This is a genomic window from Aeromonas sp. 3P (assembly GCF_051919745.1).
Taxonomy (GTDB): domain Bacteria; phylum Pseudomonadota; class Gammaproteobacteria; order Enterobacterales; family Aeromonadaceae; genus Aeromonas; species Aeromonas veronii.
On the sequence record NZ_JBQBED010000001.1, the window covers coordinates 3,190,018 to 3,245,890 of the forward strand.

The following is a 55,873-nucleotide window of genomic DNA, read 5'->3' on the forward strand; positions in this document are numbered from 1 at the left end:
CTGCTGGAAGTGAGCCGCAAAGGGCTTGGTATGACGGCTGTGGTCGATGGCAATGGCCTGCTGGCTGGGCTCTTTACCGATGGCGACCTGCGCCGCATTCTCGACCAGCAGATCGATATCCATCACACCCCCATCAGCCGTGTGATGACGGCCAACTGTGTTACCGTAGGCCCAGAGATGATGGCTGCAGAAGCCGTCAAGCTGATGGAAACGAGAAAAATCAACGGATTACTGGTGGTGGATGGTGACAAGCGCCCGCTCGGCGCCTTCAACATGCACGACCTGCTGAAAGCCGGAGTAATTTGATGCAAAACGTACCGACCCTCTATGGTCCGGTGACGCGCAGCCAGTTTGAGAAGGCGGCGCAAATCCGCCTGCTGGTGTGCGATGTGGACGGGGTGCTCTCCAACGGCCTCATCTACATGGGAAACAACGGCGAAGAGCTGAAAACCTTCTGCACCCGCGATGGTGCGGGCATGCGAGCGCTGCTCAATGCCGGGATCGAGATCGCCATCATCACTGGGCGCAACTCCCGTATCGTCAGCGATCGGATGAAAAGCCTGGGTGTGGCTCATGTGGTGCAGGGGGCTGATAAAAAGCTGCCTCACTTCGAAGCGCTGCTGGCCAAGCTGGGGCTGACTGCTGAGCAGGCCGCCTATATGGGCGATGACACCATCGATCTGCCGGTGATGGACGCTTGCGGCCTGGGTATCGCGGTGGCCGATGCCCATCCGCTGGTGCTGAGCCGTGCCGATATGGTGACCCGGCTTGGCGGTGGCATGGGGGCGGTGCGCGAGGTGTGTGACCTCATTTTGCAGGCGCAGGGCCATGACGATTATCAGCCCGAGGCCTCGGTATGAGCAGACAGACCCTGTTGTTTGCCGTGCTGTTTCTGGTCGCGCTGGTTGCCTGGCAGTTGGGCAAGGTTGAGCTGGTGCCGGAAAGTGCCGTCATAATCGAAAACTATCAGCCGGATTTTGTCGCCAAAGATCTGGTGACCACCCGTTTTGATATCAATGGCAAGCGCACCGAGCGGCTGGAGTCGACCTACGCCGAGTATTATCAAATCCTCGAGCAGGCCACCTTCGACAAGCCGGTGGTCTACATGTATGACGATCAGGGTGCCGCCGAGTGGAAGGTGACCGCCGAAACCGGCGTGCTCAACACCGGCGACAACGTCATCCTGCGGGACAAGGTGCATCTGGATGGTCTGCTACCTACCTCTTTCATCTCCACACTGGATACATCCTATCTGGAGCTGGATCTGGTGACACAGGATGTGCGCAGCAACCGGGAAGTGAACATTCTGGGTCGGGATTTCCAGACCCAAGGGGTTGGCCTCAAGGGCCATCTGGACCGCAAATATTTTGAGTTACTGGATCAAGGCCATGCCATCTATTTCAATGAAAAACGCTAATCTGGCCCTCGCAGCCCTATTGTTGTGTGGTGCGGTGACCGCCAAAGAGTCCGACTTTGCCGAGAAGGTCTACGTCGATGCCGTCAAACAGGTGGCCGAGATGCAGGACAACCGCATCACCTTCGAAGAGGATGTGACCATCAATCAGGGCACCATCCGAATCAAGGCTGACAAGGTGGTAGTGACCCGTTCCGGCGAGAAAGGGGCCGAGGTGATGACTGCCTACGGTAAGCCCGCCACCTTCTTCCAGATCCTGGATAACGGCAAGCCGGTCAATGCCCACGGCAATACCATCCGCTACGAGCTGAAGAACCGGCTGGTGACCATCACCGGCAACGGTCAGCTCAAGCAGGAAGATAGCCAGGTCAATGGCGATCTGATCCGCTACGACATCGTCAAACAGAAGATGATTGCCGAGAGCAAGAGCCCGAGCCAGCGGGTCAAAACCGTGTTCCTGCCGGATCAGGTAGAGAATTTCGACAAGCCCGCCGACCAGAAGAAGCAGGGAAAATAAGCCATGGCAGTGTTAAAAGCAGTGGGCCTGCAGAAGAGCTACAAGCGCCGCATGGTGGTGAGTGACGTCAGCCTTGAAGTGGGCACCGGCCAGATTGTCGGCCTGCTCGGCCCTAACGGGGCGGGCAAGACCACCTCCTTCTACATGATCGTGGGGCTGGTACAGCGCGATGCCGGTCTCATCACCATCGACGATCAGGACATCAGCCTGCAGCCCATGCATGTGCGGGCGCGTAACGGCATCGGTTACCTGCCGCAGGAGGCCTCCATCTTCCGTCGCCTGTCGGTGTTCGACAACCTGATGGGAGTGATGCAGACCCGCAAGGGGTTGAGTCGCGAGGAGCGTGAGGACAAGGTTCAGCAACTGCTGGAAGAGTTCAACATCACCCACATTCGTGACAACCTGGGCCAGAGCCTCTCCGGCGGTGAGCGCCGCCGGGTCGAGATCGCCCGCGCACTGGCGGCCGAGCCGCGTTTTATTCTGCTGGATGAACCCTTTGCCGGGGTTGACCCGATTTCTGTGATAGACATCAAGAAGATCATTCAGCATCTGAAAGATAGAGGCCTTGGCGTCTTGATTACCGACCACAACGTCAGAGAGACTCTGGACGTATGTGAGAAGGCCTATATCGTCAGCCACGGCAAGATGATTGCCGAAGGTGCACCGGCGGACATCCTCGCCGATGAACAGGTCAAGCGCGTCTATTTGGGCGATCAATTCAGTCTATAGTAAGGGGGCATGCCTTCATTCTCTTTGACGAATGCCTCGCTGAACATAAGGATATCCCGACGTAGATGAAGCCGACATTACAGTTGCGTCTCGGTCAATCCCTGACCATGACGCCGCAATTACAACAAGCTATTCGTCTGCTCCAGCTCTCCACTTTGGAACTTCAGCAGGAAATTCAGCAAGCGCTCGAGAATAACCCCCTGCTGGAGCAGGAAGAGAGTGAAGTACAAGAGACCAGCCCGGAAGAGCCTGTTGATGCCAGCCAGCTGGATTCCAGCGATGCCATGGCGCAGGAGCGGATGCCGGACGAGTTGCCGGTAGATACCACTTGGGATGAAGTCTACTCTGCCGGGACCGCCCAGAGCGCTGGCCCTATCCACGATGGGGAAGATAGCGTTTATCAGGGCGAGACCACCGAAAACCTGCAAGATTATCTGTTGTGGCAGATGCGGCTGACCCCGTTCAGCGATGTGGATGCCGCCATCGCCCTCGCTATCATCGATGCTATCGACGAGTCCGGCTATTTGACCGTTGAGCTGGAGGATATCCTGCAAGCGGTCAGTAGCGATGCGCTGGAGGTCGAACTTGATGAGGTCGAAGCTGTGCTCAAGCGGGTGCAGCATTTCGATCCAGTCGGCATCGCTGCCCGTTCGGTGCAGGAGTGTTTGTTGATCCAGCTGGGGCAGTATGACCCGCAGACTCCCTGGCTCAACGAGGCCAAGGAGGTGATCCTCGAACATATGGATCTGCTCGGTAATCGTGACTACCGAACCCTGGCGCGCAAGACCAAACTCAAAGAGAGCGACCTCAAGTCGGTGCTGGATCTGATCCAGCTGCTGGAGCCGCGCCCCGGCAATGGCATCATCCAGAGTGACTCCCAGTATGTGATCCCCGATGTCTCTGTGGTCAAGAAGGGTAGCAAGTGGGTCGTTGAGCTAAATCCTGATTCTTCCCCGCGCATCCGGGTCAACGAGACCTATGCTGCCATGGCCCGCAATGCGCGCAGTGGCACGGATACCCAATTTATTCGCTCCCATCTGCAGGAAGCCAAATGGTTCATCAAGAGCCTCGAGAGTCGCAATGATACCCTGCTGAAAGTAGCCTGTTGTATTGTCGAGCAACAACAGGGCTTTTTCGAGTATGGTGAAGAGGCGATGAAGCCGATGGTGCTCAACGACATCGCCGAAGCGGTGGAGATGCATGAATCGACCATTTCCCGGGTGACAACCCAGAAATACATGCATACCCCAAGGGGCATATTTGAACTGAAGTTTTTTTTCTCCAGCCATGTGAACACCGAAGGAGGAGGAGAGTGCTCATCGACCGCAATTCGCGCGCTCATCAAGAAGCTGGTCACGGCAGAGAATCCTGCCAAGCCGTTAAGTGATAGCAAGATCGCGGATTTGCTGGCCGAACAGGGTATTATGGTGGCGAGACGCACGATCGCTAAGTATCGCGAATCCTTGTTTATCGCACCTTCCAATCAGCGTAAACGCCTGGTTTAGGCAAAACAAAAGGATGATGTTATGCAAATTAACCTGACCGGACACCATGTCGAGATCACCGAAGCTCTGCGTGAATACGTGAGTAACAAATTTGCCAAACTCGAGCGTCACTTTGACCACATTAATAATGTTCATGTGGTGCTTAGTGTGGAAAAACTGAACCAGATAGCGGAAGCTAAATTGCATGTCAGTGGCGGCGAAGTGTTTGCTACCTCTGAGCATGCTGATATGTATGCTGCGATAGACACCTTGCTCGACAAGCTGGACAGGCAGATCATCAAGCACAAAGATAAGTTAAATAAAAAATAACTATGCAACTTGAACATATATTGAGTCGGGACTGCACCAAAAGTGCAGTCCCTTGTACCAGCAAGAAACGCGCCCTCGAAATCATCAGCGAGTTGGCCGCCGAACGCCTTGGCACCTCCCGTCAGGCGCTGTTCGAATGCTTGTTGGCCCGCGAAAAAATGGGTAGTACCGGGATCGGTGCCGGTATTGCGATACCCCACGGTCGTATTGACGATGAGTTCCCGCCAACCGCGATCCTGATGACCTTTGCCGACCCTATTCCTTTCGACTCCATCGACAATCAACCGGTTGACCTGCTGTTTGCCTTGCTGGTGCCGGAAAGCGAGTGCAAGCAGCATCTCAAGACCCTTTCTCTGATGGCTTCCAAGCTGGGTGACAAGGCGGTTTGCCGCCAGTTGCGTCAGGCAACCAGCGACGAAGAGCTCTATCAGATCATGACCTCGGCCTGACAGCAGGCCAAGGATGAGACACCCGTTTTGGCGTGAGGGAACAAGATGCAGTTAATCGTGGTAAGTGGACGTTCGGGCTCCGGTAAAACGGTAGCCCTGCGAGTGCTGGAAGATCTGGGTTACTACTGTGTGGACAACCTGCCGGTCAATCTGCTGCCCCAGCTGATTGTCTCGGTGGAGAGCCAGTACGACAAGCTGGCGGTCAGTATCGATGTGCGCAACCTGCCGAGCGATCCGGAGAAACTGGAAAATCTGCTGGCTCAGGTGCGCAATGAGGGGCGGGTAGAGTTCTCCAGCTTCTTCTTCGACGCCGACAACGGCACTCTGCTCAAGCGCTATGGCGAGAGCCGTCGCTTGCACCCCCTCTCGCGCAACAAGCTGTCGCTGGATGAGGCGATTCGGGAGGAGACCCACCTGCTGGCGCCTATCTCCTCGACCGCTGACCTGCGCATCGACACCACCACCCTCAGCATTCACGACCTGAGCGAGCTCATCAAGACCCGGGTACTCGGCAAGAAAGAGAACGAGCTGGTGCTGGTGTTCGAGTCGTTCGGCTTCAAGTACGGCATTCCCAAGGATGCCGACTTCGTGTTCGATGCCCGCTTCCTGCCCAACCCGCACTGGATCCCCGAGCTCAAACCGTTTACCGGCAAGGATGAGCCGGTCGCCAACTACCTCTCGGCGCAGGCCGATGTGATGCTGTTTACTCAGCAGATCGAAAACATGCTGGCGACCTGGTTGCCCCATCTGGAGCGCAACAATCGCAGCTACCTCACGGTCGGCATCGGTTGCACCGGTGGTCAGCACCGCTCGGTCTTTATTGCAGAGCGGCTGGCCAGTGCATTCCGTTTGCTTGGCAAGAACGTGCAGATCCGCCACCGCACTCTCGACAAGAGTGCCCCCCAATCTTGACGGACCAATAGGACAACCCGATGACTGTTTCCGCCTCGGTTGAAGTGAAAAACAAGCTGGGTATTCATGCCAGACCAGCCATGATGCTGTTCGAGCTGGTGCAGGGTTTCGATGCTCATGTGCTGCTGCGCAATGAAGATGGTGTGGAGGCCGATGCTGACAGTATCATCGGCCTGCTGATGCTGGATTCCGCGCAAGGGCGGCAGGTGGAAGTACAGGTTGAGGGCCCCGAAGAGGTCGAGGCCCTGGCCGCCGTGGTGGAGCTGTTCACTTCCGGCTTCAACGAGGAGTAGTCACTCCTTGTTTTATGTTATGAACCGGTACGCGCCAGCGCTTTGAAGCTGGCAAAATCGCGACAAGCCAGCAGATTCCTGCTGGCTTTTTCGTTCATCAGTGCCAGAAACAGGTCGTAGAGACCCATCGCCTCCTCGTAATCGGCTTTGCTGATGGCCAGCACGAAGATGAGCGTCGCGATTTCCCCGTTGCCCCAGTCGATCCCCTGCGGTGCCAGTACGGTGTACACCAGAGTGCGGCGCGCCAGCAGACCGAGAGAGTGGGGCAGGGCGATCCCTTCTCCCAGCATGGTGGAGACGATCCGCTCCCGCTCCTGCAGTGAGGCTCTGAAGCCGCTCTCCACCAGATCTTCCGCCTCCAGCTGATCACAGATACGGGCAAACAGTTCGGCCTGGGTAAGGGGTTCTTTGACCACCATGAAGTGGTCGGCATCGAAATATTTGTCGAGCATGTAGGGTCGGGTGCGGTCGATCAGCACCAGCTTGCCAAGCTGCTCCAGCTGGTATTGGGTCGGGAAGGGGGCAACGAGTACCACGGGGGCGTTTTTTTCGTTCACCTTGACGGTACTGATGACAAAGTCCTGCGCGATCTGCGCCAGACCTTCGTAATCCCGCACCGATTCAAGTGTGGTCAGCTGCAACTGGGGATACTCCCGCTTGATACGTGCTTCCAGCACCCGGAAGGTGGCGTTGCCCGCATCGCAAAGCAATAGCGCCTGCGGGCGGCGGGTATAGCCGATATCGTAATGGCGCTCCAGCCCGACCCCGATATGGATCACCAGATAGCCGATCTCGTGGTGGGTCAATCGGTAGGGGGTCTGCTTGATCCACTCCGAAATGGCCGCCAGCGTAATGTCGTAGGCGAGGGGGTAGTACTGCTTGATGTGATCGGCCAGCGGGTTGTGGTTGCCTATCTGGTATTTGACCCGTAGCAGCATGGTGCTGATATGGGTTTGCAGGTCGGCCCGCAGCTGTTGGTCGCCTTGCAGGTCGTAAGGGTAGTGTTGATGAATGTAGGTCAGCAGATGCTCCACCAGCTGTTCGCTCTCGGCGGCCATTGCAGGGCTGAGCTGGGGAGTATCGGCAATCAGGCGCGCCTGGATCTGGATGGCGAGCCCGGAGATCTCGTCCTCTACGGGGGGCGTCAGGGTTGGCAATACCGCATAAATATCGCGAGATACTGCCAGCAGCGGCAGAGTCAGATCTTCGCTGGCGAAGTGGCGCAACTCGTGACCGGATGCCTGACGCAGCAGGGCAACGGCGCAGTAGATGGAGAGCTGCTGCAAGCTCTCGTCAGCGAGACGCAGCTGATGTCGGGCAAGCTGGGCATGGATATGATTACCCACTACCTCCATCGTTTTGCTGGGGCAGAGGTTGGGCAACAGGGTTTGCAACTGGTTGTTGTGCAGCAACTCCTGATAGAGCAGCTGGGTCAGACAGGCCCGGATCGCCGTCTCCTCCCCCTGAATGCGCATCCCCAGGCGGGGTTTGCTCTCAACGCTGAGCCTGAAGTGGCTGAGTTGCTCACGGACTTCCGCCATATCCCCCTGCAGTGCCGCCCGGCTCAGATACCAGGTATCAGCCAGCTCATCGAGCTTGATCCCCTGCTCTGCTGTCAATAGCAGGATCTGCAGGTGCAGCACCCGCTCCCGGCTGGTGCGTGGCAGGCCGCTATCCTGACCCTGGGCCGCCAGCAGAGCGTCGAACAGTCCCTGATTGTAGATTTTCAGCTGGTAGCCGCTGCCACGTTGGTGGATCAGGTGAGCGCCGTGCGTGGCAATCAGTTCGTTGAGGGTCGCCACATCGGTGCGCACCGTGCGGGTGGAGACATTGAGGCGGCGAGCCAGCTCCTCCTGCGGCAGTGGTTCGGCATGGAGCTGGATCAGCAGTTGATGGAGCCTGGGGTGTGGCAGCTTGATCATAGGGGGTATGCAAGACTCCTGTTGCGAGATAAAGGGTCGATGTTAACAAGTGGGTCATCAACAAGCCAGGCACCGGTCAGTGATTGAACCGGCGCCCGTGACTGCCATCAGGCCAACAGTCGTTTCACTATGGCCAGCAGAGTCCGGACATCCTCGGGGCGAGTGTGCCCGCTCGCGCTGTCGATGATGGAGCTGTAGACGTGCGGGATCACCTTCTCGACTCCGGCATCCAGCGCAATCCGCACTATCTCCTCGAAGTTCTCCAGATCGATGCCGCCGGTGGGCTCCAGCCAGAAGCCGTGGTGGGCACAAGCCTCGGCCACTGCCTGATACTCGTCGCGGCAGGCCAGCCCACCCATGGGGAAGAACTTGACCGAGCTGCCGCCCATGTCCTTGAGCAGGGCGATGGCGGTATCGATGGGCACTATGCCATCCGGCTGCCCGGCGCTGAGTGGACCGGTGGAGATCTTCACCATGCCCGGCATGCCGGTAGGGGAGATCAGCCCATTCACCAACGTTTGTGACTGGCCGAGCAGCGCCCGGCTGGCGCCGACACCAGTGAACACCTGGTTGACGTGCTGGGGCTGCAGCTGGCAGGCCAGTTCGGCCACCATGGCGGATTGGCGCGGATCGCCGGCGCCCAGCCCGATGGAGAGGGCGTTGTCGATAAGCTTGGCGTACTCCTTCATATCGGCAACTGCGGAGGGAATATCCGGGTAGTTCTTGGAAAGCACACCGACCAGCACGTGGCCTTCGGCTGCGTCGTACACCTCGACGGCATTCTCCTTGGCTCCAGCCAGCACGTTGAGACAGACCCGATCACGGTAGTAGTTGGGGGTAAGGGACATCAGCGATTCTCCTGAACGAGGTTGGCAATGGCGGAGTGGATTTGGTCGAGCTGGGGCACGGAGACGCTGCGTACATCGATCTCGATATGCCCCTCGTTGGCCTTGTAGCCGCGGCAGTAGATGGCAGGCGTGCCCTGTTGCAGACGGGTGACGACCTGCACTGTGGTCATGCCGAGCTGCTGGTGGTCGAAGGCGATATCGGTGCGGGCGATGTCGCGCCCTGCGCTGTCCCATACCACCTTGGCGGTGACGCCGGGCAGCTGGTTTAGGCGCTCGATGAAGGGGCCCATCTTGGCGACCATGGCGGCGCCGCTCTCTTTCTCTTTGGCCAGATAGCGCTCGATGGCGTGGGTCAGGCCGAGGATCCCCTCCTTGCCCACCTTCATGGCGCGACCGATGCCATTGGCCTGCTGTTTGACCCACTCCACGTACTGACGCTTGCCGAGCACCAGCCCGCTGGTGGGCCCTTCAATGGCCTTGGCGCCGCTGTAGATGACCAGATCCGCCCCCTGGTTGTAATAGAGCCGCAGATCCTCTTCGGCGGCCGCATCAACGATCAGCGGCAACTGATGAGCCTTGGCCACCTCGGCGGCCTCGGCCACCGACAGAATGCTCTTCTGCACGCAGTGGTGGGACTTGATGTAGAGGATGGCCGCAGTATTGGTATTGATGGCGGCGGCCAGTTGGGCGGTGGAGCACTCGTTGGCATAACCCGCTTCCACCACCTTGCCGCCACCCAGATTGACCATGGTGCCGACGGGGGCGCCAAAGTTGACGTTGTGCCCCTTGGGCAGCACGATTTCGCTCGGCACGTCATGGGGGTGGCCATGCAGTTGCTCCAGCCGGTAGGGGTCGCCACGCACTATCATGGCGGCGACTGACTGGGCGATGCCGGCGCTGGCACAGGAGACCACCACAGCATCTTCCACATCCAGTAAACCAGCCAGATAGGCGCCGGTCTTGTTGACCAGATCCTTGACCTCGAAGTAGTGGCCCAGGCCAAAATTGACTGCATCGACCACCTCCTGCTCGGGGGTGGAGACGCCGAGAATGGTCATGCGCCCTGAGGCGTTGATCACCGGTTTGAGCTGATATTTCTCATAAACAGAAAGCATGGTGTGATTTCCCATAGTGAGTCAGAACCAGTTCGCCACCGACCAGGGCGGCGAGAGGCTGCAGTTGTTGGTCACCGCTGCGGGACTGGGCTTCGGTATCCATAAACAGGGTCGGGCCGCTGGCGACCTCGAACAGGGTCAGATCGGCATCGGCGCCCACCTCGAGCCGCCCCTTGCCGGAAAGGCGTAGGGCATCGGCCGCTTGATGGGTGACGCAGGCGAGCACCTGCTCCAGCGTCATGCCGATGGCGAGAAACTTCGACATCACGTGAGCCAGACTGTAGACCGGCCCGTTGATGCGGTTCTTGCAGTAGATGTCGGAGCTGATGGTGCGAGGCAGGATCCCCTGTCGGATAGCCAGCTCCGCCACCTCGAAGCTGAAGCTGGCGCCGCCGTGGCCGATGTCGAGCAACAGGCCCCGTCTCATCGCCTCGCGCACCGCGACCCGCAGCTCGCCAGCCGGAGTCAGGATGCGGTTCGGTTTGCCGTTGAAGCAGTGGGTCAGCAGATCGCCATCCCCCAGCAGGGCGACGATCTCGTCCAGATCCGGCGGTGTGTTACCCACGTGCACCATCAGCGGTAGCTGGCCGTGGGTCTGTTGCAGCGCCTTGGCCATGCGCAGCGGTTGCAGACCGTTTTCTCCGACCACGCTGCCGCTCATCCGCGCCTTGATGCCGACAATAAAGTCGGGGTGGCGGCGAATGGCTGCCGAGGCGAGATCCATATCGAGATCCCGTCTATCAGCCAGTTCGTTCTGGCGCAGCAGGCCGATACGGGAGAGATTGAGCAGGGCATGCACCCGGGTCTTGCAGCCCGCAGCGATCTGCTGGAAGTGATCCACATCGTCGGCCCCGGTGCTGCCGGCGTCGATGACGGTGGTGACGCCGGACTCTACGCCCACCTTGTCCGGCTCATCGTGATAGATGGGGGAGGCGGGGTAGCAGTGGGTGTGGCCATCGATCCAGCCAGCGCTCACATGTACCCGGCCGCCGAGATCCAGGATCTGCCGCGCCGTTGCCATCTCCGGCAGGGAGCCGATGGCGGCGATTTTGCCCTCCTTGATGGCAATATCGACGAGCTGGCCATCTCCCTGGCGCCCGGCTCTGATGATCATGTCGTACATGCTGATAACCTCTGGCGAGCCGCCCCGCAGGGCGGCTGGTACTTACACAAGGGCGACCGGGAAGAAGGTACCCAGCAGCATGGCTCCCAGGATGGCACCGCCGGTGATGGGTTTGCCCCACACGTAGAACAGCAGCGCACCCAGCAGGGAACCGATACCGATGGGGATGGAGGCCCCCATGGCGGAGAGGATGATGAGGGGGCCGAGGAAGCGGCCAGAGCTGTTGCCTGCGCCCATCATCACGTCAGCACCGTAGGTGGAGTTGCTCTGGTTGATGGTGAACTTGCGCGCCAGAATGATGACGTAGCCGATGGCCAGACCAATCCCCATGCCGGTTGCCAGCGAGGCGCCGAAGTTCTCCACCGGATAGACGATGCCGGCCCCCAGCAGCAGGGCTGGCACTCCGAGACCGACCCCGGTCTGGATGGCACCGCCGATATCCAGGATCCCCACCAGGGATCCCTCGATGATGCGGGCGAACAGGAAGCTGGCACCGAACGCGGCTACCGCGCCGTAGGCACCCGTGTCCATTCCGGCTTTCAGCATGGCGACGAAGGCTACCTCGTTGAAGGCACCAACCCCGTACAGATAGAACATGTGGGTACCGGCAAAGACCCCGGCCGAGAGCAGGCCGACGAAGATGGGAAATGACCAGTCGGCATACCAGAAGTTGTTTTTCAGTTTCTCATCCATGGTGTGACCCCTTATTTGCCGCTCAGCAGGTTATGGACACTTTCCAGCCACAGGGGGACACCCATATGGAAGGATTCAATCAGTTTCATGTCGAAGCCGCGGAAGAAGCCGCTCAGCACGAACAGCAGGACGATGGCCGCCATCATCACCTTGGTGACGTGGTTCCAGCCGCTCTCTTCCACGCCCTTGCCGATCAGGATACCGAGCACCAGACCCGGTACCGCGTTGCCCATGATGAGCTGGGCCAGACCGCCGAAGATGGTTGCCCAGAAACCGGATTTCTTGCCCGCCTCGATGGCTGCGAGCCAGAAGATCACCGGCATGACGGTATTGACCAGCAGGTTGGCGGCCGGTACCAGCACCTTGACAGCAGTGACCTGCAGGGCGGCCGGGACGGCAGCTGCCGTGCTGTTGAGGAAGGCAACCACGATGGCACCTATGATGCCGCCGGCGATGGCCATCTTTTTCGGGTCGTGCAGAGTGGTGGCGAGATCCCGATTTTTGAACAGCAGTGCCGCCGTGGCCCAGTGCGGGATGATGCGGTGATCCACATCCTGGGTGAAGGCGCCGGCCGCCACGGTGGAGGCCCAGGCGTTAAAGAAAAAGCCCAGACCAAACGAGAAGTGAGAAGCGGGATCCCCCTCGCAGGAGTTAAGTTCGCCCAGGGTGCGGAAGGCACCCATGCCCTGTACGGTCGGGGCGTGGAACATCCGCGCCGCGCCGGCCCCCACCCCGACGCCAACCAGGCCGCCAATGATGAGTGACTTGATAAAAATGATTAGAAACATCCAACGTATCCTTCTTGTGGGGTTGTGCCTGCGCAGGCATCACACCTGGGTGAATGTCACCTTGGCGACATCCAGACTGGTGACCTGAACCTTGATCTCCAGCTGGACGCGGTATTCGCGGCGCTGGCGCGGCAGGAAGAAGAACAGGAACTTCTCCACCCGGACCGACTCCTCGGCTTTGAGCACCTGTACATCGACCGGCTCAATGCGCAGCAGTACCTGCTGGTTGTCCTTGAGCAGTGTGGGTTGCACCTGGCTGAGGGCGGAGGCAAACGCCTGCTGGCGTGTCGTCCCCTTGCCGTTGACGATGACCTGGGTGGTGAAGTTCTCTTTCATCAGGCGCGTCCGTGCTTCTTGGCGAAGGCTTCGACCAGCTTCTGGCCCAGCTCTTCCTTGTCCATGAAACCGAAGCCCAGCACCACGCACCCTTCGTTGATGGCGGTGACGCCCTCTTCAACAGAGCGCATGCCGTAGCGGCACTTGTAGCCGTATTTGGTCTGGGCGGTGATCGCCCCGGCGCCGCCGCTGCCGCAGAAGGAGATGCCGAGATCCGCCTGTTCCTTGTTCATCACATCGCCGAGCTTCATGTCAGCGGCCATGCCTGGGATGATGGTCACGTTGGCCCCGGCAGCTTCCGCGCCTGCGCCCACTTTCTGACCCTTGCCGAGACGGTCTCCAATAACGAGTTTGATGGCTGTCATATCGATTTCTCCTTGAGTTACGGGTTCTGCACCGAGCTGAGTTCGTTTTCTTTGGCGACTTCAAAATGGACGGACAAGAGGTGCGCCTCCTCATAAGCAAGCTGATCCAGCCAGCTGACGACCTGTTCGGCGAGACGCAGTGAGAGGGGGGAGATCTCTTCAAACAGGCTGAGGTCAACCTCCGGCAGGGGCTCGCCACTGTGGGAGCGCCACACCATGGCTTTGACATGGGAAGCCAGCATCTGCCGTTGCACCTCGTTGGGGATGATGCCCTGTTCGGCCAGCAGGGGATAAATGCGCGCGAGGATATGATCGGTCTGGCGCAGCAACTCCGGGCTGTTCGGGGTCAGGGTCTGGTCGTGAGTCTCTGTTTGCAATGTCTGCTCTCCAAGGCTGGCAGAAGGTATGGCGTTACCCTAAGCCTGCGCGTCGATGTGGAGGAGGCAGTGTTTTTCCGATTCGAAGCGGAAATTCCTGAGGAAATGGCCCCGAAGTGATCGTTTGGATACTGAAAAGGTAAAAAGAGTGCTTATTGAAGCTGGTTTTGTGTGATCGGTAGCGCACAAATCGGGGGGGGCGGGGGCAGGGGAAGCGTTGCGGGAAACTGTGAGTCATCTCACGGTAAGAGACGTTACCGAGAGGGCAGATATGGAAAAGGGCGGTTTCCCGCCCTTCTCATTAAAAGAAGTGACGCTAGCTGGCCGATGCTGCGCTCGAGCTGGCCGTTCTCTGCTGATAGCGCAGGTCTTCCTCTATAGTGACCACCACTTCCAGCGGCTTGCCGGAGCGGAATACCGAGATGGTCAGCTTGGTGCCGGGGCGGCTCTCGACAATCTTGTCCATGGCGCTGCGTACGCCACTGATGGCCTCTCCGTTGATCTTGAGCAGCACATCCCCTCGCTGCAGGCCGCCTTTGGCCGCCGGGCCGTTGGGATCCAGACTCTCCACCACCAAGCCACGCAGGTCGCCGAGGTTCATCATCCGCGCGACTATGGGGTTGATCTCGACGCTGGAGATCCCGAGGTAGCCGCGGATCACCCGGCCGTTGGCGATCAGCTCATCCATGATCCGTTTTGCCAGCCGGTAGGGGATGGCGAAGCTGATGCCGTAGCTCTCCTGATTGCCGTTGAGGTGATAGGTGGCGGTGTTGATCCCCACCAGATCGCCACGGCCGTTGACCAGCGCCCCGCCCGAGTTGCCCTCGTTGATGGCGGCATCGGTCTGCAGCAGATCCTGACGGCCATTGCTGTCGGGCCCCATGCTGGATAGGCCGGTACGGCCGGTCGCGCTGATAATGCCCTGGGTGATGGTCTGGCCGACGTTGTAGGGGTTGCCGATGGCGAGCACCACATCTCCCACTTCTGGCAGTCGCTCGGGATCCTGCGGGATCACCGGCAGGTTGTCTGACTCGATATAGAGCACGGCGAGGTCGGTGAGCTGATCGGTTCCGACCAGCTCGGCACTGAAGACCCGACCATCCTGCAACGCGACGATGATCTGGTCGGCATCGGCGATGACGTGGTAGTTGGTCAGTACATAGCCGCGCTGATTCATGATGACGCCAGAACCCAGCCCTTGTGGGCGCAGTTCCCCCTGATTGCCCTGATTGGGGGCAAAGCTGCGGGTATAGATGTTGACGACGGCAGGGCCTGCCCGATGGGCGGCATAGGAGAAACTCAGTTCACGGGCATTGGTGATGATGCCGGGCAGTTGGGCACCACCGCGAAAATGGGGAAACAGCAGCAACAGCAGCGCTGCGACGGTCAATCCAAAACCGACAGACTTGCCCAAGTAACTGACTAAAGGGGGGATTTTCATGTCATTCTCATCCGTACAGGCTGCGCGCAGAGAATAACACTATCGATGGATAAAAATCACCCGCGGTGAAGGCCGCGGGTGATAGAGGGGTTGGCGAACAACTTGAGCGTTAGCGGATCACCAGATAGAGCGAGGAGTCGCCGCGCTGGATGTTGAGTGCCAGCACGTCAGGCTTGTTCTTGAGCGCCTTGGTCAGCTCGCCCAGGGTGTTGATGCGCAGGCGGTTGACCCCGATGATGATGTCACCCTTCTGCAGGCCGGAAGCAGCTGCCGGAGAGCGAGGATCAATGTCGGCCACCGCAACACCGGAGACCGGGTCGGTAGTGGTGCTCAGCTTGGCCCCTTCCAGTGCCGGATGCAGCGCGCTGGCGCGTACTTCGCTGTCATCGGCCTGCTTCAGGGTCACTTTGGCAGTTTGCGGCTTGCCATCGCGGATCAGCCCCAGCTCGACCTGCTTGCCAGCGCCCATGGTGGCGATCTTGGCACGCAGCTCGCCGAAGGAGCGAACCGGTTTGCCATCGATGCTGACAATGATATCGCCAGCCTTGATGCCCGCCTTGTCGGCCGCCGAATCAGGCATGACCTGATTGACGAAGGCGCCATCCTTCTTGTTGTAACCGAAGGTTTTGGCGATGTCGGAGGTGAGCTCGGTGCCGGTAATGCCCAGCTGGCCGCGACGCACTTCACCGTACTTGACGATCTGCTCGGTCAGATCCCGCACCATGTTGGAGGGGATAGCAAAGCCGATGCCGATGTTGCCGCCGTTCGGGCCCAGAATCGCGGTGTTGATACCGATCAGCTCGCCACGCAGGTTGAGCAGAGCGCCGCCGGAGTTACCGGAGTTGATGGCCGCATCGGTCTGGATGAAGTTCTCCAGATTCTCGATGTTGAGGCCGCTGCGACCCAGCGCACTGACGATACCGGAGGTGACGGTTTGGCCCAGACCAAACGGGTTGCCGATGGCCAGCGCATAGTCACCTACCCGCAGCTCATCGGAGTCGGCGAACTTGATCTGCACCAGATCCTCGGCCTTGATTTGCAGCAGGGCGATGTCGGACTGCTTGTCTTCACCGATCTTCTTGGCCGCATACTCACGACCATCCTTCAGGTTGACCTTGATCTCGTCCGCCTCGTGCACCACGTGGGCGTTGGTGATCACGTAACCCTTCTTGGCATCGACGATAACACCGGAGCCGAGCGCCTGGAACGGCTGCTCGCTCACCTGTTCATCGGGCATGTTGGGGCCGAAGAAGAACTTGAACTGTTCCGGCAGACGCTGACGGGTAATTTTTTTGCCAGAAACCGAGATATTGACCACCGCCGGGGTGACCTGTTCGAGAACAGGCGCCAGGCTTGGCATCTCCTGATTTGAACCTAACAGGGAAGGCAGTGCAGCCTGAGCAGGGGCCGCAGACATGGCGATACCGACACTGAGGGCTAGCACACTGAGCATGGAAAGAGGTTTACGCATATGAAAAACAGCTCCCAGAAAAAGTTGCATTGCAATCGTCAAGGTCAGACCACGGGACTGGCCAATTAGTTCCGCGAGGAACTAGTTTGGTTGCTTGAGCAGTCCGGAAGAGGCGCCAGCATAGTCGCGAGGCGGAACGCCCGGCTCTTCTGCCACATTGGCAGGGGCTTCTTCTACCAATGACTCGCGGAACAGCGGTTCCTGCGCCTTGGCCAGGAATTTGCTCTGCTCGGCCATGTGGCGATAGAGGGTCTGATACTGCTCGGCCAGTTGCTCCATCAGGGCGGCGCTGTCGGCGAAGTGGGTGTTGATCTGGCCCTGATAACTCTCGAGCTCCTTGTGGGCCTTCTTCAGTTCCTGTTCGAGACGGCCAGCATCGCGGCTACGTACCGAAAAACGGCCGAGAACGATACCGATAATCAAGGCCGCGACAGCCAGCAGGATCCCAGTTAACAGACTCATAGATGCTCCTTGTTACAGCTAAAACAGAGTGGGTTTATGCGGTCGTCATAACCGCCATGCCTTGATGGCACTATACCGTGCGTCCTGAGGCCGTGATACCATTTTGTCCTCGATTCAGGGACTTGGAGAGGCGCTCAAGGATGACACCGCAGCAAAAATACCAGCAGGATCTGCTGCGCCCCGGCTTTGTGGCCGACCCCGCGCAGGGGATGGCCATTAGCAGGCTGGAGCGACTGTATCAGGATTTGCTACGGCGCCCGACTCCGACCAGATCTCGAGGGCTGCTGGGTTGGCTGCAAAAGCCCAAGCCGCCGGAGCCCGTCCTCGGTATCTATATGTGGGGCGGAGTGGGCCGAGGCAAGACCTGGCTGATGGATACTTTTTTCGACAGCCTGCCGGGGACGCGCAAGATGCGCAGCCATTTCCACCGCTTCATGCACCGCATTCACGATGAACTGCAGGGGTTGAGCGGGCAGTCCGATCCCCTCAAGCTGGTGGCCAGCAAGCTTGCCAGTGAAATAGACATCATCTGTTTCGACGAATTTTTTGTCTCCGACATCACCGACGCCATGTTGCTGGGTACGCTGTTCCAGGAGCTGTTTGGTCACGGTGTCGTGCTGGTTGCCACTTCAAATATTCCGCCGCAGGATCTTTATCGCAACGGGCTGCAGCGAGCCCGTTTTCTGCCAGCTATCGAGCTTATCGAGCGTCATTGCGAGGTACTTAACGTGGATGGCGGTATCGACTATCGCCTGCGTACGCTGGAACAAGCCGAGATTTATCACTGCCCGCTGGACTTGCAGGCAAAAGCCAATCTTGACCACTATTTTCAGCAATTAACCGGTGGGCACACGGCTTGCGAGGGGACGTTCGAGGTCAATCATCGTCAGCTGACGTTGCTCGGAATGGGGGAAGGGGTGCTCTATATGGAATTTGAGCAACTTTGCTGTACTCCCCGCTCCCAGAACGACTATATCGAGCTGGCCAGGCTGTTCCATACCATTCTGCTGGCCAATGTGCAACCAATGGGCACAGGCACGGATGACGCGGCTCGCCGCTTCATTGCCATGGTCGATGAGTTCTACGAACGGCACGTCAAGCTCATCATGTCAGCGGCGGTTCCCATGACAGAACTCTACGGCGAAGGGCTGCTGAATTTCGAATTCAAACGCTGTCTTTCGCGGCTTCAGGAAATGCAATCGCACGAATACCTTGCCAGAGTGCACCTTCCTTAGTCACAATACCGCGCCTGCCAGTCGGATGGGCATCTGCGGCAGGTAGGGCCGGGCGACATTTGCTGGTTTCATGGCAGTGAAATTAGCAGGTGATATTTAAGGCAACTTCACTTATAATCGCCCGGCCCACGTTACAGCTGTCGATAAGACAGCAACACTTTAAGCTTTACTTGTATTCGAAGGGGTACAGGTAGGCCATCGTTTGTTGTTTGTGGGAGAGCCCCCATAAGCAATTGGGTCTGTAACAGGTAATTGGGTTTAACTTAATGAAAACTTTCGTTGCCAAGCCAGAAACCGAAAACGTGACTGGTACATTGTGGACGCAGAAGGTAAAACTCTGGGTCGTATCGCAACCGAGATCGCTGCTCGTCTGCGTGGTAAGCACAAAGCTGAGTACACTCCGCACGTTGACACCGGTGATTACATCATCGTTGTAAACGCTGAGAAGGTACACGTAACCGGTAAGAAATTTACCGACAAAATGTACCACGCTCACTCCGGTTTCCCGGGTGGTATCAAGTCAATCAGCTTCGACAAGCTGATTCAGCGTAAACCGGAAATGGTAATCGAAGCAGCCGTCAAAGGCATGCTGCCGAAAGGTCCTCTGGGCCGTGCCATGTTCCGTAAACTGAAAGTTTACGCAGGCGCCGAGCATGCTCATGCTGCTCAGCAACCTCAAGTACTGGATATCTAATCGGGAACTGGCAACATGGCAGAAAATCAATACTACGGTACCGGCCGTCGCAAAAGCTCCACTGCTCGCGTATTTATCAAAGCGGGTAGCGGCAAGATCGTAATCAACCAGCGCTCCCTGGAGCAGTACTTCGGCCGTCCGACTGCCCGCATGGTAGTTCGTCAGCCGCTGGAACTGGTTGAGATGACCGAGAAACTGGACCTGTACATCACCGTTAACGGTGGTGGCATCTCCGGTCAAGCTGGTGCGATCCGCCACGGTATCACTCGTGCTCTGATGCAGTACGACGAAACCCTGCGTTCCGAACTGCGTAAAGCTGGCTTTGTTACTCGTGATGCCCGTAAGGTTGAGCGTAAGAAAGTTGGTCTGCACAAAGCTCGTAAGCGTCCGCAGTACTCCAAGCGTTAATTCGCTTTTGGTACTCACTCTTTCGAGTGTCAAAAAAGCCTGGCGGTTGCCAGGCTTTTTTTATTGGTAATATTACCGACATCAATGCTAACCACGCGTCACAAAAGACAAAAAATTGTTTCTTTATTGTTTTCATTGCTCACCGCTCTTTCTTGTCAAGTTGTTATCTTTTCTTTAAAATTTCCCCTGTTTTCTGTGGCAATTGTAAATCCAGCTTCCGCCGCTGTTGTCACGGGAAAAATGGGGAACAGGGACACTATAAGAATGTGCGGAGTCCACATGGGAGAGTTTTTGGATGAGCAATGCGCCAGTTGATACCGGTCGCCGCAGATTTCTTACCTGGTCAACGGTTGCCGTTGGTGGGGTAGGAGCTGCGTTTACCGCAGTGCCGTTTATAAAGTCATGGAATCCGAGCGCCAAGGCCAAAGCAGCCGGTGCGCCGGTTGAAGTCGATATCAGCAAGTTGGAACCGGGTCAGCTCATCCGTGTCGAGTGGCGAGGCAAGCCTGTCTGGGTGGTGAAACGCACCAAACAGACGCTGGATGCCTTGGCCGCGCATGATGACAAGCTGCGGGATCCCTCATCTGAAGAGCCGCAGCAGCCTGACTATGCCCATAACGGGTACAGATCGATCAAGCCCGAAATTTTTGTCGCGGTCGGTATTTGCACCCACTTGGGGTGTTCACCTTCCTATCTGCCTGACAGCTTTGGCGAGCAGGTGCAGGGCGTTACGTCCGGCTTCTTCTGCCCGTGCCATGGCTCCAAGTTCGACATGGCCGGCCGTGTGTTCCAGGGGGTGCCTGCACCGCTGAACCTGGTCATTCCGCCCTATCAATTCATTAATGACACCACCATCCTGGTCGGTGCCGATGGCAAGGAGGCCTGACCATGTTGAGTAAACTGATGGGCTGGATCGATTATCGATTCCCGCTCACGGCCATGTACAACGACCACATGGCCAAGTATCCGGCACCGAAGAACCTGAACTTCTGGTACTTCTTCGGCTCGCTGGCCATGCTGGTGCTGGTTAACCAGATCATCACCGGTATCTGGTTGACCATGAACTACAACCCCTCTGCGGAAGGTGCGTTTGCCTCCGTGGAGTACATCATGCGCGATGTGGAGTACGGCTGGCTGCTGCGTTACATGCACTCAACCGGTGCGTCTGCATTCTTCATCGTGGTCTATATGCATATGTTCCGCGGCATGATCTATGGCTCTTATCAGAAGCCTCGTGAGCTGCTGTGGATCTTCGGCATGCTGATCTTCCTGGTGCTGATGGCGGAAGCCTTTATGGGCTACTTACTGCCCTGGGGTCAGATGTCATTCTGGGGTGCCCAGGTCATCATCTCGCTGTTTGGCGCCATTCCGGTCATCGGTGACGATCTGACCCTGTGGATCCGCGGTGACTACGTGATCTCCGGTGCGACCCTTAACCGCTTCTTCGCGCTGCACGTCATCGCGTTGCCGCTGGTGCTGGTGATGCTAGTTGCCATGCACATTCTGGCGCTGCACGAAGTGGGCTCCAACAACCCGGACGGTATCGACATCAAGAAGCACAAGGACGAGAACGGCTGGCCGCTGGATGCGGTGGCGTTCCACCCTTATTTCACCGTCAAGGACATGATCGGTGTGGCGGGCTTCCTGTTCTTCTTCTGCGCCATCATTTTCTTCAAGCCGGATATGTGGGGTTACTTCCTCGAGAAGCCGAACTTTGAAGTGGCCAACGGCCTGAAGACTCCTGCTCACATCGCGCCTGTGTGGTACTTCACCCCCTTCTACGCGATTCTGCGTGCGGTACCTGACAAGCTGCTTGGCGTCATCATGATGGGCCTCTCTATTGTGGTGTTGTTCCTGCTGCCTTGGCTGGATCGCTGCAAGGTGCGTTCTGTTCGCTATCGCAGCAAGCTACACAAGCTTAACATCGCCCAGTTCGTGGTCTGCTTTATCATCCTGGGGGTGCTGGGTGTACTGCCGTCGACGCCGACCCTGACGCTGGTTGCCCAGATTTGTACCTTGGGTTATTTCGGTTTCTTCGTGCTGTTGTTCTTCTACAGCAAAAACGAACGCACCAAGCCGCTGCCGGAGAGGGTTACATTTAAATGAAAAAAATAATATTTGCAGTGCTGACCCTGCTGCCATCACTGGTGTTTGCCAATGCTGGGGCCGTGCATCTGGACAAAGCCAATTATGATCTGAGCGACAAGGCATCCCTGCAACGTGGAGCTGCCACCTTCATGAACTATTGTGCAGGCTGCCACTCTACCCAGTATCAACGCTACAACCGGGTTGCTGCCGATCTGGAGATCCCCGAGGAGCTGATGAAGGAGAACCTCATCTTCACTGGCGCCAAAGTGGGTGATCTGATGAAGATCGCCATGTCCGAGAAGGATGCCGCCAAGTGGTTTGGTGCTCCCCCTCCGGATCTGACTCTGGTTGCCCGGGTACGTGGTGCGGACTGGATTTACACCTATCTGCGTTCTTTTTACGTGGATCCGACTCGTCCGTTTGGGGTGAATAATGTGGTGTTCCCGTCTGTGGGCATGCCTCATGTGTTGGAACCGTTGCAGGGAACCCCCCGTGCAGAGTTCGCTACTCACACGGTCGACGGAGTGGAAACCCAGCAGGTTGTCAGCATCAAATCTGACGGTAATGGTGAAATGGATGACGAAGAGTATGATCAGACGGTACTGGATCTGGTAAACTTCTTGGTCTACTCGGCTGAACCGGTACAACAGGAGCGTGAACGCATGGGCTTCTGGGTGCTTGGTTTCATCGTGATCTTCTTCATCTTCACTGTGCTGTTGAAGAAGGAATTCTGGCGCGACGTTCACTAAGCGACCAGATACGGGTAATATAATGCACGGCAATGAAGACCAAGATGCTTCATTGCCGTTTCTGCTTTTTAATGACGGGAGGGTTCAATGGCTGTAGCTGCCAATAAGCGTTCGGTAATGACGCTGTTTTCCGGTGCCAACGATATGTTCAGCCATCAGGTGCGTATTGTCCTGGCGGAGAAGGGTGTTAGCGTGGATATCTGCCAGGTTGATCCAGCCAATCTGCCGGATGAGCTGGCCGAGCTGAACCCGTACAACTCTGTACCGACCCTGGTTGATCGTGAGCTGGCACTCTACACCTCGCGCATCATCATGGAGTATCTGGACGAGCGCTTCCCGCATCCGCCCCTGATGCCTGTTTACCCGGTTGCCCGCGGTAACAGCCGTCTGATGATGCACCGCATCGAGCTGGACTGGTACTCCCTGGCCGACAAGATCATGGCCGGTACCGATGCTGAAGCGGCACGCAACGAACTGCGTGACAACCTGCTGGCCATCGCGCCGATCTTCGGTGAAATGCCCTATTTCATGAGCGAAGAGTTCGGTCTGGTGGATTGCTACATGGCACCGCTGCTGTGGCGTCTGCCGAGCCTTGGCATCGACCTGACCGGTCGTGGCGCCAAAGAGCTGAAGGCCTACATGGTTCGTCTGTTCGAGCGTGAGTCCTTCCAGGCTTCCCTGACCGAAGCCGAACGCGAGATCCGTGCTGGCGTATGAGCATGGAACCGACAATGACACCGAGCCGCCCGTACTTGTTACGGGCGTTCTTTGACTGGTTGCTGGACAACGATCTGACCCCTCATCTGGTGGTCAACGTCAACATTCCCCATGTGATGGTGCCGATGCAGTTTGCTCAGGACGGGCAAATTGTACTGAATATCGCGCCCCGAGCCGTGATGCAATTTCACATGGATAACGAGGCTATCAGCTTCAGTGCCCGCTTTGGCGGGGTCTCCCAGCAGGTTTACATCCCGATGGCGGCAGTGTTGGCTATTCATGCACGGGAGAACGGCGTGGGCACCATGTTCCCGCCGGAGCCCGGTTACGATATCTGGCTGGAGCAAGCTGAAGCGCCCGTGGAGCCTGAGCCTGAGCCGGAGCCGCCGCGCCCCAGCGGCCGTCCGACCCTGAAAGTCATTAAATAAAAAACGCAGCCAGTTGGCTGCGTTTATGTATGCGGGTCAGTCGTGAGGCTAGTTTTGGGCGAATTCGAAGGCCTTGATCACGCGCTTCACTCCGGTGACATGGCGGGCGATGTTGACTGCCTGCTCTCCCTCCTGGCGAGTCACCAGACCAATCAGGAACACCTCGCCGTTCTCGGTGACCACCTTGACCTTGGTGCTGTCGAAGTTCTTGGTGCCGAACATGTCGGCTTTCACCTTGGAGGTGATCCAGGAGTCATTGCTGCGGGTGGTGAAACTGGCAGGTTGGCCGATGCGCAATTCGTTGTAGACGTGGCGCACCCCTTCGATGCGACTGACAATTTTGCCTGCCTCAATCTTGTAAACGTCAGAAGGTGTCTGGCCGACCAGCAGAACGCGGCCATTGTTGCTGTAGACGCTGATCTTGCTGGCTGCACTGAGGGGTTTGTTGTCGGCCAGCAGATTGGCCGCTTTCAGCTCTATGGTCTGGTCATCCCACTGCGCGCCCAGCGTTCGGCGATCGCCAGAGGCCTTGGCAGTCCCTGCTGCGCCGCCAACAACCAGGGCTGCGCAGCCTTGCAGCAGCAGGGTGCTAACCAGCAGACCGAGCAGGATAGTGTGCTTTTTCATGGTTTCAATCTTCCTGTTGCGGGAAAAGTGTCTGGTCGATGAGATCACACAGGCAGTGCAGGGTCAACAGATTCACTTCCAGAATGCGAGGGCGACGGGCGGAGGGAACACGGATCTCCACATCGTTCGGGCCGAGCAGACCTGCCATTTCGCCACCGTCACCCCCGCTCAGCACCACTATGGTCATGTCACGGGAGAGGGCAGCCTCGGCGGCCTTGATCAGGCTGCGGCTGTGGCCGGAGGTGGTGATGACCACCAGAATGTCGCCAGGCTGGCCCAGCGCGCGGATCTGCTTGGCGTAGACCTCTTCAAAACCGTGATCGGTGGCGATGGCGCTGATGGTCGCCATGTCCGGGGTCAGTGCCATGCCGGGCAGGGAGGGGCGCTGGGTCTCGTAGCAGTTGACCAGCTCGGAGATGAACAGTTGCGCGAGTGCGGCAGAAGGACCGTTACCGCATGCCAGCACCTTGTGGCCATTGAGCAGGCAGATGGTGATCATCTGGGCTGCAGTATGGATGGCATCCGGCAGCGCCTCGGCGGCGGCTATCTTGGTCTGGATGCTTTCGGTGTAGTTCTCTTTGATGCGGTCAGTCATAGGGTCCTCTTAAAATGCGTTCTGGATCCAGGCTGGCTGGTCGCCCTCGAACGCAATCACATCGAATCGGCAGGCCTGATTGGCCTCGTTGATGGCATGTTGCTTCAAATAGTGGCGCGCTGCCAGCATGATCTTGTGCTGTTTGCTGCGGGTGACCGAGCTGGCGGCCCCGCCATGGCTGCCGGTGGCCCGGTAGCGCACCTCAACAAACACCAGGGTCTGGCCCTGGTGCATGATGAGATCTATTTCACCGCCACGACAGCGGTAGTTGCGAGCTACCGGTTGCAGGCCCCGGGCCTGCAACCAGCGTTCAGCGACTTGTTCAAAGTGCTGTCCCTTGCTCGTTGGTGAGGGGAACAGGCTCGGCAACTGCTGGCGCATCCGTTTCCATAGTTCCTTCATTGGAGGGCTCCTCCAGTTGCTGAACGGCGTTCTCGTCGACCAGTTTGCCGTTCTGGTAAGTACCCCAGCTCAGCATACGTACGATATTGCCCTGGGCGTCCACGCTCAGCTGACCGCTCATGCCGGCCTGCTGCATGCCGCCCACCTTGCGCATCTGCTGCAGGTTCTCAGCCAGACTGACGGCATCGTAGCCCATGGCAAACAGGCGCAGCAGGTCACCCTGGGTCTGCGGCCAGAGCAGGGCGATCTGCTCGCGCTGTTTCTCGTAGCCGCCCAGCAGCAGCGGCATATCGGCGATATGCATGCCGTTGAGCTCGGAGGCGACCTCGGTGGCTGCGCTGTCGTAGCCGCGGGAGCTGGTGTAGATGGGCAGGCTGCCCATCGGATTGACCGAGACATCCACGTAGGGCTTGATCATCCGCGTTTCCAGGCTGTTGGCCACCACATAAACGGCATCGATGCTGCGCGGTGCGGCATCAGAGAGTTGCACCACTTCACCAGCACGGGCGGTAGAGCGGCCGCTCAGGGCATTCTTGACCATCCCCTGTACTTCGTTGCGGGCACCGAAGGTGGCAACCACCGGCTTATCCTGGCTCAGGGTGGCCCAGCTCTGCTCGAAAGCCTTGATACTGCTGTAACCGATCCGACCCTGGGCGGCGATCAGCAGCGGTTTACGGTAGCCCTGGGTGTAAAGGTACTGGGCTGCCTGGGCGGCATCTGCGGCGGCAGAGAGGGAGAAGTAGTAGGTGGTGTCGTTGACGACCGGCTTGTCCAGCTCGTTGAGCGCCAGTACCGGCACGGTCGGATTGGCCTTGAGCAGCTCCTCGACCCGATCTTTCAGCAGCGGGCCGATGATCATGTCTGCCCCTTCCTGAATCGCCTGCTTATAAAGATCGCCGGTTGACTTGCTCTGGGTGTCGTAGAAGTTCAGGGTGAATTGCCCCTGATTTTCCTTATAAGACATCAGCATACCGTTACGGATGGCGGCGCCCTGCGGCTCCAGATTGCCGGAGAGGGGCAGCAGCACGGCGATCTGTTGCACCGAGGTGCTGGCAGTGGCCGCCAGATCGCCCAATCCTGCCGGCATATCCTTCTGGGCTGGATGGTTGGGGAAGTCGCGCTTCCAGCCTGCCAGCTGGCGGGCCAGCAAGTTCGGCTGGGCGCCAAACTCGTTGACCAGTGCCGCCAGTCGCAACCAGCCGGTGGTCACATCAGGGGCCGGAGCCTCTTCCAGCGCTTGCAGGGTGGAGGGGGTCATGCTTTTCAGCAACGACCAGATCTGCTGATGGTTGGTCGCCTGCTCGCTCTGATTGAGGTAGGGCTCCAGTGCAATCAACGACTTGGCGGCACCAAACTTGTTATTGATGTCGAGCTGCAGCACCACGCGCTGGCGATACCAATCCTTCTGGGTATCGGCATCCAGCGCCACCTCGGGTTTGCCTTCCAGCAGGATCAGCGCCTGATTGGCGTGGCCTTGCGCCAGCAACAGATGGGCTTGCAGCAGTTGCAACTGCGCCTTCTGAACGGGATCCTTGGCCTGCTTCTGCAATTGCTGGAACAGTGCCGAGGCCGGTTTGGCCTGGCCCAGCGCCAGATAGCTGCGTGCCGCCAGCATCTGCCAGGTAAAGGCCTCGGCCGGCTTGGCGGGATCCACCTGCTCAAGATACCACTGGGCATTCTTGGTCAGATTGGAAAACGCAGAGGGCATGCCTGACTGCCCTGACGGTTGATTGGGCTCCGACGCACAGGCGGCGAGCAGTACTGCCGCGAGTATGATGCCGAAGAGTCGTGATACACTTAGCTGCTTTGTAACCCGGTTCAAGTTCATTCCCCGACCAGTGTTGAAGTTCCCCATAGTGTAAACGGGCCAATATGGCGACACAATTGTCGGGGCACTCGGAGATCCCATGAGTGACATCCCAACCCTGTATATAGTCCCCACTCCGATCGGCAATCTGGCGGACATCACCCAGCGTGCATTGGATATTTTACGCAGTGTCGATCTGGTGGCAGCCGAAGATACCCGTCATACCGGTATCCTGCTCAGCCACTACCAAATATCGGTACCGACCTTCGCCCTGCACGATCACAACGAGCAGCAGAAAGCCGATGTGCTGATCGGCAGGATCAAAGAGGGCAAGAGTGTTGCGCTGGTCTCCGATGCCGGCACTCCGCTCATCAGCGACCCCGGTTATCACTTGGTCACCCGCTGTCGTGAAGCTGGGGTCAAGGTGGTGCCGCTGCCCGGCCCCTGTGCCGCCATCACCGCCCTGAGCGCGGCCGGTCTGCCCACCGATCGCTTTGCCTTTGAAGGCTTCCTGCCCGCCAAGAGCAAGGGGCGTGACGATCGTCTGCAAGCCGTTATTGAAGACACCCGTTCGCTGGTGTTTTACGAATCCCCGCGCCGTGTGCAGGATACAGTGGAAGCGATTGCTCGCATTCTTGGCGAGCGTCAGGTGGTGGTGTGCCGTGAGCTGACCAAGACCTTTGAGTCGATCCACGGTCTGCCAGCCTCTGAAATGCTGACCTGGCTTGGCGAGGATGACAACCGCTGCCGCGGCGAGATCGTGCTGGTCGTGGCTGGCGCCTCCAAAGAGGAAGAGGATCTGCCAGCCGAGGCGATCCGTACCCTTGGGTTGCTAGTGACCGAGTTGCCACTGAAAAAAGCGGCCGCCCTGACCGCCGAGATCCACGGTGTGAAGAAGAATGCCCTCTATAAATACGGTCTCGAGCACTATTGAGCCGATGAAATAGGCCAGTAGACTTTTTTCTGACCTGTGCAATCCTTTGTATCGACAATCAGTCAGCCTGTAAACGGGGGCCAAAGCGCGATAAATGGCTGTAAACGGGAATTGCCGGTTTACCCCGTGCGTATCGCAAGGCTATAATCCGCGCCTCGGAGTTGGCTGGGCAATCGCTGCTTCGTCGTTGTGTCCCTCGGGACAGACGGGCGGAGGGGAGGAAAGTCCGGGCTTCACAGGGCAGGGTGCCAGGTAACGCCTGGGGGGCGTGAGCCTACGACCAGTGCAACAGAGAGCAGACCGCCGATGGCCCGCAAGGGATCAGGTAAGGGTGAAAGGGTGCGGTAAGAGCGCACCGCGCGACTGGCAACAGTTCGTGGCACGGTAAACTCCACCCGAAGCAAGACCAAATAGGCCCCTATTGGCGCGGCCCGCGTTGGGGGCGGGTAGGTTGCTTGAGCCAGCGAGCGATTGCTGGCCTAGAGGAATGATTGCTACCCGGGGCAACCCGGTACAGAACCCGGCTTACAGGCCGACTCCGACCTCATTCCGAAGAGCCCTGCGATTTATCGCGGGGCTCTTTTTTATGCATGGGAAATATGGCTTCGTTGACGGGATATTTTTGTTCTCGTCATTTTGAATGAAATTATATGTTTTAAATCAATCGAATAGTTTCGTATTTGGCACGATGGCAGCGATAGATGGTGATAGAACCGAGGATGGTTGTTCGCACCCGCATATTGTGTGTGTTCTCAGTTCATTCACTTATTTCAATTAATCGCCAGAGCCTAACGCCAAATAACTTGTGGAAAATCAACCCACTCAATCCGCGGTATGCAATTGCTGCGTCAATATGTTCCCTCTGTCCCATCTCCTTGCTTGAAAAGCCCCCTGCTCGTCCTTAAACTTCAAGGTGGGGAAAAGTGGATCAAAGTGGTTTTTAGAGGGGCAATCTGCCTGCTCACTCACCTTCAGGGACTGCAATTTGTTGCGTGGCGCTCATGCCATCAGCCTGGACAGTAAAGGGCGGCTGGCAATTCCGACCAAATTTCGTGATTGGCTGCGCGATGAAAGCGACGGCCAGCTGGTCTGCACCATCGATATTGCCCATCCCTGTCTGCTGCTTTATCCCCTGAATGAATGGGAAGAGGTCGAGCGCAAGCTCAAGACTCTCTCCAGCATGAATCCGCAAGAGCGCCGTTTGCAGCGACTGCTGCTGGGACATGCAACCGAATGCGAGCTGGATGGCAATGGCCGTCTGCTGCTCAGTCAGCCACTGCGCAACCATGCGGGGCTGGACAAGAAAATCATGCTGGTGGGCCAGCTCAACAAGTTTGAGTTGTGGGATGAAGCCCGCTGGCAACAACAGGTCAATGACGACATCTTGGGTCTGCCCGGGGACGATTGGGCAAGCTCACCACGACTACAGGATTTCTCTTTATAAATGACCCAAGCCGCTGAACACATCACAGTGCTGCTGCACGAAGCCGTTGAAGGTCTGGCCATCAAGCCGGACGGTGTCTACGTCGACGGTACTTTTGGCCGTGGTGGTCATTCTCGTCTGATCCTGCAGCACCTTGGCCCCAATGGCCGCCTGATCGCCATCGACCGCGATCCCCAGGCGATCGCCGAGGCCGCCAAGATCCAGGATCCCCGTTTCGAAATCGTGCACGGCCCCTTCTCTGGCATCGCCTCCTATCTGGATGAGCGCGGTTTGCTGGGCAAGGTGGATGGCTTCCTGCTGGATCTGGGGGTCTCTTCACCCCAGCTGGATGATGCCGAGCGTGGCTTCAGCTTTATGAAAGATGGTCCGCTCGATATGCGGATGGACCCCACCTCCGGTCAGAGCGCCGCCGAGTGGCTGGCCAAGGCCGATGTGGATGACATCGCCTGGGTGCTGAAGACCTTCGGTGAGGAGCGTTTTGCCAAGAAGATCGCCCGTGCCATCGTGCACGACCGAGTGACCGAGCCTTATGTGCGTACCCGCCAACTGGCGGAGATGATTGCCCGGGTCAATCCGAGCAAGGAGAAGGGCAAGCATGCGGCAACCCGCAGTTTCCAGGCCATTCGCATCTATATCAACAGCGAGCTGGACGAGATCGAAACCGCGCTCAACGGTGCATTGGAAGTGTTGGCACCACATGGCCGTCTGTCGGTTATCAGCTTCCATTCGCTGGAAGACCGATTGGTAAAGCATTTCATCCGCAAGCATGAGAAGGGACCGGAAGTGCCTTACGGCATTCCCTTGACCGAGGCCCAGCTGGCAGGCGGTCGCAAATTGAAGTCGGTCGGCAAGGCACTCAAGCCTTCTGATCATGAAGTATCTGAAAACAGCCGGTCACGCAGCTCGGTGCTGCGGGTTGCCGAACGGCTGGCGGAGTAAGCGATGAGCGAAGTGCGTGTTCATCTGGCCAAGGAGATCGTTGCCGATCTCTGGCGGCACAAGCTGCAGATTTTTCTGTCGGTCGCCGTGCTGGTGACCGCGTTTGCCGTGATCCTGGTGACCAACATGACCCGTGGTCTGACGGCCAAGCAGAACGATCTGATGGCAGAAGAGGATCGCCTCAATATCGAATGGCGCCACCTGCTGCTGGAGCAGGGCACCCTGGCTGAACACTCCCGAGTGGCGAGTCTGGCGATGGACAAGTTGCAGATGGGTCGTCCGCTGGTGACCACCGAGAAGGTAATTACCCAACCATGAGACGCAAGGCTACAGCCAAAGCTGCCAAAGCGAATGTCAAAGCGCCATCGATCTATCCGTGGCGCTTTCGCACGCTTGCGGTGTTTATCGGCATCGCGTTTGTGGGTCTGATCCTGCGTCTGGCCTGGATCCAGGTGATCAATCCGGATCGTCTGCGTCAGGAGGGTGACATGCGCTCCCTGCGTACCACTTCTACCCAGGCGGTGCGCGGCATGATCACCGATCGCAACGGCGAGCAGCTGGCGGTTTCGGTACCGGTCGAGGCGGTCTGGGCCGATCCCAAGACGGTGCATGAATCCGGGGCCATCAATAATGAGCGCGCCTGGCTGGCGCTCTCCGCCGTGCTCAAGCTCGACATCAATACCCTCAAACACCGCATCGCCAACCCCAGCAAGCGCTTCGTCTATCTGCAGCGTCAGGTTACTCCTGCGGTAGCAGAATATATCAAGGGGCTCAAGCTGGGTGGCGTCTACCTGCGCCCAGAAGCGCGCCGCTTCTACCCGACCGGCGAGATCAGCGCCCATCTGGTGGGGGTGACCAACATCGATGGCAGCGGTATTGAAGGGATTGAGCGCAGCTACAACGAGTGGCTGACGGCGACACCCGGCGAAATGCGGGTACGAAAGGATCGTCAGGGCCGCGTCATCGAACGGCTTGGCCTCGTTAAAGAGGGCAAGAACGCCAACGATCTGCAGCTTAGTATCGATCAGCGGGTGCAGGCTCTGGCCTACCGTGCCCTCAAGCGGGCAACCGACGAGAACAAGGCGACCTCCGGCTCCATGGTGATGCTGGATATCAAGACCGGTGAAGTACTCGCCATGGTCAACACCCCCTCCTATAACCCGAACAACCGCGGCCAGTATCAGAGCTTCCGGGTACGCAACCGGGTGGTGACCGATACCTACGAGCCGGGTTCGACCGTCAAGCCATTGATTTTGCTCAGTGCCTTGCAGGCAGGTGTCACCAGCTGGAAAGATTTCATTCCCGGTGGTCCGCTCTTTATCGGTGCCAAGCAGATCAAGGACGTCAGTATCCACAAGGCGACCAACCTCTACGACATCCTGCGCTACTCCTCCAACATAGGTATGTCGCGTATCGCGCTGAGGATGCCGGCGCAGGAGATGATCAACACCCTCAGCATGTTCGGTTTCGGCATGGATACCGGCAGCGGGCTGATGGGCGAGAGCAGCGGCATGCTGCCCCAGCGTCGTCGCTGGTCCGATATCGAGCGAGCGACCCTCTCGTTTGGTTATGGTCTGCGAGTCACCCCGCTGCAGCTGGCTTCCGCCTACGCCACCCTGGCCAACAAGGGCAAACGGGTGCCGCTCTCCATCGTCAAGGTGACTACGCCGCCCAAGGGGGAGCAGGTGATTGATCACAACAACGCCGCTGCCATGTTGCAGGCGCTGGAGTATGTGGTCGACAACGCCATTCCAAAAGCCAAGATCCCGGGCTATCGGGTCGGTGGCAAGAGTGGTACCGCCAAGGTCGCCGTCGCCGGTGGCTATGGCAAGGATTACATGGCCTGGTTTGCCGGTTTCGCACCCGCCAGTGATCCCCGTTTCGTCATGGTGGTGGTGATCAACGAGCCAAAAGGCAGCGCCTATTATGGCGGCGCCGTGGCGACCCCACCGTTTGCAGAGGCCATGGGCGGGGTGCTGCAGCTCTTCAATATTCGTCCCGATGCGGTGCCGCCAGCGGTGCCCACCAAACTTGCCCGTACGGAGGCTTCTCTTGTCCCGCGCACTTGATGCATTACTGCGCCCCTTCGGTATCCAGGCGCCGGCGCTCACCCTGACCGATATCCAGCTGGATAGTCGGCGGGTTGGCCCCGGCTCGCTTTTCGTGGCCATTCGTGGTCATCAGGTGGATGGCAGACGGTTTATCGAACAGGCGGTGGCTCAGGGAGCGACCGCTGTTGTGTTTGAGGAGGATGGTGAATTTATCCCACCATCGACTCCGGTTCCCTGTATCGGGATGCGGGATCTGCCCGCTCACCTCTCTGCTCTTGCGGGCTATTTCTACGATCAGCCAGCCCAAAAATTGGATCTGGTCGGGATCACCGGCACCAATGGCAAGAGCACTACTGCGCTGCTGGTCGCCAACTGGCGCACCCTGCTGGGTGGCAAGGCGGGTGTGATGGGCACCATCGGCAACGGCCTGTTTGGCAATTTGATCGAAGCGGAAAATACCACCGGCAGCGCCGTGCAGGTGCAAGCCAATCTGGCTGCGCTGCAAGAACAGGGCGCGGATCTGGTGGCGATGGAGGTCTCCAGCCACGGTCTGGTACAGCACCGCGTGGCAGCTTTGCCCTTTGCCGCCGCGGTTTTCACCAATCTGAGCCGGGATCACCTCGATTATCACGGCACCATGGAAGCCTATGGCGCGGCCAAAGAGCAGTTGCTGCAGCTGGTCGATGAGCCGAATGCGGTGATTAACCGGGATGACGAATTGGGTTCCAAGTGGCTCGAAAAATACCCGGCAGCGGTGGCGTTCAGCGTTAATGGCCCGATTGAACACCATTCTGGCCGTCAATTAACGGCACAGCAGCTCGATTTTCACCAGCAAGGTTTTCGTGCGCAGATTAACTCCAGCTGGGGGAATGGTGTATTATCCGCCCCCTTGCTCGGGCGCTTCAACGTCAGCAATGTGCTGGCCGCGATGGGTGTGATGCTGGTGCTCGGTTACGACTTCAACGAGTTGCTGGCGACAGCGCCTCAGTTGCAGCCGGTGACCGGTCGCATGGAGTGTTTCGGCGGTGGTGATACGCCGCTGGCGGTGGTCGATTACGCCCACACCCCGGATGCGCTGGAGAAGGCATTGCAGGCCCTGCGGGTGCACTGCACAGGCCAGCTCTGGTGCCTGGTAGGCTGTGGTGGCGACCGCGATCGCGGCAAGCGCGCCATGATGGCCGCCATGGCCGAGCAGTATGCGGATCGCGTGATCCTGACCGACGACAATCCCCGTACCGAGGAGCCGGCCCGGATCATGGCCGACATGGTGGCGGGTCTTCGCGATCCTGCTGCGGTGCAGGTGGAGCACGACCGGGTCAAGGCGATTGCGCTGGCCATCGGTCAGGCGAGCAAACAGGACATCATCTTGGTGGCCGGTAAGGGTCACGAGGATTATCAGATCATTGGAACCGACAAGCGGCACTACAGCGACCGGGAAACCGTTGCGGCCGCCTTGCACACATTATTGGAGTCATTCAAATGATGACCCTCAGGCTTGCCGAGCTGGCGCAGGTACTCGATGCCCGTCTGATTGGTGACGACGGCGAGATCACCGTCGTCAGTACCGACACCCGCACTTTGGGCGCGGGTGCCCTGTTCGTTGCCCTGCGCGGCGAGCGCTTCGATGCCCACGATTTTTGCGAGCAGGCCGTTCAGGCAGGGGCCTCTGCCCTGCTGGTCGAGCGTGAGCTGCCGCTGGCCATCCCCCAGCTGGTGGTGACCGACAGTCTGAAGGGGCTGGGCCGTCTCGGCAAACTGGTGCGTGAGCGCATCAATCCGAAAGTGCTGGCCATTACCGGCAGCTGCGGCAAGACCACGGTGAAGGAGATGGCAACTGCCATCCTGCGCAACGAAGGAGAAGTGCTGGCCACTGCTGGCAATTTCAACAACGAGGTGGGCGTGCCGCTCACCCTGCTGCGCCTCGAACCGCAACACAAGTTTGCGGTGATGGAGCTGGGGGCCAACCATCCGGGCGAAATCGCTTGGACGACTTCACTGGCCAAACCCGATGCCGCCATCATCAACAACGTGGCGGCGGCCCATCTGGAGGGCTTCGGCTCGCTGGAAGGGGTGTTCCACGCCAAGAGCGAAATCTTTGAGGGCTTGAGCGAGGGTGGCACCTCCATCGTCAACGCCGACAACGAATTCTGGCCGAAGTGGCGGGAACGCGGCATTCAGTGCGCCTTCTCCATCGACGATCAGAGCCAGCCGTTCCACGCGCGCAACCTTGTGCTCAACGAGCAAGGCTGCGCCGAGTTCGTGATGGTGACCCCGCAGGGCGAGCTGAGCCTGACTCTGGCGATCCCGGGTCGCCACAACGTGGCCAACGCACTGGCTGCCGCCGCGGGCTGTCTGGCCCTCGGCGCATCCCTCGGCTCCGTCAAGGCGGGGCTGGAACAGATGGCGCCGGTCAAGGGGCGCTTCTGCGTCCAGCGCTGGGGCGGTCTGACTCTGGTGGATGATACCTACAATGCCAGCGTGGAGTCCGTGCTGGCGGGCATCGATGCCCTGACCGCCATGGGCGGCTTCAAGGTACTGGTGTTCGGTGATATGCGGGAACTGGGTGAGGAGTCTGCCGAGCAACACGCCCGGGTTGGCCGTCATGCCCGCGAGCGTGGTCTGGATGCCGTGCTAACAGTGGGGGAAGAGAGTCGCCATACCGCAGATGCCGCGGCTGGCCGACATTTCGATAACAAGGCGTCGTTGTTTGAAGTGCTTGCGCAAATGATAAATACACATCAGGAAATTTCGATTCTGGTCAAGGGGGCACGTGGCTCCCGCATGGAAGATATCGTCGAGATGGTCAAAGACCATCAGGAGTCAGCCACATGCTAGTCTGGCTGGCCGAACTGCTCACCCCGCACTTCACCTTCTTCAACGTCTTCTCCTACCTAACGTTTCGCGCCATCCTGTCGATCATCACCGGACTGGGGGTTGCCCTCTGGATGGGGCCGCGGCTGATCCGCCGTCTGCAGATCCTGAAGTTTGGTCAGGTGATCCGCAACGACGGTCCCGAGTCCCACCTCAGCAAGCGGGGCACCCCGACCATGGGTGGCCTGATGATCATTGCTGCGATTTTCACGTCTGTGCTGCTCTGGTGCCGCCTCGACAACCCCTATGTCTGGCTGGTGTTGTTTGTGCTGGGTGCCTACGGCGCCATCGGCTTTGCCGACGACTACCTCAAGGTGGTGCGCAAGAATACCGACGGCCTGATCGCTCGCTGGAAGTACTTCTGGCAATCCGCGGTAGCGCTGGCGGTAGCGGTGTTCCTCTATGCGACCGCAACCCATGAGGGGCAGACCCAGCTGGTGGTGCCTTTCCTCAAGGATGTGATGCCGCAGCTTGGCCTGATGTTTATCGTGCTGACCTACTTTGTCATCGTTGGCACCTCCAACGCGGTCAACCTGACCGACGGTCTCGACGGTCTGGCCATCATGCCGACCGTGATGGTGGCGGGGGGCTTTGCCCTGATCGCCTGGGCTACCGGTAACGTCAACTTTGCCAACTACCTGCACATTCCCTACGTGCCCTATACCTCCGAGCTGGTGATCGTCTGTACCGCCATCGTCGGCGCAGGTCTGGGTTTCCTCTGGTTCAACACCTATCCGGCGCAGGTCTTCATGGGCGACGTTGGTTCCCTAGCGCTGGGCGGCGCGCTCGGCACCATCGCCGTGTTGGTCCGTCAGGAGTTCCTGCTGGTGATCATGGGCGGCGTCTTCGTGATGGAGACCGTCTCGGTGATCCTGCAGGTGGGTTCATACAAACTGCGCGGCGTGCGGATCTTCCGCATGGCGCCGATCCATCACCACTACGAGAAGAAGGGCTGGCCGGAGCCGCGCGTCATCGTGCGCTTCTGGATCATCACCCTCGTGCTGGTGCTGCTGGGTCTTGCCACCCTGAAGGTGAGGTAAGGCCATGGTCATCATCATCGGATTGGGCAAAACCGGGCTCTCCTGTGTCGATTACTTCCTCGGCCGTGGCGTGACGCCACTGGTGATGGATACCCGCGCCAACCCGCCCGGCAAGGAGCAACTGCCGCCTGAGGTAGAGCTCATTCACGGTCTCGACGAGGCGCTGCTCAAGCAGGCGCACATGATCGTCGCGAGCCCGGGTATCGCGCTGGCGACCCCCGAACTGAAAGCGGCTGCCGAGTGTGGCGTGCAGATCGTCGGTGATATCGAGCTGTTTGTTCGCGAGACCCAGACCCCGGTCATCGCCATTACCGGCTCCAACGGCAAGAGCACCGTTACCACCCTGGTGGGCGAGATGATTGCCGAAGCCGGTCTCAATGTCGGTGTGGGCGGCAATATCGGCACGCCTGCGCTGGAGCTGCTCAAGCAGCCGATGGATCTCTGCGTGCTGGAGCTCTCCAGCTTCCAGCTGGAAACTACTCACAGTTTGCGTGCTGCCGCTCCGTGGTGCTGAACCTCTCCGAAGATCACATGGATCGCTATCAGGGTATGGCCGACTATCGCGCCGCCAAGATGGAGATCCATCAGCACTCCAAACACATTCTGGTCAATCGTGACGATGCCCAGACCCTGCCCGATGTGGGTCAGGTGTGGCAGAGCTTTGGTCTCGACTGCAATGGCTATGGCCGTTGCCTGCTGGATGGCCGCTACTGGTTGACGTTGCACGGTGAACCACTGCTGGCGGTAGCCGAGATGAAGATCGTCGGTGCCCACAATCAGGCCAACGCGCTGGCCGCCATGGCGCTATGTGATGCGGTCGGTATTCCCCGTGCGGCTCAGCTTACCGTGCTGCGTCGCTTTGAAGGCTTGCCACACCGTGCCCGCTTCGTACGCGAGGTGAACGGGGTGCGCTGGATCAACGACTCCAAGGCCACCAACGTGGGAGCCACGCTGGCTGCCGTTGCCGGTGTGCGCGAGTCGGTCAAGGGGCGCCTGCTGCTGCTGGCCGGTGGTCAGGGTAAGGGGCAGGATTTTGGCCCGATCCAGGCGCTGTTGGGCAACCAGATCGATCACATGTACTGCTTCGGTCAGGATGCAGAGGTGCTGCTGGCACTGGGCGAGCAGACCGAACGGGTGGCCGACCTGGCCGCAGCGGTTGCCAAAGCAGCGGCCGATGCCAAGCCCGGTGACTGGGTGCTGCTGGCGCCAGCCTGTGCCAGCCTCGATCAGTTCAAGTCGTTCGAGGTGCGCGGCGATCGCTTCACCGAGATGGTGCTGGCGCTATGAACGCCCTTCGCGCAGCAGCAGGTCTGTTCCAGCGCTGGTTGTTACCGGCGCGTCCTGCCGGTCTCTACGATCGGCAACTGGTACTGCTGGCGCTCTCCCTGATGGCGGTCGGGGTGGTCATCGTGGCCTCGGCGTCGATCCCCGAGGGGATTGCGCTGGGGGATGACCCCTTCATGTTTGTGAAGCGTCACGCCCTGTTTCTGGTGATGGCGCTCGGTATCTCCTGGTTTGTGTTGCAGGTGCCGATGGCGCGCTGGCAACAGCACAACGGCCCCATGCTGCTGCTGGCGATCTTGATGCTGGTGCTGGTGCTGCTGGTGGGCCGCAACGTCAACGGTGCGGTGCGCTGGTTGCCGCTTGGCCCCTTCAACCTGCAGCCTGCCGAGTTTGGCAAGCTGGCGCTGTTTGTCTATCTGGCCGGTTATCTGGTGCGGCGCCAGAGCGAAGTGCGCGAAGCCTGGATCGGATTCCTGAAACCGCTGGCGGTGTTTGGGGTGCTGGCGGTCTTGCTGCTGTTGCAGCCGGACCTGGGTTCCACCGTGGTGATGTTCGTTACCTCGTTCGGCATGCTGTTTCTGGCCGGTGCCCGATTGGGACAGTTTTTGACCCTGATCGGCGCGGGCCTCGGTTCGGTGGTGATGCTGATCATCGTCGAGCCCTACCGGATGCGGCGGGTGACCTCCTTTATGGATCCCTGGGCCGATCCGTTCGGCAGCGGCTACCAGTTGACCCAGTCGCTGATGGCGTTTGGCCGTGGCAGCTGGTTTGGCGAAGGGCTTGGCAACTCCATCCAGAAGATGGAGTACCTGCCGGAAGCGCACACCGACTTCGTGTTTGCGATCCTCGGTGAAGAGCTGGGTTACGTCGGGGTGCTGGGCGCCCTGTTCCTGATTTTTGCGCTGGCGGTCAAGGCACTCAAGCTGGGGCATCGCGCGCTGGTGGCAGAGCGGCTCTATGACGGTTATCTGGCGATCGGCATCGGCATCTGGTTCAGCTTCCAGACCTTCGTCAACGTCGGCGCGGCCAGCGGCATGATGCCGACCAAGGGCTTGACCCTGCCGCTGGTCAGTTACGGTGGTTCCAGTCTCATCATCATGTCGGTGGCGGTGAGCATGTTGATTCGAATCGATTTTGAGTTGCGTCAGGCGACAGCCCAGGCGCGCGTGCGGGAGGTTTAGTGAGCAAGACTCTGTTGGTGATGGCAGGTGGTACCGGTGGGCATGTGTTCCCCGGTCTGGCCGTGGCCGATCGCCTGAAGGCCCAGGGCTGGACTGTCCACTGGCTCGGCACTGCCGACCGGATGGAGGCGGAGCTGGTGCCCGCCCACGGTTATCCCATCTCCTTCATCGATATTCAGGGGGTGCGTGGCAACGGCATCAAGCGACTGCTGGTTGCGCCCTATCGCATCGTCAAATCGATCCTGCAGGCGCGTCAGGTACTCAAGACCGTTCGTCCTGATGTGGTGCTCGGCATGGGCGGTTTTGCTTCCGGCCCGGGTGGCGTGGCGGCCTGGTTCTCCGGCATCCCGCTGCTGCTCCATGAGCAGAATGCTGCTGCCGGCATGACCAACAAGTTGCTGGCCCGTATCGCCAGGCGGGTGTTGATGGCATTTCCGGGCGCCTTCGCGCCGAGCCGTCGCACCGCCGTGGTCGGTAATCCGGTGCGTCCCGAAGTGGTCGCCCTGCCGGATCCGCAACTGCGCAGCGGGGATGAGCCACTGCATCTGCTGATCGTGGGTGGCAGCCTGGGGGCGCGGGTGCTCAACGAGCAGGTACCTGCTGCGGTGGCGGCATCCGGCGTGCACATTGAAGTGCGTCACCAGTGTGGCAAGGGCAATGCCGAGGCCGTCTCTGCTGCCTATGCCCAGCACGACATCAATGCCGAGGTGAGCGAATTTATCAAGGATATGGCCAGCGCCTACGCCTGGGCCGACCTGGTGGTCTGCCGTGCCGGTGCCCTGACTGTTTCCGAAGTGGCTGCCGCCGGTGTGGCTGCCATTTTCGTGCCGCTGCCCCATGCGGTGGATGATCACCAGACCCGTAACGCCTTGACTCTGGTCGACGGCGGAGCGGCCGAGTTTCTACCCCAGTCCGAGCTGAACACCGCCTCACTGGCGGCGCGCCTGACCTGGCTGGCTGGTCGCCGGGAGACCCTGTTTAACATGGCGAAAGCGGCTCGCCGCGTCGCCATCACCGATGCGGCCGAGCGGGTTGCAGATGAGTGCAAACAGCTCGCAACCGGGCTGCGTGGTAAAGATTGATGAGCAAGGTTGCAGCGGCGACACCGTGCAGCCTTGTACCTGACTATATTGATGCCGCCGTGTGACAGCACACGGCCAGCGGCAGACTAAAGAGACGATTATGACCAAGGTTGAACTGGCAAAACTGCGTACTGTGATCCCCGAAATGCGCCGCGTGCGTCGCATCCACTTTATCGGCATCGGTGGTGCCGGTATGGGCGGGATCGCCGAAGTGCTTGCCAACGAAGGGTATCAGGTAACGGGTTCTGATCTGGCTCGCAACGCTGTGACCGAGCGGTTGGCCGGACTGGGCGCGCACATCTTCGTCGGCCACAGTGCCGAACACGTTGAGGGTGCCAGCGTGGTGGTGGTCTCTACTGCCATCAAGCAGGACAACCCGGAGCTGCTGGCTGCCCGCGAACTGCGGATCCCGGTGGTGCGCCGTGCCGAGATGCTGGCCGAGCTGATGCGTTTCCGCCACGGTATCGCCATCGCCGGTACCCACGGCAAGACCACCACCACCAGTCTGGTGGCGAGCATCTATGCCGAAGCCGACCGCGATCCGACCTTCGTCATCGGTGGTCTGCTCAACAGTGCCGGTACCAATGCCCGACTGGGCAGCAGCCGCTACCTGATCGCTGAGGCGGACGAGAGCGACGCCTCTTTCCTGCATCTGCAGCCGATGGTCTCTATCGTGACCAACATCGAAGCGGATCACATGGATACCTACGGCGGTGATTTCTCCAAGCTGAAGGCCACCTTCATCGAGTTTCTGCACAATCTGCCCTTCTACGGACTGGCGGTGGTCTGCATCGATGATCCGGTGATCCGTGGCATGTTGCCCGAGATTGCCCGCCCGACTCTGACCTACGGCCTCTCTGATGATGCCGACGTGCAGGTGCTGGATTTTGTCCAGACCACCAACCACAGCTGCTTCCGTGTTCGCCGCAAAGAGGCGGGTGAGCTGCAGGTGACCCTCAATTTGCCGGGTATTCACAACGCATTGAACGCCGCAGCGGCGATAGCTGTCGCGACAGAGGACGGTGTCAGCGATGAGGCCATCATCTCTGCACTGGCCAAGTTTGAAGGTGTTGGCCGTCGCTTCCAGCAGTATGGCAAGTTTGAAACCGGTCGCGGCAAGGCGATGCTGGTGGACGATTACGGTCACCACCCGAGCGAAGTGAAGGTCACGATCAATGCTGCCCGTGCCGGTTGGCCCGAGAAGCGTCTGGTGATGGTGTTCCAGCCGCACCGTTATACCCGCACCCGCGACCTCTACGAGGACTTTGCCGATGTGCTCTCGAAGGTAGACGTGCTGGTGATGCTGGAGGTTTATGCTGCCGGTGAGGAGCCGATCCCGGGCGCTGATGGACGGGCACTGTGCCGCTCCATTCGCTCGCGCGGCAACCTGGAACCCATCTTCGTCGCTACACCGGATGACGTGCCAGCCGTGCTGGCCGACCTGATCGGCGAGGGGGATTTGGTGCTGACTCAAGGCGCCGGGAACGTCGGGGCACTGGCCCGTCGTCTCGGAGAGATGAAATTGAGCATAGATAGCATGAAATCTGGCGCCTGAGGGCCCAATGAGTATTTTGACCGCCAAGCCGGGGCCTATATAATGGCGAACCGGTCTGTCAAAGGCCGGTTTAGCGCGTTACACGGGGATCGATCGGGTGGAGGCAAGGGCACAGGGGCGCACCAAGGGTGGCTTCATCGCAGGGGTAGCATTTTTCCTGCTGGTGATATGGGGCTGCTACCGGACGGCGCTGGATGTTAAAGGTTGGCTGACAGATGCCAACCGGTTGCCCATGAGCGAGCTGTTGCTGCAGGGGCAACACCAGTATTTGCAAACCGAAGAGCTGCGGATGGCCGTGCTGGATGGTGCCGAGCTGCGCAACTTCTTCGAATTGGATGTTAACGAATTGCAGGCAAGGCTCAATGCCTTGCCATGGGTGGCCTCGGTCTCGGTACGAAAGAAGTGGCCGAACAAGATCAAGATCTACCTCACGGAACAAGATGTGGCGGCGCGCTGGAATGGCAACCGCTTCGTCAACACCAAGGGCAAGGTATTCAGTGCCCCGGATCGGGTCAAGACGCCGCTGTTGCAGCTGTCAGGGCCGGATGACCAGGCCGCCCGGGTGTTGAAAGAGAGTCGGCAGTACGAGTCGCAACTGGCTGCCAAGGGATACAAGTTGCTGGGGGTGAATCTGACCCCCCGCCATGCCTGGGAACTGACCCTGGATGGCAATATCAAGCTGTTCCTGGGACGCAATGACATTGCGCTCCGGCTGCAGCGGTTTATCGATGCCTTCCCGGTTATCGAACCCCGTGCGCAAGTAGCCTACGTGGATCTTCGATATGACACCGGAATGGCAGTTGGCTGGAAGAAGAGCGAAGAGAAAGTGCATGACCAACACCGCAGATAGGAATTTGATTGTCGGACTGGATATCGGCACAACCAAGGTGGCGGTTCTGGTCGGGGAAGTATTGCCGGACGGTGAACTAAACGTCATCGGTATGGGCAGTCACGCTTCTCGCGGAATGGAGAAGGGCGGGGTCAATGACCTCGACTCCGTGGTCAAGTCACTGCGCCGCGCGGTGGAAGAGGCCGAGATGATGGCAGATTGCCAGATCAGCTCGGTCTATCTGGGGTTGTCCGGCAAGCATATCGACTGCCGCAACGAGACCGGTATGGTGCCCATCTCCGATGAAGAGGTGACCCAGGAGGATGTGGACAACGTGATCCACACCGCCAAGTCGGTTCGCCTCTCCGATGAGCTGCGAGTGCTGCATGTGCTGCCTCAGGAGTTTGCCATCGATTATCAGGAAGGGATCAAGAATCCGGTTGGCCTATCCGGTGTGCGGATGGCAGCCAAGGTTCACCTGATCACCTGCCACAACGACATGGCCCGCAACATTGAGAAATGTGTGGAGAAGGTCGGTTTGCGTGTGGATCAACTGATCTTCTCCGCGCTGGCCTCCAGCTATGCGGTGTTGACCGAAGACGAGAAAGAGCTGGGTGTCTGCGTGGTGGACATCGGTGGCGGTACCATGGACATGTCGCTGTTTACCGGCGGTGCCCTGCGCCACACCAAGGTGATCCCGTACGCTGGCAGCACTGTGACCAGCGACATCGCCTACGCCTTCGGCACGCCGCCGCTCGACGCGGAAGCGATCAAGGTGCGCTACGGTTGCGCCCTCGGTCGTCTGGTCAGCAAGGAAGACAATATTGAAGTACCCAGTGTCGGCGGTCGCCCGGCGCGCAGCCTGCAACGGCAGACACTGGCTGAAGTGATTGAGCCCCGTTACACCGAGTTGCTCTCCATGGTGAATGATGAGCTGGTGCGGGTACAAAGCGAGTTGAAAGCGCAGGGGGTCAAGCATCAGCTGGCAGCCGGTGTGGTCTTGACCGGCGGCGCTGCCCAGATTGAAGGCATTGTGGAGTGTGCAGAGCAGATCTTCCAGAGCCAGGTCCGGGTGGGAGAGCCCATGAACATACGTGGTTTGAGTGATTACGTGCAGGCACCGGTGTACTCGACTGCGGTCGGGTTGCTGCAATATGGCCGCACCCATCAAGCCACAGGTAGCAACAAAGAATATGCCGCCAAGGCAAGCGTCGGTGGCCTGGTCAAACGGGTTAGCAACTGGCTGCGTGGCGAGTTCTAAGAATTTTGCTGAGTCAGGCAAATAAAGCGGAGAGACAACATGTTTGAATTTATGGATAGCCACACTGACGAAGCCGTCATTAAAGTGATCGGTGTAGGTGGCGGCGGCGGTAACGCTGTCGAGCACATGGTTCGTCAAAATATTGAGGGTGTTGAGTTCATTACCGTCAACACCGACGCCCAGGCACTGCGTAACTCCAGCGCCAACACTACCCTGCAGATCGGCGGTGGCATCACCAAGGGTCTGGGTGCCGGAGCCAATCCGGAAGTGGGTCGTGATGCGGCCATGGAAGATCGCGAAGCGCTGCGTGAGCTGCTGACCGGTTCCGACATGGTGTTCATCGCCGCTGGTATGGGTGGTGGTACCGGTACCGGTGCTGCGCCGATCGTGGCTGAAGTGGCCCGCGAGATGGGCATCCTGACCGTTGCTGTGGTGACCAAGCCGTTCTCCTTTGAAGGGAAGAAGCGGATGGGCTTTGCCGCCCACGGTATCGAAGAGCTCTCCAAGAACGTCGACTCCCTGATCACCATCCCCAACGACAAGTTGCTGAAGGTGCTGGGTCGCGGTATCTCCCTGCTGGATGCCTTCAAGGCGGCCAACGATGTACTGCTTGGCGCGGTACAGGGCATTGCCGAGCTGATCACCCGTCCGGGCTTGATCAACGTCGACTTCGCGGACGTGCGTACCGTAATGCGCGAAATGGGTACCGCCATGATGGGTACCGGTTCCGCCTCTGGTGATGACCGTGCTGAAGAAGCGGCCGAGAAAGCCATCTCCAGCCCGCTGCTGGAAGACGTGGATCTGGCTGGTGCCCGTGGCATCCTGGTCAACATCACCGCCGGTATGGACATGACCATCGAAGAGTTCGAAACCGTAGGTAACGCGGTCAAGGCCTTCGCTTCCGAAAACGCCACTGTAGTAGTGGGTACCGTAATCGATCCGGAAATGCACGACGAACTGCGTGTGACCGTGGTTGCTACCGGTATCGGTGCCGAGCGCAAGCCGGACATCACTCTGGTTAAGAGCAGCCAGGTGCAAGAGCGCCCGGTGCGTCAGCCGCTGGTTAGCGACATGATGCAAGGCCGCGTGATGGACGAAGCCCCGGCCAAGGTGGTCAACGCCGAGCCGCAAGCTCGTCGTGAACCGGATTACCTGGATATTCCGGCGTTCCTGCGCAAGCAAGCTGACTAAGCCTCTTATGGCTCTTGTTTGTTTGTTGTTCAAGGAATGTGCTAAGATGGCCTGCCAACGACCATCTGGTCCGGATTTTAAGCTGTTTAGGGTACACCCATGATTAGACAAAGAACCTTGAAAACGAGTGTACAGGCGACTGGTGTCGGCCTGCATTCGGGCCGGAAAGTCACCATGACGTTCCGTCCGGCGCCTGTGAACACAGGGATCGTTTACTTGCGTACCGACCTGAATCCTGTGGTGGAGCTGCCAGCCAATGCCGATCAGGTGCGCGATACCGTGCTCTGTACCGCTCTGGTCAACGAAGCCGGTGTCCGTGTCTCTACCATTGAGCACCTCTCTGCCGCGCTGGCAGGGATGGGGATCGACAACCTCTACGTTGAGGTTGACGCGCCCGAGATCCCGGTGATGGATGGCAGTGCGCATCCCTTTATCTACCTGCTGCAGGAAGTCGGGATCCGTGAGCAGAATGCTGCCAAGCAGTTTGTGCGGATCAAGAAGAGCATCCGGGTTGAAGACGGCGACAAGTGGGCGGAATTCCACCCCTATCGCAACGGCTTCAAGATGGATCTTGAGATCGATTTCCAGCATCCGGTCTTTGAAGGGCGCAATCAGCGTTGCGTACTGGATTTCTCCGGTGCCTCCTTCGTGAAAGAGATCAGCCGTGCCCGTACCTTCGGGTTCATGCGCGATATCGAGTACCTGCGTTCCCAGAACCTGGCGCTGGGCGGAAGCCTGGAAAACGCCGTGGTACTGGACGACTATCGGGTGCTGAACGAAGACGGTTTGCGTTATGAGGACGAGTTCGTCAAGCACAAGATGCTGGACGCGATCGGTGACCTCTATATGTGTAACCGCAGCATCATCGGTGAGTTCCGTGCCTACAAGACCGGACATGCCCTGAACAACAAGCTGCTGCGTGCTTTGCTGGCCGAGCAAGAGGCTTGGGAACTGGTGACCTTCGAGGGTGAGGGCGACAAAGCGCCTATCGCTTACTACGATAACGGTCTGGTTCTGGCCTGATAGCTGTGCAACGGAACGTCGGTCCTCTCTCCGCACCGACGTTCCGTCATTTGTTTACTCCATCCTTTAATACCGATTATCTCCCGGTTTTATTTCCCGTGCAGGCTCCTGGCCGCACCTGACCGAGCAGACTGATTTCTATGAGCATTACCCTGATCCTCCACGGCAAGCAGCGACGCAAGTTGCACCTGCCCAAACAACGTCTGGCCTGGGTCGGCGGTATTCTCTTCTCCCTGTTAGCCCTTGGTGGTGGTTGGCTCTGGCAGAGCTGGCACCAGAAAATGGAGGCGCTGGAAGTGGCGCTTGCCGTTGCCGAGCAACAGTCCGTTGACCAGAGTGGCGACGAAGCCCGTGAACAGTTGGCAATGCTGGCAGCTCAGGTGGGCACCATGCAAGGCCAGCTTGGCCGTCTCAATGCCCTCGGCGAACGATTGACCGAGCAGGCCGATCTCGATCCCGACGAGTTCAATTTCAAAGAGCTGCCCCCCATGGGCGGCCCTTCTTATGATGAAGAGCTGGAAGTGAGCCTCAACGAGCTGCAAGCCTCGATGAAACACCTCAGCCAGCAGCTCAGCAGCCGCGAAGAGCAGCTGTCGGTACTTGAATCTTTCATCATGAATCACCATATCACCGATGCCGGTTTTATTTCCGGCACGCCAGTCAAACAGGAGCGAGTTTGGGTCTCGTCCGGGTTTGGTGGACGGGTCGACCCGTTCAACGGGCGTGCCAAGATGCACAAAGGGGTCGATTTCCGTGGCAAACCCGGAACCCCGATTCTGGCTACCGGGCCCGGCATTGTCAGCTGGGCGGGCCGTCATCCGGAATTTGGCAATATGGTGGAGATTAATCACGGCAATGGCCTGGTCACCCGCTATGCCCACAACTCCAAGTTGCTGGTCGAGGTGGGCACCCTGGTTGATCAGGGTCAGAAGATTGCCTTGATGGGACGCACCGGTCGCGCGACCGGGGTCCATCTGCATTACGAAGTGTTGAAAGATGGTCGTCAGGTCAACCCCGCACGCTTTCTCAGTGCCAGACGGGGTTAGGTTTTTTCTTCAGGTTCCAGTGACGGAACGCTTTTATAACCAGAAATAGTTGGTACCCATGATTAGCACACTGCTTACCAAGATTATCGGCAGCCGGAACGACAGAACGCTCAAGGCTTTGCGCAAAATTGTAAAACAGATCAATGCCATGGAGCCGCAGTTCGAGGCTCTCTCCGATGCCGAGTTGCAGGCCAAAACGGCTGAATATCGTCAGCGTATCGAGCAGGGTGAGACCCTGGAGCAGTTGCTGCCGGAAGCGTTCGCGACCGTGCGTGAAGCCTCCAAGCGTGTGTTTGGCATGCGCCACTTCGATGTGCAGCTGATCGGCGGCATGGTGCTGAACTCCAACCGCATCGCGGAAATGAAGACTGGTGAAGGTAAGACCCTGACCGCCACCCTGCCAGCTTACCTGAACGCCCTGAGCGGCCGTGGTGTGCACGTGGTAACGGTGAACGACTATTTGGCCAAGCGTGATGCGGAGGCGAACCGCCCGCTGTTCGCCTTCCTCGGCATGACAGTCGATTGCAATGTGCCCGGTATGGATGCGTCCCAGAAGCGTGACGCCTACGCCGCCGACATCACCTATGGTACCAACAACGAATTCGGTTTTGACTACCTGCGCGACAACATGGCGTTCTCGCCGGAGCAGCGGGTACAGCGCCCGCTCAACTACGCGCTGGTGGATGAGGTGGACTCGGTGCTTATCGATGAAGCCCGTACTCCGCTCATCATCTCCGGCCCGGCTGAAGACAGCTCAGAGCTCTATATCCGCGTCAACAAGCTGATCCCGCTGCTGGTCAAGCAGGACAAGGAAGACACCGAAGAGTACACCGGCGACGGTCACTACACAGTAGACGAGAAGAACCGTCAGGCCCTGCTGACCGAAAACGGTCAGATCTTCGTGGAAGAGCTGCTCAAGAAAGAGGGGCTGCTGGACGAGAACGACTCCCTGTTCTCCGCCTCTAACATCAGCCTGCTGCACCACGTCAACGCAGGTCTGCGCGCCCATACCCTGTTTGAGCGCAACGTGGACTACATCGTCCAGAAAGACGAGATCGTCATTGTTGACGAGCACACTGGCCGTACCATGCCGGGTCGTCGCTGGTCAGATGGTCTGCATCAGGCCGTTGAAGCGAAGGAAGGGGTGAAGATCCAGAACGAGAACCAGACGCTGGCATCCATCACCTTCCAGAACTACTTCCGTCTCTACAACAAGCTGGCGGGGATGACAGGTACTGCGGATACAGAAGCCTTTGAATTCCAGCAGATTTATGGCCTGGATACCGTAGTTATCCCGACCAACAAGCCAATGGTGCGCAAGGACATGGGCGATCTGGTCTACCTGACCGCCAATGAGAAGTATGCCGCCATCATCGAAGATATCCGTCAGTGCGTGGCCAAGGGCCAGCCTGTATTGGTTGGTACAGTCTCTATCGAGAACTCCGAGCTGCTCTCCGGCATCCTGACCAAGGAGAAGATCCCGCACAAGGTGCTGAACGCCAAGTTCCACGCCATGGAAGCGGAGATCGTCGCCCAGGCCGGTCAGACTGGCGCGGTCACTATCGCCACCAACATGGCCGGTCGTGGTACCGACATTGTGTTGGGCGGTAACTGGCAGGCAGAGATTGCCAAGCTGGAGAACCCGACCAGCGAGCAGATTGCAGAGCTGAAAGCTGCCTGGCAGGTGCGTCACGATGCGGTGCTGGCCGCCGGTGGTCTGCACATTATCGGCACCGAGCGTCACGAATCCCGTCGTATTGACAACCAGCTGCGCGGCCGTTCCGGTCGTCAGGGTGACCCGGGCTCCTCCCGTTTCTACCTCTCCATGGAAGATACCCTGATGCGGATCTTCGCCTCCGATCGCGTGACCGGCATGATGAAGAAGCTGGGCATGGAAGAGGGCGAAGCCATCGAGCACCCGTGGGTCACCAAGGCGATCGAAAACGCCCAGCGCAAGGTGGAAGGTCGCAACTTCGACATCCGCAAGAGCTTGCTGGAGTTTGATGACGTTGCCAACGACCAGCGCAAGGTGGTCTATGAGCAGCGCAACGAGCTGCTGGATACCAACGACATTTCCGAGACCATCCACGTTATCCGTGATGATGTGTACGGCGCAGTGATCGATGAGTACATCCCGCCCCAGTCTCTGGAAGAGATGTGGGATGTGCCTGGCCTGGAAGCGCGCCTGAAGGCCGACTTCGCGCTGGATCTGCCGCTGCAGCAGTGGCTGGCGGAAGACGACAAGCTGTACGAAGAGAAGCTGCGCGATCGCATTCTGGACGAAGCCACCAAGCTCTATGCCCACAAGGAAGAGCTGGTCGGCAAAGAGGTGCTGCGCAACTTCGAGAAAGCGGTGATGCTGCAAACCCTGGATGGTCTGTGGAAAGAGCATCTGGCGGCCATGGATCACCTGCGTCAGGGTATCCATCTGCGCGGTTACGCCCAGAAGAACCCCAAGCAGGAGTACAAGCGCGAATCCTTCGATCTGTTCACCCAGATGCTGGAAACCCTCAAGCGCGATGTGGTCAGCATCCTGAGCCGTGTTCAGGTGCAGGAGCGCGATGTGGAAGCGATGGAAGAGCAGCAGCGCCAGCAGGCGGAAGCCGCTCCCCGTACCTATACCCACGCCGCTGCCGAGAGCCAGCTGGCCGATGAACAGGCTGCAGGCGAAGAGGGTCACACCACCTTCGTACGTGACGAGCAGAAGGTCGGTCGCAACGATCCCTGCCCGTGTGGTTCCGGCAAGAAGTACAAGCACTGCCACGGTCAGTTGACCTGATCGACGCTATGCCATAACAGGCGGGCCAAGTGCCCGCCTTGTTATTGGTGGCAACAAGCGAACAGAGGTAATTGATGGAACAGAAAAAACGGATCTGGGTGGCGGTTGGCGTCATCGAGAATGAACGGGGCGATATCTTCATCGCCAGACGCTCCTCCGATCGCCATCAGGGAGATCGCTGGGAGTTTCCCGGTGGCAAGGTCGAGTCGGGTGAGGATCTGCTCACCGCACTGGATCGGGAGCTGTGGGAAGAGATCGGCATCCGGGTATTGGATTGTGCCCCCTTCATGGAACTGCAGCACGACTACCCCGAGAAGCAGGTGTTGCTGGATATCTGGAAGGTGACCCGTTTCAGCGGCGAGCCGTTCGGCAAGGAGGGGCAGGAGTGTCTGTGGGTGCCGGTGGCCGAGCTGAACAACTACCACTTCCCCGATGCCAATGGCCCGATTGTAGCGCGGCTTCGAGGCCTGCTGGCGTGAGCCGGTAGTAATCAACAAGCATGAAAAAAGGGCCAATCGGCCCTTTTTTGATTTTGCAGAGGTGAGTGATCTGGGACTTATAGCCACTGATCACCCTCTTCCGGCTCAGGCAGCAGATCTGGGTTGATCTCCCCCGGGATCCGCTTCTCTTCATCGGCCCATTCGCCAAGATCGATCAGCTGGCAGCGCTTGCTGCAGAAGGGGCGGAACGGGCTCTGCGGGCCCCATTCCACTGCACTCTGACAGGTCGGACACTTTACCTTGGTGACCATAAGCCCTCCTTAGCAGCAGGCGAGCTGGAACGGCACGTCGCCAATCGGCTGTTCTGCGGTGGGCAGAAAGCGCAGGGCGAAGCGGTTCTTGTGGCCGCTCAGAGTCGGGTAGCAGAACAGATTGCCCGGCAGCTTGATGCGGATCAGCTCGGCGCTCTCGGCGGTGTCCTGGAAGAAACCGTTGCTGGCAACCTGCTCACTGAAGCTGCCTGATTCACGCCACAGGCGCAGCAGGAGAGTGATGGCATTCATCAGCAGGTTGATATCGCTCAGCCAGCCCTGCATCTGCTGGTGACGGGTGATGGCCGGGGTGCAGAGCCAGTGGTGCAGCTGCGGCACATCGAAGGCACACAGGCCACCCGGGATGGAGAAGCGCTGGCGAATGGAGCCGAGCAGACGATCCTCTTTCAGGCGGGCACCCGGGCGTGGTGAATTGAGCAGATTGCGGGAGAGCTGGCTGCTCTCTTGCTGCATCAGTTTGATCTGCTCCAGATCGACATCGGGCAGGCTGGCCCAGTGGCTCAGACGCTGGCCGAGACGCTCCAGATCCTTGATGAGGTCGGCGCGCAGGTCACCACGCTCCAGCAACTCCTGCAGATCGAACAGCCCCTTGAAGAAGGCGATATGTGCCCAGGATTGTTCACTCTCCAGATTGTCGCGGATCTGGGAAAACAGGGACTCCAGACGAAGATAGGTCCGGCTTTTTTCATTGAGGGGGAAATCGTAAATCATGCCTAATCCTGGCCAGCCATAAACCGGCCTAGTGTACTCACACTTGGCGGCCTTGTTGAGAGGCAATTGCCAGATATGTCTCGTGCAGTGCCAAAATCTGCGTTTTAATCGCCATTTCGCTACCATTGTGGTTTTCGATGACATCATCCGCCGCCGCGAGGCGCTCCGACCGGCTCGCCTGGGCGGCGATGATGGCCCGGGCCTGCTCGGCCGATACCCCATCCCGGCGGCAGGTGCGCTCAATCTGGGTGGCTTCATCCACATCGATCACCAGCACCCGGTTGGCGAGGCCGGTGAGTTTGTTCTCCACCAGTAGTGGCACCACCAGCAGGCAGTAAGGTGAACTGGCTGCGGCACATTGGCGCTGCATTTCACTGCGAATCAGCGGGTGGAGCAGGGCATTGAGCCACTCCTTGGCCTGCGGGTCGCTGAAGACCCGCTCGCGCAGGGCGCGACGGTCGAGTTGACCGCTCGGATCAATCACATTCGGGCCAAAATGGTCGGCGATGGCGGCAAGGGCCGGGGTGCCCGGCTCGACCACTTCGCGGGCGATCACATCGGCATCCACCACCTCGATACCCAGCGCGGCAAACTGATTGGCGATAGTGGTCTTGCCGCTGCCGATACCACCTGTGATAGCAACTACATACATGGGGGCCTCTTGCTCAAAGCAGGGTAGAGAGATACCAGCGGGTGATGGTATCGCCCCATAGCAGCGCAATCCAGCCCGCGATGGCGAGGTAGGGGCCGAAGGGGATGGGCTTGCCCTGATGATGTTTTTGCAAGGCGATCAGGCTGATGCCGATCACGGCGCCGACCAGAGATGAGAGCAGCAGAATTATGGGCAGCGCCTGCCAACCGAGCCAGGCGCCCAGCGCCGCTAGCAGCTTGAAGTCGCCATAGCCCATCCCCTCCTTGCCAGTGAGCAGCTTGAAAGCCCAGTAGAGGCTCCAGAGCACCAGATAGCCCGCCATGGCGCCGATCACGGCATCCGCCAGCGGTACGAAGCCACTTGCCAGGTTGAACAGCAGCCCGCCCCACAGCAGTGGCAGGGTGAGCTGGTCGGGCAGCCACATCTTGTCGAGATCGATAAAGGTGAGGGCGACCAGCACCCAGGTCAGCAACAGGGCGGCCAGTGTGCCCCAGCCCGGTGTTATGACCATGGCTACGGCTACCGATAGCAGGGCGGTCAGCAGCTCTACCAGCGGATAGCGGGCCGAGATGGGGGCCTGACAGTCGCGGCAACGCCCTTTGAGCCAGAGCCAGCTCAACAGCGGGATGTTCTCAGCGCAGTGATGGCGTGACCACAGTGAGGGCATGCGGAGCGCGGCACCATCAGGTTGTAGCGCTCTGGCGCAACGGCCTCTTCGTCGGGGGCGAAGTAGCTGCGATACTCGGCCTGCCACTCCCGCTCCAGCATGATGGGCAGGCGGTGGATGACCACATTAAGGAAACTGCCGATCATCAGGGAGAAGAGAAAAACCAGCGAGAAGTAGAGCCAGGGCAAGCTGTGAGCCAGCTCGAGAAGAAGTGTCATAACCAACCGTCAGTTATTGAATGAGGGGAGGGCATGGTTTTGGTGCCATGCCCTGATAAATCAGCCTACCACGTCGCCAAGCTTGAAGATGGGCAGGTACATGGCGATAACCATGCCGCCGACCAGCACCCCGAGCACCACCATGATGAGGGGTTCCAGCAGGCTGGTGAGGCCATCGACCAAGTCATCCACCTCCTGTTCGAAGATGGTGGCGACCTTGGAGAGCATATCATCGATGGCGCCGGACTCCTCACCGATCATCACCATCTGGATCACCATGTCGGGGAAGAGATCGACGGTGCGCATCGCCACGTTGATCTGCATGCCTGCCACCACCTCGTTGCGGATCGCCATGACGGCGGTGCGATAGACATAGTTGCCGGAGGCACCTGCTGCCGAAATCAGCGCATCCACCAGCGGGATACCGGCGGAGAAGGTGGTCGACAGGGTGCGGGCAAAGCGAGCCATGGCCGCCTTGTGCAGGATCATTCCGACCACTGGGATAGTGAGTACGAACTTGTCGGTATTGTCTTTCACCTTCTGGGAGGCCCGCCAGGCCCGCACATAGAGGAAGATGCCAAGGGCCGTGCCACCAAAGAAGACATACCACCAGTTCTGCATAAAGCGGGAGATGCCGATGACAAACTGGGTGAACACCGGCAGCTCGGCACCAAAGCTCTTGAAGATATCCTCGAACTGCGGAATGACGAATAGCAGCAGGATGGAGGTAACCACGATGGCGACCAGAATGACCATGGTGGGGTAGAACATCGCCTTCTTGATCTTCGACTTGAGCGCTTCCGACTTTTCCCGATAGGTGGCGATACGGTCGTAGATGGTTTCCAGCGCACCGGATTGCTCACCGGCTTCCACCAGATCGCAGTAGAGATCGTCAAAGTAGAGGGGATGGCGACGCAGCGCTTCCGACATGGGGGTTCCGGTCTCAACATCGGCGGCAATCTGCCCCATCAGCTCGCGCATCGAGGCTTTCTCGTGGCTGCGGGCGATGATCTGCAGGCTCTGTACTAGTGGTACGCCGGCGGAGAGCATGGTGGTGATCTGACGGGAGACGATGGCGATATCCATCGGTTTGATCTTGGCGCCGCCCTTGGAGAAGAGCCCTTGGGATTTTTTAGCCACCTTGGTGACGTTGACCCCCTGCTTGCGCAGTTCGGTCTTGACGGTGTTGATGCTGTCGGCCTGCAGCTCGCCGGAGACCTTCTGCCCCTTGCGATTAACCCCGTGCCAGCGGAAGGCGAAGACTTTCTTGGGGGCATTGTTCTTTTTCGTTAGGGTTGCCATCTTTGCATCCTGCAATGGGGTTGGTTGTCAGAGTCGGACTCTGCGCGTCACCAACCTGGTCAAGGTGCCCGACTGGCTTGATGCCTGTGGGGTACTGATAGGGTGGGCGGTACCTTCTTGGCGCCAGCCCAGTCACTTGAATATCTGATTACTCTGTTGGCCGGACTATAATCCGTTCCGTATTCGTGAACGGCTGATAGACTCTGCCAACCAAACCGGCGGGTCGTTCCGCACACGGATCAGTTGGTGGTGACCCGGTTGACCTCGGCCAGACTGGTGACCCCGAGCCGGGCCTTCTCCAGTCCCGAGGTACGTAAGGTACGCATCCCCTCTTTCTGCGCGATAGCAGCGATTTGCAGGGAGTTGGCCCCCTGCATGATTAATTTGGCGATGTTCTCCGACATCAGCATGATTTCGTATATGCCGACCCGCCCCTTGTAGCCGCCGGAACACTCCTTGCAGCCGACCGGTTTGAACAGTCGCAGTCCGGCTGCCAGCTGCTGCGGCGTAAAGCCCAGCTCCAGCAGTTCGGCTTCCGGCACCACTTCCGGCGCTTTGCAGTGGTCGCACAGTTTACGGGCCAACCGCTGGGCCATGATCAGGGTCACCGAGGAGGCGATGTTGAAGGCCGGAACCCCCATGTTCATCATCCGGGTCAGGGTCTCGGCGGCGGAGTTGGTATGCAGGGTGGATAGCACCAGGTGGCCGGTCTGTGCCGCCTTGATGGCGATTTCGGCGGTTTCGAGATCGCGAATTTCACCCACCATCACCACATCCGGGTCTTGCCGCAAAAAGGATCGCAGGGCACTGGCGAAGGTGAGCCCCGCCTTGGGATTGACCTGCACCTGATTGACGCCGGGCAGGTTGATCTCCACCGGATCTTCGGCGGTAGAGATATTGACCTCGGTGGTGTTGAGAATATTGAGGCCGGTATAGAGCGAGACCGTTTTGCCCGAGCCGGTGGGGCCGGTCACCAGGATCATCCCCTGTGGCTTGGAGAGGGCGCGCAGGTACTGCGCCTTCTGCCGGTCATCAAAGCCGAGTTGCTCGATATTGAGGCGTGCCGCCGAGGAATCGAGCAGACGGATAACGATCTTCTCCCCCCACATGGTGGGCAGGGTGTTGACCCGCATATCCATCGATTTGTTGCGTGACAGCTTCAGTTTGATGCGGCCATCCTGCGGCAGCCGCCGCTCGGCGATATCGAGTCGCGCCATCACCTTGAGGCGGGCGGAGAAGCGGTTGGCCAGATTGACCGGCGGGGTGGCGATCTCGTGCAGGATGCCATCGATGCGAAAGCGGACCCGATACTTGAACTCGTAGGGCTCGAAGTGCAGGTCAGAGGCGCCGCGCTTGATGGCATCCATCATGATCTTGTTGATGTACTTGACGATGGGGGCATCGTCATCGGCGGTATTGACGCTCTCGTCCAGCCGACTGTTCTCGTCGGAGACCTCGAGATCCGAAATCTCGGATTCGTCGATATCCTCCATGCCGAGGGCGTCGCTCTCGTTCTCTAGCAGCTTGGCTATGGCGGCGGTGAGCTTGTTCTCCTCTACCAGCAGGGCCTCGGTATGGAGCCCGAAGCTGAAGCCGAAATCCTCCAGTGCCGACACATTGGTCGGATCCGACATGGCGATATAGAGGGTGTGGCCCTGGGTGTAGATGGGCAGGACGTGGTGCTTGTCGATAAGCTTTTGATTGAGGAACTTCTGTGGGATCTCGGCCAAATCAAAGGCGGCAAGATCCAGCAGAGGTACCCCATACTCCAGCTCGCAAAAATCGGCCAATGCCTTGCTGTCGAGGATGCTGTTCTCTATCAGAAAGGTCACAAAGGGTTTGCGCTGGGCCTTTGCCTGGCTCAGATAGCGCTGGGAGTCCTCTTCACTTATCAGTGAAGAGGCGGCCAGGCTTAACGCCAGGCCGCTGTTAGGGCTAGAGGTCATTATTATGGGCAATAAGCTATATCGTCTGAACCATCCAGATCACATTTTTTGCTCCACACTAAAGGAGCTGTCGATGAGGCACTGAGAATAAATTTGTCATTAGTAGTTAAGGGGGACAATACGTTGCCATTTTTAGGCACAGCAGTAATTACATAGTCTGCAGCAGAAGACGCTTTTGTTAATGTAACTGAGACATTTCCAGAGCTAACAGCTGCGGGTAAATCAGTTCCTGCTACACAGTTACCGCCTTGTTGGGCACAGACTTCAGCTTGTGTT

The 55,873-nt window shown here is 58.9% G+C and carries 57 protein-coding genes, 1 other RNA gene and 3 pseudogenes (2 of these 61 running past the window's edge); 38 read left to right on the plus strand and 23 right to left on the minus strand.

Annotated elements, in window-relative coordinates; genetic code table 11:
• The 10 genes from ACTG19_RS14735 to npr form a co-directional block, all read left to right on the plus strand.
• Positions 1-306, plus strand: partial view of a KpsF/GutQ family sugar-phosphate isomerase gene (locus ACTG19_RS14735; protein WP_113740249.1) — the end only. 690 nt of this gene lie to the left of the window's left edge; 306 of the gene's 996 nt are visible here — the last part of the coding sequence; its start codon lies off the left edge, out of view; its stop codon occupies positions 304-306.
• Positions 306-860 carry a 3-deoxy-manno-octulosonate-8-phosphatase KdsC gene (kdsC, locus tag ACTG19_RS14740; protein ID WP_113740250.1) on the plus strand — a complete coding sequence of 185 codons (555 nt, stop codon included), beginning with the start codon at positions 306-308 and terminating at the stop codon, positions 858-860. Before ACTG19_RS14735 ends, kdsC begins: the two co-directional genes overlap by 1 nt.
• On the plus strand, positions 857-1,417 hold the full coding sequence (gene lptC, locus ACTG19_RS14745; protein WP_113740251.1) for an LPS export ABC transporter periplasmic protein LptC: 561 nt from the start codon (positions 857-859) through the stop codon (positions 1,415-1,417). The genes kdsC and lptC overlap by 4 nt, the downstream gene beginning before the upstream one ends.
• Positions 1,404-1,931 (plus strand): lipopolysaccharide transport periplasmic protein LptA, encoded by a 528-nt coding sequence (gene lptA / locus ACTG19_RS14750; protein WP_040068817.1) that lies wholly within the window; start codon positions 1,404-1,406, stop codon positions 1,929-1,931. The genes lptC and lptA overlap by 14 nt, the downstream gene beginning before the upstream one ends.
• A 3-nt stretch (positions 1,932-1,934) precedes the next feature.
• The gene (gene lptB / locus ACTG19_RS14755; RefSeq protein ID WP_005336333.1) at positions 1,935-2,660 is read left to right on the plus strand and encodes an LPS export ABC transporter ATP-binding protein; all 726 of its coding nucleotides are present in this window, start codon (positions 1,935-1,937) and stop codon (positions 2,658-2,660) included.
• Positions 2,661-2,725: 65 nt separating this feature from the next.
• Positions 2,726-4,165, plus strand: a complete 1,440-nt coding sequence (locus tag ACTG19_RS14760) for an RNA polymerase factor sigma-54 (RefSeq protein ID WP_439989212.1) — start codon at positions 2,726-2,728, stop codon at positions 4,163-4,165.
• 21 nt (positions 4,166-4,186) lie between these two features.
• Positions 4,187-4,474, plus strand: a complete 288-nt coding sequence (gene hpf / locus ACTG19_RS14765) for a ribosome hibernation promoting factor (RefSeq protein ID WP_042024526.1) — start codon at positions 4,187-4,189, stop codon at positions 4,472-4,474.
• A 2-nt stretch (positions 4,475-4,476) separates the two neighbouring features.
• Positions 4,477-4,923, plus strand: coding sequence for a PTS IIA-like nitrogen regulatory protein PtsN (gene ptsN, locus ACTG19_RS14770; protein WP_005336322.1), 447 nt, complete (start codon positions 4,477-4,479; stop codon positions 4,921-4,923).
• A gap of 45 nt (positions 4,924-4,968) precedes the next feature.
• A complete protein-coding gene (gene rapZ, locus ACTG19_RS14775; RefSeq protein ID WP_005336320.1) occupies positions 4,969-5,835 on the plus strand; it encodes an RNase adapter RapZ in 867 nt (288 codons plus the stop codon).
• Positions 5,836-5,855: 20 nt separating this feature from the next.
• On the plus strand, positions 5,856-6,128 hold the full coding sequence (gene npr, locus ACTG19_RS14780; protein WP_005336318.1) for a PTS phosphocarrier protein NPr: 273 nt from the start codon (positions 5,856-5,858) through the stop codon (positions 6,126-6,128).
• Between the two features lie 17 nt (positions 6,129-6,145).
• Here the strand turns inward: npr and ACTG19_RS14785 are convergent, their stop codons facing one another.
• From ACTG19_RS14785 to ACTG19_RS14840, 12 genes are all read right to left on the minus strand, one after another.
• The gene (locus ACTG19_RS14785; RefSeq protein WP_113740252.1) at positions 6,146-8,050 is read right to left on the minus strand and encodes a BglG family transcription antiterminator; all 1,905 of its coding nucleotides are present in this window, start codon (positions 8,048-8,050) and stop codon (positions 6,146-6,148) included.
• A 107-nt stretch (positions 8,051-8,157) separates the two neighbouring features.
• A complete protein-coding gene (gene dagF, locus ACTG19_RS14790) occupies positions 8,158-8,898 on the minus strand; it encodes a 2-dehydro-3-deoxy-phosphogluconate aldolase (RefSeq protein WP_113740253.1) in 741 nt (246 codons plus the stop codon).
• Entirely contained in the window at positions 8,898-10,013 is a 1,116-nt protein-coding gene (locus ACTG19_RS14795) for a DgaE family pyridoxal phosphate-dependent ammonia lyase (protein ID WP_113740254.1), read from the minus strand. Before ACTG19_RS14795 ends, dagF begins: the two co-directional genes overlap by 1 nt.
• Positions 9,997-11,136: an amidohydrolase/deacetylase family metallohydrolase gene (locus ACTG19_RS14800; RefSeq protein ID WP_201990601.1), complete on the minus strand. Its 1,140-nt coding sequence runs from the start codon at positions 11,134-11,136 to the stop codon at positions 9,997-9,999. Before ACTG19_RS14800 ends, ACTG19_RS14795 begins: the two co-directional genes overlap by 17 nt.
• A 42-nt stretch (positions 11,137-11,178) precedes the next feature.
• A complete protein-coding gene (locus tag ACTG19_RS14805; protein WP_005355144.1) occupies positions 11,179-11,829 on the minus strand; it encodes a DUF4310 family protein in 651 nt (216 codons plus the stop codon).
• Positions 11,830-11,840: 11 nt separating this feature from the next.
• Positions 11,841-12,617: a DUF4311 domain-containing protein gene (locus tag ACTG19_RS14810; protein ID WP_005355143.1), complete on the minus strand. Its 777-nt coding sequence runs from the start codon at positions 12,615-12,617 to the stop codon at positions 11,841-11,843.
• A gap of 39 nt (positions 12,618-12,656) precedes the next feature.
• Positions 12,657-12,953, minus strand: a complete 297-nt coding sequence (locus ACTG19_RS14815; protein WP_019444839.1) for a DUF4312 family protein — start codon at positions 12,951-12,953, stop codon at positions 12,657-12,659.
• Positions 12,953-13,318, minus strand: coding sequence for an SFCGS family glycine-rich protein (locus ACTG19_RS14820; RefSeq protein WP_005355141.1), 366 nt, complete (start codon positions 13,316-13,318; stop codon positions 12,953-12,955). Before ACTG19_RS14820 ends, ACTG19_RS14815 begins: the two co-directional genes overlap by 1 nt.
• Positions 13,319-13,335: 17 nt before the next feature.
• On the minus strand, positions 13,336-13,695 hold the full coding sequence (locus ACTG19_RS14825; protein ID WP_005355140.1) for a transcriptional regulator: 360 nt from the start codon (positions 13,693-13,695) through the stop codon (positions 13,336-13,338).
• A gap of 316 nt (positions 13,696-14,011) precedes the next feature.
• Positions 14,012-15,136 carry an outer membrane-stress sensor serine endopeptidase DegS gene (gene degS / locus ACTG19_RS14830; protein WP_005336297.1) on the minus strand — a complete coding sequence of 375 codons (1,125 nt, stop codon included), beginning with the start codon at positions 15,134-15,136 and terminating at the stop codon, positions 14,012-14,014.
• Positions 15,137-15,245: 109 nt separating this feature from the next.
• A complete protein-coding gene (locus tag ACTG19_RS14835; RefSeq protein WP_113740257.1) occupies positions 15,246-16,607 on the minus strand; it encodes a Do family serine endopeptidase in 1,362 nt (453 codons plus the stop codon).
• 81 nt (positions 16,608-16,688) lie between these two features.
• On the minus strand, positions 16,689-17,069 hold the full coding sequence (locus tag ACTG19_RS14840) for a YhcB family protein (RefSeq protein ID WP_005356646.1): 381 nt from the start codon (positions 17,067-17,069) through the stop codon (positions 16,689-16,691).
• A gap of 140 nt (positions 17,070-17,209) precedes the next feature.
• On the opposite strand from ACTG19_RS14840, the gene zapE reads away from it, so the two are divergent.
• The 8 genes and pseudogenes from zapE (at position 17,210) to ACTG19_RS14880 (ending at position 23,388) form a co-directional block, all read left to right on the plus strand.
• Positions 17,210-18,304 (plus strand): cell division protein ZapE, encoded by a 1,095-nt coding sequence (gene zapE, locus ACTG19_RS14845; protein ID WP_113740258.1) that lies wholly within the window; start codon positions 17,210-17,212, stop codon positions 18,302-18,304.
• 266 nt (positions 18,305-18,570) lie between these two features.
• A pseudogene (gene rplM / locus ACTG19_RS14850) lies at positions 18,571-18,998 on the plus strand (50S ribosomal protein L13).
• A gap of 15 nt (positions 18,999-19,013) precedes the next feature.
• Positions 19,014-19,406, plus strand: coding sequence for a 30S ribosomal protein S9 (gene rpsI / locus ACTG19_RS14855; RefSeq protein WP_005336286.1), 393 nt, complete (start codon positions 19,014-19,016; stop codon positions 19,404-19,406).
• Positions 19,407-19,701: 295 nt separating this feature from the next.
• Entirely contained in the window at positions 19,702-20,292 is a 591-nt protein-coding gene (gene petA, locus ACTG19_RS14860; RefSeq protein ID WP_040068840.1) for a ubiquinol-cytochrome c reductase iron-sulfur subunit, read from the plus strand.
• A gap of 2 nt (positions 20,293-20,294) precedes the next feature.
• Entirely contained in the window at positions 20,295-21,512 is a 1,218-nt protein-coding gene (locus tag ACTG19_RS14865; protein WP_040068842.1) for a cytochrome b, read from the plus strand.
• Positions 21,509-22,243: a cytochrome c1 gene (locus ACTG19_RS14870; protein ID WP_113740260.1), complete on the plus strand. Its 735-nt coding sequence runs from the start codon at positions 21,509-21,511 to the stop codon at positions 22,241-22,243. Before ACTG19_RS14865 ends, ACTG19_RS14870 begins: the two co-directional genes overlap by 4 nt.
• An 87-nt stretch (positions 22,244-22,330) precedes the next feature.
• Positions 22,331-22,960, plus strand: a complete 630-nt coding sequence (gene sspA / locus ACTG19_RS14875) for a stringent starvation protein SspA (protein WP_005336279.1) — start codon at positions 22,331-22,333, stop codon at positions 22,958-22,960.
• Complete coding sequence (locus tag ACTG19_RS14880; RefSeq protein WP_162628448.1) at positions 22,957-23,388, plus strand: ClpXP protease specificity-enhancing factor; 432 nt, start codon at positions 22,957-22,959, stop codon at positions 23,386-23,388. The genes sspA and ACTG19_RS14880 overlap by 4 nt, the downstream gene beginning before the upstream one ends.
• Before the next feature lie 48 nt (positions 23,389-23,436).
• On the opposite strand, the gene dolP is transcribed toward ACTG19_RS14880, so the two are convergent.
• The 4 genes from dolP to ACTG19_RS14900 are packed head-to-tail and all read right to left on the minus strand — an operon-like array spanning position 23,437 to position 26,720.
• Entirely contained in the window at positions 23,437-24,015 is a 579-nt protein-coding gene (gene dolP / locus ACTG19_RS14885) for a division/outer membrane stress-associated lipid-binding lipoprotein (protein ID WP_005336277.1), read from the minus strand.
• Between the two features lie 4 nt (positions 24,016-24,019).
• Complete coding sequence (locus ACTG19_RS14890; RefSeq protein WP_005336275.1) at positions 24,020-24,610, minus strand: D-sedoheptulose-7-phosphate isomerase; 591 nt, start codon at positions 24,608-24,610, stop codon at positions 24,020-24,022.
• A 9-nt stretch (positions 24,611-24,619) separates the two neighbouring features.
• Positions 24,620-24,991, minus strand: coding sequence for a YraN family protein (locus ACTG19_RS14895; RefSeq protein WP_005355127.1), 372 nt, complete (start codon positions 24,989-24,991; stop codon positions 24,620-24,622).
• Positions 24,933-26,720 (minus strand): penicillin-binding protein activator, encoded by a 1,788-nt coding sequence (locus ACTG19_RS14900; protein WP_236382346.1) that lies wholly within the window; start codon positions 26,718-26,720, stop codon positions 24,933-24,935. Before ACTG19_RS14900 ends, ACTG19_RS14895 begins: the two co-directional genes overlap by 59 nt.
• A gap of 199 nt (positions 26,721-26,919) precedes the next feature.
• Between ACTG19_RS14900 and rsmI the strand changes: the two genes are divergently transcribed.
• The 20 genes and pseudogenes from rsmI (at position 26,920) to mutT (ending at position 49,808) form a co-directional block, all read left to right on the plus strand.
• On the plus strand, positions 26,920-27,753 hold the full coding sequence (gene rsmI / locus ACTG19_RS14905; RefSeq protein ID WP_047438714.1) for a 16S rRNA (cytidine(1402)-2'-O)-methyltransferase: 834 nt from the start codon (positions 26,920-26,922) through the stop codon (positions 27,751-27,753).
• Between the two features lie 157 nt (positions 27,754-27,910).
• Positions 27,911-28,297, plus strand: an RNA gene (gene rnpB / locus ACTG19_RS14910) — RNase P RNA component class A.
• A gap of 441 nt (positions 28,298-28,738) precedes the next feature.
• On the plus strand, positions 28,739-29,197 hold the full coding sequence (gene mraZ, locus ACTG19_RS14915) for a division/cell wall cluster transcriptional repressor MraZ (RefSeq protein ID WP_013723406.1): 459 nt from the start codon (positions 28,739-28,741) through the stop codon (positions 29,195-29,197).
• Positions 29,198-30,136, plus strand: a complete 939-nt coding sequence (rsmH, locus tag ACTG19_RS14920) for a 16S rRNA (cytosine(1402)-N(4))-methyltransferase RsmH (RefSeq protein WP_005336168.1) — start codon at positions 29,198-29,200, stop codon at positions 30,134-30,136. It begins immediately after the preceding gene.
• Positions 30,137-30,139: 3 nt separating this feature from the next.
• Positions 30,140-30,454: a cell division protein FtsL gene (gene ftsL / locus ACTG19_RS14925; RefSeq protein ID WP_005336166.1), complete on the plus strand. Its 315-nt coding sequence runs from the start codon at positions 30,140-30,142 to the stop codon at positions 30,452-30,454.
• Complete coding sequence (locus ACTG19_RS14930; protein WP_113740264.1) at positions 30,451-32,205, plus strand: penicillin-binding transpeptidase domain-containing protein; 1,755 nt, start codon at positions 30,451-30,453, stop codon at positions 32,203-32,205. The genes ftsL and ACTG19_RS14930 overlap by 4 nt, the downstream gene beginning before the upstream one ends.
• The gene (murE, locus tag ACTG19_RS14935; protein ID WP_439989215.1) at positions 32,138-33,670 is read left to right on the plus strand and encodes a UDP-N-acetylmuramoyl-L-alanyl-D-glutamate--2,6-diaminopimelate ligase; all 1,533 of its coding nucleotides are present in this window, start codon (positions 32,138-32,140) and stop codon (positions 33,668-33,670) included. Before ACTG19_RS14930 ends, murE begins: the two co-directional genes overlap by 68 nt.
• Complete coding sequence (locus tag ACTG19_RS14940; protein WP_113740266.1) at positions 33,667-35,022, plus strand: UDP-N-acetylmuramoyl-tripeptide--D-alanyl-D-alanine ligase; 1,356 nt, start codon at positions 33,667-33,669, stop codon at positions 35,020-35,022. The genes murE and ACTG19_RS14940 overlap by 4 nt, the downstream gene beginning before the upstream one ends.
• Positions 35,016-36,098 carry a phospho-N-acetylmuramoyl-pentapeptide-transferase gene (gene mraY, locus ACTG19_RS14945; protein ID WP_005355120.1) on the plus strand — a complete coding sequence of 361 codons (1,083 nt, stop codon included), beginning with the start codon at positions 35,016-35,018 and terminating at the stop codon, positions 36,096-36,098. Before ACTG19_RS14940 ends, mraY begins: the two co-directional genes overlap by 7 nt.
• Positions 36,099-36,102: 4 nt before the next feature.
• Positions 36,103-37,385: pseudogene (murD, locus tag ACTG19_RS14950) on the plus strand (UDP-N-acetylmuramoyl-L-alanine--D-glutamate ligase).
• The gene (gene ftsW, locus ACTG19_RS14955) at positions 37,382-38,563 is read left to right on the plus strand and encodes a cell division protein FtsW (protein ID WP_005336154.1); all 1,182 of its coding nucleotides are present in this window, start codon (positions 37,382-37,384) and stop codon (positions 38,561-38,563) included. The pseudogene murD and the gene ftsW overlap by 4 nt, the downstream one beginning before the upstream one ends.
• Positions 38,563-39,645, plus strand: coding sequence for an undecaprenyldiphospho-muramoylpentapeptide beta-N-acetylglucosaminyltransferase (murG, locus tag ACTG19_RS14960; protein WP_201990587.1), 1,083 nt, complete (start codon positions 38,563-38,565; stop codon positions 39,643-39,645). The genes ftsW and murG overlap by 1 nt, the downstream gene beginning before the upstream one ends.
• Before the next feature lie 100 nt (positions 39,646-39,745).
• Positions 39,746-41,200: a UDP-N-acetylmuramate--L-alanine ligase gene (murC, locus tag ACTG19_RS14965; RefSeq protein WP_439989216.1), complete on the plus strand. Its 1,455-nt coding sequence runs from the start codon at positions 39,746-39,748 to the stop codon at positions 41,198-41,200.
• Between the two features lie 97 nt (positions 41,201-41,297).
• Positions 41,298-42,050, plus strand: a complete 753-nt coding sequence (locus tag ACTG19_RS14970) for a cell division protein FtsQ/DivIB (protein ID WP_005336149.1) — start codon at positions 41,298-41,300, stop codon at positions 42,048-42,050.
• A complete protein-coding gene (gene ftsA / locus ACTG19_RS14975) occupies positions 42,031-43,290 on the plus strand; it encodes a cell division protein FtsA (RefSeq protein ID WP_005336148.1) in 1,260 nt (419 codons plus the stop codon). The genes ACTG19_RS14970 and ftsA overlap by 20 nt, the downstream gene beginning before the upstream one ends.
• A gap of 39 nt (positions 43,291-43,329) precedes the next feature.
• Entirely contained in the window at positions 43,330-44,481 is a 1,152-nt protein-coding gene (gene ftsZ, locus ACTG19_RS14980) for a cell division protein FtsZ (protein ID WP_005336147.1), read from the plus strand.
• 99 nt (positions 44,482-44,580) lie between these two features.
• Entirely contained in the window at positions 44,581-45,504 is a 924-nt protein-coding gene (lpxC, locus tag ACTG19_RS14985; protein ID WP_005336146.1) for a UDP-3-O-acyl-N-acetylglucosamine deacetylase, read from the plus strand.
• A gap of 140 nt (positions 45,505-45,644) precedes the next feature.
• The gene (locus tag ACTG19_RS14990; protein WP_005355107.1) at positions 45,645-46,550 is read left to right on the plus strand and encodes a M23 family metallopeptidase; all 906 of its coding nucleotides are present in this window, start codon (positions 45,645-45,647) and stop codon (positions 46,548-46,550) included.
• Positions 46,551-46,608: 58 nt separating this feature from the next.
• Complete coding sequence (secA, locus tag ACTG19_RS14995) at positions 46,609-49,329, plus strand: preprotein translocase subunit SecA (protein WP_439989217.1); 2,721 nt, start codon at positions 46,609-46,611, stop codon at positions 49,327-49,329.
• A gap of 74 nt (positions 49,330-49,403) precedes the next feature.
• On the plus strand, positions 49,404-49,808 hold the full coding sequence (gene mutT, locus ACTG19_RS15000; RefSeq protein WP_439989218.1) for an 8-oxo-dGTP diphosphatase MutT: 405 nt from the start codon (positions 49,404-49,406) through the stop codon (positions 49,806-49,808).
• A 77-nt stretch (positions 49,809-49,885) separates the two neighbouring features.
• Here mutT and yacG read toward each other — a convergent pair whose 3' ends face one another.
• The 7 genes and pseudogenes from yacG to ACTG19_RS15035 all read right to left on the minus strand — a co-directional run.
• Complete coding sequence (gene yacG / locus ACTG19_RS15005; RefSeq protein WP_439989219.1) at positions 49,886-50,080, minus strand: DNA gyrase inhibitor YacG; 195 nt, start codon at positions 50,078-50,080, stop codon at positions 49,886-49,888.
• 9 nt (positions 50,081-50,089) lie between these two features.
• The gene (zapD, locus tag ACTG19_RS15010; RefSeq protein ID WP_439989220.1) at positions 50,090-50,812 is read right to left on the minus strand and encodes a cell division protein ZapD; all 723 of its coding nucleotides are present in this window, start codon (positions 50,810-50,812) and stop codon (positions 50,090-50,092) included.
• A gap of 37 nt (positions 50,813-50,849) precedes the next feature.
• Positions 50,850-51,464 (minus strand): dephospho-CoA kinase, encoded by a 615-nt coding sequence (coaE, locus tag ACTG19_RS15015; RefSeq protein ID WP_265062002.1) that lies wholly within the window; start codon positions 51,462-51,464, stop codon positions 50,850-50,852.
• Positions 51,465-51,477: 13 nt separating this feature from the next.
• Positions 51,478-52,349 (minus strand): annotated as a pseudogene (locus tag ACTG19_RS15020) (prepilin peptidase).
• 60 nt (positions 52,350-52,409) lie between these two features.
• Complete coding sequence (locus ACTG19_RS15025) at positions 52,410-53,651, minus strand: type II secretion system F family protein (RefSeq protein ID WP_005336136.1); 1,242 nt, start codon at positions 53,649-53,651, stop codon at positions 52,410-52,412.
• 239 nt (positions 53,652-53,890) lie between these two features.
• Positions 53,891-55,597: a PilB family type IVa pilus assembly ATPase TapB gene (tapB, locus tag ACTG19_RS15030; protein WP_042058702.1), complete on the minus strand. Its 1,707-nt coding sequence runs from the start codon at positions 55,595-55,597 to the stop codon at positions 53,891-53,893.
• Positions 55,598-55,599: 2 nt separating this feature from the next.
• Positions 55,600-55,873, minus strand: partial view of a pilin gene (locus tag ACTG19_RS15035; protein WP_439989221.1) — the 3' portion only. It continues 149 nt past the right edge of the window; only the last 274 of its 423 coding nucleotides appear in the window; the start codon falls outside the window, past its right edge; its stop codon occupies positions 55,600-55,602.

Excerpts from the sequence above, each read along its gene's own strand:
- ACTG19_RS14865 (WP_040068842.1), top strand. The coding sequence starts at position 20,295 with ATGTTGAGTAAACTGATGGGCTGGATCGATTATCGATTCCCGCTCACG.
- ACTG19_RS14795 (WP_113740254.1), bottom strand. The coding sequence starts at position 10,013 with ATGCTTTCTGTTTATGAGAAATATCAGCTCAAACCGGTGATCAACGCC.
- hpf (WP_042024526.1), top strand. The coding sequence starts at position 4,187 with ATGCAAATTAACCTGACCGGACACCATGTCGAGATCACCGAAGCTCTG.
- rpsI (WP_005336286.1), top strand. The coding sequence starts at position 19,014 with ATGGCAGAAAATCAATACTACGGTACCGGCCGTCGCAAAAGCTCCACT.
- secA (WP_439989217.1), top strand. The coding sequence starts at position 46,609 with ATGATTAGCACACTGCTTACCAAGATTATCGGCAGCCGGAACGACAGA.
- mutT (WP_439989218.1), top strand. The coding sequence starts at position 49,404 with ATGGAACAGAAAAAACGGATCTGGGTGGCGGTTGGCGTCATCGAGAAT.
- sspA (WP_005336279.1), top strand. The coding sequence starts at position 22,331 with ATGGCTGTAGCTGCCAATAAGCGTTCGGTAATGACGCTGTTTTCCGGT.
- coaE (WP_265062002.1), bottom strand. The coding sequence starts at position 51,464 with ATGTATGTAGTTGCTATCACAGGTGGTATCGGCAGCGGCAAGACCACT.
- ptsN (WP_005336322.1), top strand. The coding sequence starts at position 4,477 with ATGCAACTTGAACATATATTGAGTCGGGACTGCACCAAAAGTGCAGTC.
- ACTG19_RS14930 (WP_113740264.1), top strand. The coding sequence starts at position 30,451 with ATGAGACGCAAGGCTACAGCCAAAGCTGCCAAAGCGAATGTCAAAGCG.
- dolP (WP_005336277.1), bottom strand. The coding sequence starts at position 24,015 with ATGAAAAAGCACACTATCCTGCTCGGTCTGCTGGTTAGCACCCTGCTG.
- ACTG19_RS14835 (WP_113740257.1), bottom strand. The coding sequence starts at position 16,607 with ATGCGTAAACCTCTTTCCATGCTCAGTGTGCTAGCCCTCAGTGTCGGT.
- ftsA (WP_005336148.1), top strand. The coding sequence starts at position 42,031 with ATGACCAACACCGCAGATAGGAATTTGATTGTCGGACTGGATATCGGC.
- lptA (WP_040068817.1), top strand. The coding sequence starts at position 1,404 with ATGAAAAACGCTAATCTGGCCCTCGCAGCCCTATTGTTGTGTGGTGCG.
- ACTG19_RS14880 (WP_162628448.1), top strand. The coding sequence starts at position 22,957 with ATGAGCATGGAACCGACAATGACACCGAGCCGCCCGTACTTGTTACGG.
- ftsL (WP_005336166.1), top strand. The coding sequence starts at position 30,140 with ATGAGCGAAGTGCGTGTTCATCTGGCCAAGGAGATCGTTGCCGATCTC.
- kdsC (WP_113740250.1), top strand. The coding sequence starts at position 306 with ATGCAAAACGTACCGACCCTCTATGGTCCGGTGACGCGCAGCCAGTTT.
- rapZ (WP_005336320.1), top strand. The coding sequence starts at position 4,969 with ATGCAGTTAATCGTGGTAAGTGGACGTTCGGGCTCCGGTAAAACGGTA.
- ACTG19_RS14990 (WP_005355107.1), top strand. The coding sequence starts at position 45,645 with ATGAGCATTACCCTGATCCTCCACGGCAAGCAGCGACGCAAGTTGCAC.
- ACTG19_RS14820 (WP_005355141.1), bottom strand. The coding sequence starts at position 13,318 with ATGACAGCCATCAAACTCGTTATTGGAGACCGTCTCGGCAAGGGTCAG.
- ACTG19_RS14940 (WP_113740266.1), top strand. The coding sequence starts at position 33,667 with ATGATGACCCTCAGGCTTGCCGAGCTGGCGCAGGTACTCGATGCCCGT.
- zapD (WP_439989220.1), bottom strand. The coding sequence starts at position 50,812 with ATGATTTACGATTTCCCCCTCAATGAAAAAAGCCGGACCTATCTTCGT.
- ACTG19_RS14810 (WP_005355143.1), bottom strand. The coding sequence starts at position 12,617 with ATGTTTCTAATCATTTTTATCAAGTCACTCATCATTGGCGGCCTGGTT.
- ACTG19_RS14840 (WP_005356646.1), bottom strand. The coding sequence starts at position 17,069 with ATGAGTCTGTTAACTGGGATCCTGCTGGCTGTCGCGGCCTTGATTATC.
- murE (WP_439989215.1), top strand. The coding sequence starts at position 32,138 with ATGCGGTGCCGCCAGCGGTGCCCACCAAACTTGCCCGTACGGAGGCTT.
- lptC (WP_113740251.1), top strand. The coding sequence starts at position 857 with ATGAGCAGACAGACCCTGTTGTTTGCCGTGCTGTTTCTGGTCGCGCTG.
- ACTG19_RS14895 (WP_005355127.1), bottom strand. The coding sequence starts at position 24,991 with ATGCGCCAGCAGTTGCCGAGCCTGTTCCCCTCACCAACGAGCAAGGGA.
- degS (WP_005336297.1), bottom strand. The coding sequence starts at position 15,136 with ATGAAAATCCCCCCTTTAGTCAGTTACTTGGGCAAGTCTGTCGGTTTT.
- ACTG19_RS14870 (WP_113740260.1), top strand. The coding sequence starts at position 21,509 with ATGAAAAAAATAATATTTGCAGTGCTGACCCTGCTGCCATCACTGGTG.
- yacG (WP_439989219.1), bottom strand. The coding sequence starts at position 50,080 with ATGGTCACCAAGGTAAAGTGTCCGACCTGTCAGAGTGCAGTGGAATGG.
- rsmI (WP_047438714.1), top strand. The coding sequence starts at position 26,920 with ATGAGTGACATCCCAACCCTGTATATAGTCCCCACTCCGATCGGCAAT.
- tapB (WP_042058702.1), bottom strand. The coding sequence starts at position 55,597 with ATGACCTCTAGCCCTAACAGCGGCCTGGCGTTAAGCCTGGCCGCCTCT.
- ACTG19_RS14900 (WP_236382346.1), bottom strand. The coding sequence starts at position 26,720 with ATGCCCTCTGCGTTTTCCAATCTGACCAAGAATGCCCAGTGGTATCTT.
- dagF (WP_113740253.1), bottom strand. The coding sequence starts at position 8,898 with ATGTCCCTTACCCCCAACTACTACCGTGATCGGGTCTGTCTCAACGTG.
- zapE (WP_113740258.1), top strand. The coding sequence starts at position 17,210 with ATGACACCGCAGCAAAAATACCAGCAGGATCTGCTGCGCCCCGGCTTT.
- mraY (WP_005355120.1), top strand. The coding sequence starts at position 35,016 with ATGCTAGTCTGGCTGGCCGAACTGCTCACCCCGCACTTCACCTTCTTC.
- petA (WP_040068840.1), top strand. The coding sequence starts at position 19,702 with ATGAGCAATGCGCCAGTTGATACCGGTCGCCGCAGATTTCTTACCTGG.
- lpxC (WP_005336146.1), top strand. The coding sequence starts at position 44,581 with ATGATTAGACAAAGAACCTTGAAAACGAGTGTACAGGCGACTGGTGTC.
- ACTG19_RS14785 (WP_113740252.1), bottom strand. The coding sequence starts at position 8,050 with ATGATCAAGCTGCCACACCCCAGGCTCCATCAACTGCTGATCCAGCTC.
- ACTG19_RS14800 (WP_201990601.1), bottom strand. The coding sequence starts at position 11,136 with ATGTACGACATGATCATCAGAGCCGGGCGCCAGGGAGATGGCCAGCTC.
- ACTG19_RS14760 (WP_439989212.1), top strand. The coding sequence starts at position 2,726 with ATGAAGCCGACATTACAGTTGCGTCTCGGTCAATCCCTGACCATGACG.
- ACTG19_RS15025 (WP_005336136.1), bottom strand. The coding sequence starts at position 53,651 with ATGGCAACCCTAACGAAAAAGAACAATGCCCCCAAGAAAGTCTTCGCC.
- lptB (WP_005336333.1), top strand. The coding sequence starts at position 1,935 with ATGGCAGTGTTAAAAGCAGTGGGCCTGCAGAAGAGCTACAAGCGCCGC.
- ACTG19_RS14890 (WP_005336275.1), bottom strand. The coding sequence starts at position 24,610 with ATGACTGACCGCATCAAAGAGAACTACACCGAAAGCATCCAGACCAAG.
- ACTG19_RS14805 (WP_005355144.1), bottom strand. The coding sequence starts at position 11,829 with ATGGATGAGAAACTGAAAAACAACTTCTGGTATGCCGACTGGTCATTT.
- rsmH (WP_005336168.1), top strand. The coding sequence starts at position 29,198 with ATGACCCAAGCCGCTGAACACATCACAGTGCTGCTGCACGAAGCCGTT.
- murC (WP_439989216.1), top strand. The coding sequence starts at position 39,746 with ATGACCAAGGTTGAACTGGCAAAACTGCGTACTGTGATCCCCGAAATG.
- ACTG19_RS14815 (WP_019444839.1), bottom strand. The coding sequence starts at position 12,953 with ATGAAAGAGAACTTCACCACCCAGGTCATCGTCAACGGCAAGGGGACG.
- ftsW (WP_005336154.1), top strand. The coding sequence starts at position 37,382 with ATGAACGCCCTTCGCGCAGCAGCAGGTCTGTTCCAGCGCTGGTTGTTA.
- npr (WP_005336318.1), top strand. The coding sequence starts at position 5,856 with ATGACTGTTTCCGCCTCGGTTGAAGTGAAAAACAAGCTGGGTATTCAT.
- ftsZ (WP_005336147.1), top strand. The coding sequence starts at position 43,330 with ATGTTTGAATTTATGGATAGCCACACTGACGAAGCCGTCATTAAAGTG.